Here is a 57,671-nt window from a genome sequence, read left to right as displayed (position 1 = left end):
CTTCGCCAGAAAGTCAACAAACGTGCAGAGAAAGAGTGGGACAAAGCCGATACAGCCTTTGATAGCCGTGATAAATGCGAACAGAGCGCAAATATTAATGCGTACTGGGAACCTAACACATTGCGCTGCCTTGACCGCCGTACTGGCCGCACCGTTGCCCCATAATCATTGCACTTTGAAGGATATTGAAAGGATACGATATGACTAGCGCCCTCAGTGTTAAGTTGCGCCCGCTGGAGCGTGAAGATTTACGATTCGTCCATCAGCTTGATAATAACGCCAGCGTAATGCGTTACTGGTTTGAAGAACCTTACGAAGCGTTTGTTGAGCTGTCAGACCTGTATGACAAACACATTCACGACCAAAGCGAACGTCGCTTTGTGGTGGAATGCGACGGTGAAAAAGCCGGACTCGTGGAACTGGTTGAAATTAACCATGTGCACCGACGGGCGGAATTCCAGATCATTATTTCCCCTGATTATCAGGGCAAAGGTCTGGCTTCCCGGGCTGCTAAGCTGGCGATGGATTACGGCTTTACCGTACTCAATTTATATAAGCTGTATCTGATCGTTGATAAAGAGAACGAAAAAGCTATCCACATCTACCGTAAACTTGGCTTTATGGTCGAAGGCGAGCTGATTCATGAATTCTTTATCAACGGCCAATACCGCAACACTATACGTATGTGTATCTTCCAGCAGCAGTATCTGGCAGAACATAAAACGTCAGGTCCTAACCTGCTGCAACCTACCGCTCAATAAAGTCTGACTAATAGTACGCGATGGTGTTTTCAATTGAGTAATGGTGTTCAACTGCCGGCTTCACGCTCTCGTCAACGATAACGAGCTGGCAGTTGACCGGATTTGCGTATTCATCGTATTTGCACGTTTGTTTGACGTTGCCTACCGGATGATTGTTGAGCAGGCTCACCGCGGTGTAATCCAGCTTCTTCAACGGGTCGACCGACGGTTTGGCATCAACCTGTAAGGTATTGTCCTTATTAACGGTTGTTTTACCCAGCGGGTAGCCTTCCGCATCATATCTATATTGCACCTTCATCTCTTTCCCCGTGGCAGAAACGACAAAACCGTTATCGTCGGTATCCCACACCACTCCTGCCGCAGGCAGTTCCGCCAGTTGGCATTTGCCCTGTAAACGGATCCGTTTTTCCAGCGTTTCGGCATCCCGGTAGTAGTTTGCATCCAGGACCAGCGCCATACCGGTATTGTTTTCAATATCGTGCAGTTCAAGCGTATCGAAACACCCTTCCTGTGACAGCGTACCAACGACACGCTTAGTGACCTCACCTTTATCATTGAGCAGCGTCTGGCTGAAATCTTTCACCGGCCCACGCAGCGGGTCGAAATCAAATTCATTGGAAAAACTGGCCATTTCCGGCGTAAAGGAAACCAGCCCTTTGGCGTTATCACAGCCAACCAGCACGACGCACAGGAAACCTAACAGGGTCTGTTTCTTCACATTTTTCACCGGGATAAGAAGATAATTCTCAATCATATTAGCAAATACAGTTATTTACACCAGAAATGCTAATCTTAGTTTAAGTCGATCATAAAGGAGCTGATGATGAAATACATACTAGGAATTGCCGCGATCATGTTGGTAGTCGCTTCCCCGCAGGTTCTGGCGGCACCCGCGTCATGCGAACGCGTAAAAAGCGATATCGAACAACGCATCATCAATAATGGTGTAGCTGAATCCAGCTTCACGCTGAATATAGTCCCCAACGATCAGGCCGATCAACCTGACTCACTGGTAGTCGGACATTGTGCAAATGATACGCACAAAATTCTCTATACCCGGACCAACAGCGGCAACGCCCCCGCCAATAGCACATCTGCACAAGACGGACACGTCGTCGAACCGCAATAAATCTCACCCTCCGTGCGCGGAGGGTTACTCCAGTTTGATATGCATTAAGATGACATACTCATAAATGGGTAAACTCACTCCATTATTAGCATGCTATTAATTTCGCTGTAGAGATTAATATATAGCGATAACTATAATGGAGTGAGTTATGTCTGATACTGAGCAATATGGAGGCATCAGCCGCAGGACGTTAGTGAAATCCTCGGCTATCGGTTCGCTTGCGCTTGCCGCAGGCGGGCTGTCATTACCTTTTGGAATGCGCACCGCCGCCGCTGCGGTACAACAGGCGATACAACCGGCTGAAGAGAAAGTGGTTTGGGGCGCGTGTTCCGTAAACTGCGGCAGCCGTTGTGCCCTGCAACTCCACGTCAAAGATGACGAAGTCGTATGGGTGGAGTCCGATACGACCGGAGACGATCTTTATGGTCAGCACCAGGTTCGTGCCTGTCTGCGTGGGCGTTCAATCCGCCGACGGATCAATCATCCGGATCGCCTGAATTATCCGATGAAGCGCGTAGGCAAACGTGGTGAGGGAAAATTCGAACGTATAACCTGGCAGGAAGCACTGGATACCATCAGTGACAGTTTAAAAAATACCGTAGAGAAATACGGTAATGAAGCTGTTTATATTAATTACACCTCAGGCATTGTAGGCGGCAACATTACGCGCTCCTCTCCTTATGCCTCGCTGGTCGCTCGCCTGATGAACTGCTATGGCGGTTTCCTGAGCCATTACGGCACTTACAGCACCGCACAAATCGCGGCAGCAATGCCCTATCCCTACGGCTCAAATGACGGTAACAGCACATCCGACATCGAAAACACGAAACTGGTAGTAATGTTTGGCAATAATCCTGCCGAAACGCGCATGAGCGGCGGCGGAATAACGTACTTCCTTGAACAGGCCCGGGAGCGATCTAATGCCCGGATGATCGTCATTGATCCGCGCTATACCGATACCGCTGCGGGTCGTGAAGATGAGTGGATCCCTATCCGTCCGGGAACCGATGCCGCACTCGTGGCGGGACTTGCCTGGGTTATGATTAACGAAAATCTTGTCGACCAGGCATTCCTCGACACATATTGCATCGGTTATGACGAGAAAACCCTACCCGCCGACGCCCCCGCTAACGGACATTACAAGGCCTATATACTTGGCAACGGCGATGATGGTATCGCTAAAACGCCCCAATGGGCCTCGCATGTCACCGGGATCCCCGCCGATCGCATTATCAAACTGGCTCGGGAAATCGGCAGCACAAAACCGGCATATATTTGTCAGGGTTGGGGTCCGCAACGTCAGGCTAACGGCGAACTGACCTCACGTGCGATCGCGATGTTGCCTATCCTGACCGGCAACGTTGGCATCAACGGCGGCAATAGCGGTGCACGAGAATCAACCTACACCATCACGATTGAACGCATGCCGCTGCCGGAGAATCCCATCAAGACCCAGATATCCTGCTTTAGCTGGACCGACGCCATCGCTCGTGGCCCGGAAATGACCGCAACCCGCGATGGCGTGCGCGGGAAAGATAAGCTCGATGTACCGATTAAATTTATCTGGAACTACGCGGGCAACACCATTACTAATCAGCACTCAGATATCAATAAAACGCATGAGATCCTTCAGGATGACACGAAATGCGAAATGATAGTGGTCATCGAAAACTTCATGACATCTTCGGCCAAATATGCCGATATTCTGCTGCCGGACTTAATGACCGTCGAACAGGAAGACATTATTCCTAACGACTATGCGGGCAACATGGGATACCTCATTTTTATTCAACCCACGACGTCACCGAAGTTCGAGCGTAAACCGATCTACTGGATAATGAGCGAAGTCGCCAAACGCCTTGGCAATGATATTTATCAACGCTTTACGGAAGGCCGTACTCAGGAACAGTGGCTCCAGTATTTGTATGCAAAAATGCTGGCCAAAGACCCCGCGCTGCCTTCCTATGACGAGCTGAAAAAAATGGGGATCTATAAACGTAAAGACCCTAACGGGCATTTTGTCGCTTATAAAAAATTCCGCGACGATCCGCAGGCCAATCCGCTCAAAACACCGTCCGGAAAGATTGAAATTTATTCCAGTCGACTGGCGAAAATAGCCAATACCTGGGAGTTGCAAAAGGACGAAGTAATTAGTCCGCTTCCCGTCTACGCCTCTACGTTTGAAGGGTGGGATGATCCGAAACGCAGCGCATTTCCGCTGCAGTTGTTTGGCTTCCATTACAAATCCCGTACGCACTCCAGCTACGGCAATATCGATGTTCTGCAGGCGTCCTGCCGTCAGGAAGTGTGGATCAACCCTGTCGATGCCCAAAAGCGTGGTATTGCAAATGGCGATATGGTGCGGGTCTTTAACGACCGCGGTGAAGTACGTATTGCGGCCAAAGTGACGCCGCGGATCCTGCCTGGCGTCAGCGCAATGGGCCAGGGTGCATGGCACGATGCCGATATGACCGGCGACAAAATTGATCATGGCGCCTGCGTCAATACGCTGACAACACAGCGCCCTTCACCGCTGGCAAAAGGCAACCCACAGCACACTAATCTGGTCGAGATCGAGAAGGTTTAAGGACTAACCCATGACAACTCAGTATGGATTTTTTATTGATTCCAGTCGTTGCACCGGATGCAAAACCTGCGAACTGGCCTGCAAAGACTACAAGGATCTCACGCCCGACGTCAGTTTCCGCCGGATTTACGAATACGCCGGAGGTGACTGGCAGGAAGACAACGGCGTCTGGCGACAGAACGTTTTCGCCTACTACCTCTCCATTGCCTGTAACCACTGTGAAGATCCGGCCTGTACCAAGGTTTGCCCCAGCGGGGCTATGCATAAACGTGATGATGGTTTTGTGGTCGTTGATGAAGATGTGTGTATTGGCTGTCGTTACTGCCACATGGCCTGTCCGTACGGCGCACCGCAGTACAATGCCGCCAAAGGGCATATGACCAAGTGCGATGGCTGTCATGACCGCGTGGCAGACGGCAAAAAGCCTGTCTGCGTCGAGTCCTGTCCGCTGCGTGCGCTGGACTTCGGTCCCATTGATGAGCTGCGCAAAAAACATGGTGATCTGGCAGCCGTCGCCCCGCTGCCGGGTGCGCACTTCACCAGACCGAGTATTGTGATCAAACCAAACGCCAATTGCCGCCCGACCGGGGATACCACGGGTTTTCTGGCTAATCCAAAGGAGGTGTAAAATGGGAAATGGATGGCATGAATGGCCGCTGGTACTGTTCACGGTGCTGGGCCAGTGCGTAGCCGGGGCGCTGATCGTAAGTGGCTACGGCTGGCTAACCACTAAAGACGATGCGGTAAAGCAGCGTATTGTGCGCAGCATGTTTTTTCTGTGGCTGGTGATGGGCATCGCCTTTCTCGCCTCAGTCATACATTTAGGTTCGCCGCTGCGCGCGTTTAACTCGCTGAACCGAATTGGCGCATCGGCGCTGAGTAACGAAATTGCCAGCGGTTCGCTGTTTTTCGCTGTCGGTGGCCTGTGGTGGCTGGTGGCGTTTCTCGGTAGAATGCCCGCAACGTTAGGTAAAATCTGGCTGCTGTTGAGCATGTTGCTGGGCCTGGTATTTGTCTATGCGATGACCAACGTCTACCAGATAGACACCGTCCCAACCTGGTATAATGGCTATACTACACTGGCGTTTTTCATGACGATGCTGCTCAGTGGACCACTGTTTGCCGCCCTGCTGCTGCGGGCTGCGGGTGTTTCCTGCAGCCCTGCCAGATTCGCCGGTATCAGCGTGCTGGCCCTGCTGGTGACCGTGGCTGTTGTTGTGCTGCAGGGACTGTCGCTCGGCGAAATCCACAGTTCGGTACAAAACGCTGGCGCGCTGGTGCCCGACTACGCAAGCCTGCAGGTCTGGCGCATCCTCCTGCTGGTTGCGGGGCTGGGCTGCTGGATATGCCCGCTTGTCCGTCGCAAAGAACCGCCCGTCGGCGGACTGGCGCTGGGCTTAGTGTCCGTCCTCGCCGGTGAAATCATTGGCCGCGGCTTGTTTTACGGTTTACATATGACAGTCGGAATGGCTGTCGCAGGTTAATTTTCGGGTGCGGGGCAACCCGCACTTTTCAGGATTGTTTGCATGACCCATTTTTCACAACGTGACAACTTTTCCACCGCAGCGCGTGTGCTCGGCGCGCTGTTTTACTATGCCCCAGACAGTGCCGAAGCTTCGGCACTGGTCAGTGCGTTAAGCAACGATGGTTGGCAGGCGCAGTGGCCGCTTGAAAAGACAACGCTTTCGCCGTTAGTTGCACAGTTTCAGGCTGAGGCCGATGAGTCTCTCACGCAGGCCTGGCAACGTCTGTTTGTTGGCCCTTATGCGCTCCCTTCTCCGCCCTGGGGATCCGTCTGGCTGGATCGTGAAAACGTGTTGTTTGGCGACTCCACGCTGGCTCTGCGTCAGTGGATGCGTGACAACGGTATCCAGTTTGCTATGCAGCAAAATGAGCCGGAAGATCACTTTGGTTCACTACTGTTGCTGACGGCCTGGCTTGCTGAGAACGAACGCCACACCGAGTGCGAACAGCTGCTGGCCTGGCATCTGTTCCCATGGTCATCGCGCTTCCTTAATGTGTTTATCGAAAAAGCCGATCACCCGTTCTATCAGGCGCTGGGTGAGTTGGCGCGTCTGACGCTGGCACAGTGGCAATCACAGTTATTGATCCCGGTAGCCGATAAGCCTTTGTTTCGTTAATTTCGTCACAGGCAGGATGCATACTGCCTGTGGTGCATCCTGTTGCGCACGCTGAGCTTTTGCTTCTGTTGTCAAATAGCCGCAAAATAAAACGTCTGAAACTTCCTCTCTGGCCACACATGCATCATTTACATGCTTATCCTGACCTGCGCGCCATGTTCCGCCGTCTGCTGATCGCCGCGTTGATTGGCGTCCTTGCTGCGCTGGCCGTCGCAGGATTTCGTCATGCCATGCTGCTTCTCGAATGGTTGTTTCTGAGCAATAACACGGGGAGTCTGGTCAACGCTGCGACAAACCTTTCGCCTTTAAGGCGTATGCTGACACCTGCACTCGGCGGTCTGGCGGCTGGATTACTACTGTGGGGCTGGCAAAAATTTAACCGTTTACGCCCACAGGCTCCCACTGATTATATGGAAGCTCTACAAACCGACGGACAATTTGACGTCAGTGCAAGCCTGGTGAAATCGCTGGCCTCGTTACTGGTTGTCGCCAGCGGGAGCGCTATCGGACGCGAAGGTGCCATGATTTTACTGGCGGCGCTGGCGGCTTCCTGCTTTGCTCAACGCTTTACCCCACGTACAGAATGGAAGTTATGGATTGCCTGCGGCGCCGCAGCGGGTATGGCCGGAGCCTATCATGCCCCGCTGGCGGGCAGTTTATTTATTGCCGAAGTGTTGTTTGGCACGCTGATCCTCGCATCACTGGGACCGGTAGTGGTGTCCGCCGTAGTCGCATTACTCACCACCAATCTGCTTAGCGACAACAATGCGCTGCTGTATACCGTTCACCTGTCTCGGGAATTGCATACTCTGGAATACGTTATGATTGTCAGCACCGGTCTGGCTGCTGGCTTCTGCGGACCGCTCTTCATGTGGCTGATGACCACCAGCCATAATGGTTTTTTGCGCTTAAAACTCTCGCCGCCGTGGCAACTGGCGCTTGGTGGGTTGATCGTTGGCCTGCTTTCATTGCTCACGCCTGCAGTCTGGGGTAATGGCTACAGCGTGGTGCAGTCATATTTACTTTCGCCACCGCTGCTGGCCGTAGTTAGCGGGATTTTTATCTGCAAATTACTGGCGGTGCTTGCCAGCAGTGGATCCGGTGCGCCAGGTGGCGTGTTTACGCCAACGCTGTTTGTCGGCTTGTCGGTGGGCATGCTGCTGGGTCAGGTATGGGGATTATGGCTTCCGGGCTCGGATGAAATTGCTATTTTGCTGGGCTTAACGGGGATGGCCACGCTACTGGCTGCTACCACGCATGCACCAATAATGTCGACCTTGATGGTTTGTGAAATGACCGGGGAGTATCGCCTGCTCCCCGGATTACTGATTGCCTGTGTCCTGGCGTCGGTGCTGTCGCGTACGTTACGCCACGACTCTATCTACCGACAGCACGCTGCCGAGCATTGACAGACGGATGTACTGCGACAGCTCACGCTGCTCTGCACGAGGCAGATAAGGCAGTTCACCGATAAGCGGGGCAGGTAATTTTTTACCCAGCACATCAATGATTTCCGCATAATGCGCCAGCCCCGGGTTGATTCGGTTCGCGACCCAGCCAATCAGCGGCAGTCCGTCGCTGGCAATCGCCTGTGCGGTGAGGATGGCATGATTAATACAGCCTTCCTGGATACCCACAACCATCAGCACCGGCAGTTGTTCCTGCACCACCCATTCCGATAACGGACGCAGATCGTTCATCAAGCTACGCCAGCCTCCGGTGCCTTCCACGACAACGTGATCGACTTTTTCGCTGAGGCTTGCGAGACCGTTGGATAACAGGGTGTAATTGACCGGACCACTATGCGCTACGCTACTTTCGTCTTCGCTGAGCGCAATCGGGTTGACCGCTTCGTAAGGCAGTTCGATAGTGGACACGCTTTGCAGCACCAGCGCATCTTTGTTGCGCAGACCTTCGGGCGTCTCTTTGCTACCTTTGGCTACAGGTTTGTAACCCGCAACGCTTTTACCCCCTGACGCTAACGCTTGTAGTAATGCGCGGGAAACCACGGTCTTCCCAACAGAAGTGTCTGTACCTGTAATAAAGAAACGCTTCAGCATCACTAACTCCACCGTTATGCTTTGAAAATATAAGTCAGGAAAATAAAACAGTGGAGAAAGTCTAAGGTATGACGACCAGGATCAGCTTGAGATAGCGCAATTTTTCGTACAACAGTTAAAAAATGTTAACCCTGTAATAGACGAATCAACAAAGAACCGTTATACATCGCGTCCTTAACGAGCGCCGCCCCCGCCATCGTCCCCTGATTGGTAAACTGCGTACTTTCAACGACTATATGCTGACTGTAAGCCGGAAGTGCCTGCTGACGAATGCTGTCAGCGATGGTAGGGAACAAGATATCTGCCGCTTTACTGAGCGGAGACCCAATCAATATCTTTTGCGGGTTGAACAAATTCACCATGATGGCAAGAATTCTGCCGACGTGGGTCCCGACGCCGCTAATGATATCTTTCGCCAATAAATCACCCTGCATTGCTGCCAGACACAGTGCGTCTACCGTCAGCGGTTGTCCGTGTAAAGAAGAACTCATTGACTGCTTCAAGCGCACCTGCGCCAGTTCGAGCACGCTGTCGACGCTGGCGATCGTTTCCAGACAACCATGGTTACCGCAGTAGCAGCGTTTACCGTACGGATCCACCTGCGTATGGCCAATTTCCACCAGGCTACTGCTGCCTGCATGCAGTAAATGACCGTCAGTGATCACCCCGGCACCCACGTTATGATCGATCACCACCTGAATGACGTCGCGCGCACCACGCGATGCGCCGAAAAGCGCCTCAGCCATGGTCCAGGCGCTAATATCATGCTGAATATAGACCGGTACGCCAGTGTGGTTCTCAAGCGCCTGGCCCAGCGGCATCTCTTTGACATCTTCGTAAAATGGCATGCGATGCACGATACCGTTTTCAGTATCAATAATGCCGGGTAAGGTGATGGCGATGGAGGTTAAGCGTTCCAGCTTTTGTTGATGGCGGATGAAAAACTGGTCGACCTGGGTAATAACACGTTCCAGAAGCGGTGTTTCACTGACCAGCTCCATTTCAAGACAATCTTCTACCACCAGTTTGCTGCTCAGATCGCGCAGTGCCAGAAAGATCTCGCCGCGACTGATACGGATGGATAAATAGTGCCAGGCTTCCGTTTCAACAACCAGCCCAACTGCCGGACGCCCACGGCTGCCCGCTTCCTTGATTTCCAGCTCTTGCACCAGGTGCGCTTCGAGCATTTCGCGGACAATTTTAGTAATACTGGCAGGCGCCAATTGCGCCAGGCGAGAGAGATCAATACGCGATACCGGACCCAGCTGATCAATCAGGCGATAAACCGCGCCAGCATTGGTCTGCTTAATTTGATCGATATGCCCAGGCTGACTATCAGCAACCACCACTTACTCCCTTTATTTTCGCGCTCCGAAATAATCTGCGGGCTATGGTGAAGCACTTCAATGGCTCCCGTCAACTTTTTACTTAGCCTTGTGATTTACTGCACATTTTCACTCATTTTTAAACTAAATTAATCGCCTGAACGGCCGCCAGCAGCTGCTCACGAAAGCGTTGCGCGGCGTGACTTTGCTCATGATGCTTTGGCCACACTAACCACATTTCCGAGACAGCATCTTCTTCCGCTATCGGGATCCAACACATTTCATATAGCTGCACCCGTTTAAAAGAAGCAGGAAGTATAGAAACCCCTAATCCTGCAGCCACCAGCCCGATGATAGTCATCGCTTCGCCAACCTCCTGCGCAATCGTCGGTTTTAGTCCATAGCGACGCATCAGGCCAAGAATATCGTCATACAACCCTGTCCCTACATGGGGATCAAAAAAGACAAATGGCTCATTCGCCAGCTCGGCCAACGTGACCACGGGTTTTTGCGCCAACGGATGCGCGCGAGGGATCATCGCCATCAGTGGTTCATGCAGAATGATTTCACGCTCCAGCGTTTCCGGAAGCTGCGTATTGCGCAGAAGTCCCAAATCCAGCGTCCCTTCATTGAGCGGGGCAATTTGCTCACGTGTGTTCATTTCGCGGGTTTGCATATGCACTGCAGGGTAGCTTTGGCGAAACAGAGATAACGTATCTGAAACGGCTTTGATAAACGGCGCCGACGACGTAAAGCCGATACGCAATTCCCCTGCTTCTCCCAAATGCAAACGCTCAGCCCTGGCGGCAGCTTCATTAACCAGCCCGAGGATCTGCCGACTGTCTGCCAGAAACTGCTTTCCAGCAGAGGTCAGCGCCACGCTACGGTTAGTTCGGGCAAGTAACCGGGCGCCAACCTGCTGTTCAAGGATCTGGATCTGCTGGCTTAGCGGCGGTTGCGAAATGTTTAATCGTGCTGCCGCCCGACCAAAATGCAACTCTTCGGCAACGGCCACAAAGTAACGTAAATGACGCAGTTCGATATTCATATTTTTAAAATATTATTTGAGATTATTAATATATTAGACAGAATATTGTGATTTTCATACTCTTAAGGCTGGTCCTGTAGACGTAATTGGATGAGCAAGGATTTCAAGTGAGCCGTACAACAACTGTCGATACCGCGCCAACAAGCGATGTTGATGAACAGATAGTTACCCCGCCGGATGGTTTTATCAAACGCGGAACATCCCCATTTATGCGTGTCACGCTGGCGCTGTTTTCCGCCGGACTGGCGACTTTTGCCCTCCTCTATTGCGTACAACCCATACTGCCTGTGCTTTCGCACGAGTTTGGAGTCTCTCCTGCCAGCAGTAGTATTTCGCTCTCCATTTCAACGGCGATGCTGGCGATAGGGTTACTGTTTACCGGTCCACTTTCAGATGCTATTGGCCGCAAGCCGGTGATGGTTACCGCACTGCTGCTCGCCTCTTGTTGTACGCTCCTTTCAACAATGATGACCAGCTGGCACGGTATTTTAATCATGCGGGCGCTGATAGGACTTTCACTGAGCGGGGTCGCGGCGGTAGGGATGACCTATCTGAGTGAAGAGATTCATCCTAGTTTCGTCGCCTTCTCAATGGGCTTGTATATCAGCGGTAACTCGATTGGCGGTATGAGTGGTCGCTTGATCAGCGGCGTGTTTACCGACTTTTTTAACTGGCGTATCGCGCTGGCGGCGATCGGCTGTTTTGCCCTTGCCTCTGCGCTGATGTTCTGGAAAATCCTGCCGGAATCTCGTCATTTCAGACCAACGTCGCTGCGCCCGAAAACGTTGTTTATCAACTTCCGCTTGCACTGGCGCGACAGAGGCTTGCCGCTGCTGTTTGCGGAAGGTTTTTTACTGATGGGATCGTTTGTCACGCTGTTTAATTACATCGGCTACCGCCTGATGCTCTCTCCGTGGGAGCTCAGCCAGGCGGTTGTCGGTCTGTTATCTGTGGCGTATCTGACCGGGACCTGGAGTTCGCCAAAAGCAGGTTCTATGACCACTCGTTATGGCCGTGGCACGGTAATGCTCTTTTCAACTGGCGTGATGCTGGTTGGACTGTTGATGACCCTGTTCACATCGCTATGGCTGATCTTCGCCGGGATGCTGCTCTTTTCAGCCGGTTTTTTTGCCGCGCACTCCGTAGCAAGCAGCTGGATTGGACCACGGGCAAAACGCGCTAAAGGCCAGGCTTCTTCCCTGTATCTGTTCAGCTATTATCTGGGATCCAGTATTGCCGGTACGCTCGGCGGCGTATTCTGGCACAGCTACGGCTGGAACGGCGTGGGCGGATTTATCGCCCTGATGCTGGTGCTGGCGTTGCTGTTCGGCGCACGTTTGCACCATCGTCTGCACGTATAATCCCCGATGCCCGGATTCCGGGCATCGCCTTTATGAATCAGGCAGTAACGTCTGGGCTCCCATTTGCAGAGCAATAACCGTCCCGTTCATCACTATATGCAGCATGATCGGCATCAACAGGCCGTTGCTTTTCAGTCTGGCGATGATCAAAACCTGCGACACAAGAAACAACATCAGCAACGTACGTAGATGCACATACTGCGTATGCATGATGGCAAAAATGACCGATACCACCACTGACGACAGCCAGGTTTTATTATTGAACCAGTACTGGAACGCGTTGAATAAACAGCCTCTGAAAACAATTTCTTCATAAACTGGCGCAATAAATATCAGAGTCAACGTAGATAACCACAATGCGTAACTACTTAAGGATATTTGGCTGGTCACCCACGCTTCAGTTTGTCTGAGACCCAAAATCAATGGCAGGATAAGCTGAATAAACAGCAGCGCCGCGAACAAAATGGTAAACCACCTGGCGTTGAAAATGCCTTTGCCCAGCCCCTCTCTTTTTCTGAAGAAGAAGTAATACAGCGGAACCAGCACAACAAATTCCAATGCAAACAACAGCGGGAAAAGTAGCCCTTTGGCAAGCAGGTCCTGACTCGCGGGGAAAAACAACGGGGTAAACGTGAGGCCAAACATCAGTAAAAACATTGAAAAGCAGCCAGCTACTGCTTTGGTCCTGGCGATATACAGGTTGTCGGCATCCTGTGACATACAATCTCCTTGCGCTCATCGAAGATAAGTTGATGAATTACCGATATATGATAAAAATTCTCATTATCACTGACAACCTACCAACTTTTACGCAATGCCCATTGGTACAATGCCAAAACCCTCTTTACTCCGGAACTTCACCGTCAACTACTCAGGGGAGAATCCGCCAGCGGCAACGAAAAACGGAAGCAGGCCCCTGCCGTTGAGCTAACCAGGCTGATATCCCCTCCATGCAGCTCGAGCATTCTACGCACGATTAGTAAGCCCAGGCCGCCGCGCTCAGCCCTCTGCTCACGGGGAACTAACGCGGTCGGGCGCTGAAACAATACTTTTCGCACAGCTTCTTCTACCCCAGGCCCGCTGTCCTGCACTTCGGCTAATAAACGGTCTGCATCACGCCAGACTTTTAGCCGCACTTCACCTCCGTCAGGCGTATGACGGATAGCGTTATCCAACAGATTCGTCACAACTCTTTCTATCATCGATAAATCGGCATTCACCAGCGGTAACGGCCCCATTACGTCAAGGTGCAACTGCAAATGACGCGTGGCAACAGGGAGATCAAATTTCTGTGCCACATCCTGGATCAATTCGCCAATAGCAAAACGTTCACGCTGCGGTTTTATACCGCCATGCTCCAGTCTTGCCAGCTCAAACAGCTGTTGTGACAGATGACGAACTTTATGTCCCTGGCGCAGCGCGATACTAAGATAATGCCGGTTTTCCTCCGGCGTCATCGTATCGGCTTTCAGCGACAGCATTTCCAGATACCCCAGCAATGAAGTCAGCGGCGTGCGTAAATCGTGCGAAATATTGGCTATAAACTCTCTGCGCTGACGATCGCTGTCCGCTAATAGATCCCACTGCTGCGCAATTTTCTGCGCTAACTCGATAAACGCATTGTTCAACAACGCAATTTCATTTGCCGGGGCCGGATCGGGATTTTTTTGCGCCAGCTGTTTGATGACGCTAATGCTGTCCTGTTCCAGTTTGACCACCTGCCCAGTCAACCTTTTCACTGGATTCGTCACCCATCGCCACACCAGAAAACCTGCAATTCCGCCGGCTAATAAAACCAGTATTAACGTCCAGGCCACGGTATTCCAGAGCGTTTTTTGCCAGGCGGTATTCGCCAACATATTCAGATCTTCGCCCTGCAGAATAATGTACAAATAGCCATGCAGCTCACCGTTATATAAAACCGGCGCGGCGCTGAATACCTTTTGCTGGCTGCTGCGCGGATCGTTGCCATATACGGGCAACGCATCTGAGTTAAGGAAATCCTGAATCGGCTGCACGCTAATTTTCTGCCGCTGGACATGCCCCGGCGGTGCGGCATCAGCGAGTATTTCACCTGATGGTGAAACCAGATACAGCTCCACGCTGGGGTTGAGCGTCATCAGGTGATTAAACAATCCTTTTAAGGTCTGCCGATTAACCTGCCCGCTGGCATCAATAAGCGACTCACTTTTGACAATCTTGCTCGCCAGCTCCAGCGAGAGCCTTTGCACCATCGCGTCGCCATATTGTTTGCTACTGCGAACCTGGACAGCACTGACGGCAACCGCACAAATCAGCATAATGGCGGTAAAGACCAGAGTCAGACGCTGGCTCAGCGACAGGCGATAAATCATGGCTGATGCTCCGCATTAACCGCAGCAAGCTTATAGCCTCGTCCCCAAACCGTGAGAATAATTTCCGGCTCCGCAGCATCCTTTTCAATTTTGGTCCGCAGACGATTAATATGACTGTTCACCGTATGCTCATACCCTTCATGCTGGTAGCCCCACACCTGATCTAACAGCGCCTGGCGCGAAAAGACCTCGCCTGGATGACGGGCGAAAAAATAGAGCAGATCGAGTTCTCGCGGTGTCAAATCGAGGGATTTACCATGCAGCCGAACTTCCCGGGCTAAAGGGTCAATCTCTACGCCATGAACGGTAATAATCCCCGCCTCCATACGCAGATTCTGACTCATCGCTTCCTGACGGCGAAACAACGCCTTCACCCGAGCCATCAACTCCAGCACCGAGAAAGGCTTGGCCAGATAATCATCGGCCCCCATTTCCAACCCCAATACACGGTGCGTTTCGCTGGTGCGGGCGCTGATAATAATGACGGGCAAATAAAAACTCATTTGGCGAATGCGACGACAAATCTCCAGCCCGTCGACACCTGGCAGCATCAAATCGAGGATAACGGCATCCCAAACGTGTTTCTCCAGTTGTTCAAGCGCTCGCGTGCCGTCCGCTTCATGAACTATCTCGTAACCCTCATCCTTCAGGCTAAGCTGCAAAAGTGAGGCAATATCGCTGTCATCTTCCACCAAAAATATCTTTTTCGCGCCTGCCATCAGTGTCATCCCCCTCTCGTCGTGCTGAAAGCTTACCTCAGGCAAGGGGCGGAAGTTATCACAAAATTTTTAACTTTTCGTGAGGATCCAGGGATACGCATACGCGCAGTATGTCGTTATAGACACACCAGGCATCAACAGGGAAACGTCGCTTTGTTTTCCTTAACATGAAAATAAAAAGGAAAAGTTATGCAGAAAAAACGTCCACTTCGGGAAGCTGATGTTACAGCCGAATCAGTTTTTTTTATGCAACGACGACAAATCCTCAAAGCACTTGGGATAGGCGCGGCGGCGGCCACGCTGTCTTCCCCTACACAGGCAAATTTGTTGGATTGGTTTAAAGGCAACGATCGTCCACCAGCACCCGCAGGCAAAACGCTCGAATTTACAAAACCCGGGCGCTGGCAAAACAGTCTGTCTCTGACGCCAGAAGACAAGGTGACGGGCTACAACAATTTCTATGAATTTGGTCTGGATAAAGCAGATCCTGCCGCCAATGCCGGTAGTCTGAAAACCGATCCCTGGACATTAACGATCAACGGTGAGGTCAACAAACCTTTAACCTTGGATCATGATGCGCTGACCACTCGCTTTCCGTTAGAAGAGCGTATTTACCGGATGCGTTGCGTTGAAGCATGGTCGATGGTTGTGCCGTGGGTCGGATTTCCTTTGCATAAATTATTGGCGCTGGTTGAGCCAACCAGTCACGCCAAATACGTCGCCTTTGAAACTCGCTACGCCCCTGATGAAATGCCCGGCCAGAAAGATCGCTTCATTGGCGGTGGGTTAAAATATCCCTATGTTGAAGGTCTGCGTTTGGATGAAGCCATGCATCCGCTAACACTGCTGACCGTAGGCGTATATGGCAAAGCATTGCCGCCGCAAAATGGGGCGCCGATACGCCTGACCGTACCCTGGAAGTACGGCTTCAAGGGCATTAAATCGATAGTCAGTATTACGCTGACGCGTGAGCAGCCGCCGACGACCTGGAATATGTCAGCACCGAATGAATACGGTTTTTACGCCAACGTAAATCCGCAGGTCGATCACCCTCGTTGGTCTCAGGCTACTGAACGGTTTATCGGTTCGGGTGGCATTCTTGATGTGCAGCGACAGCCCACGTTACCTTTTAATGGTTATGCCGATGAGGTGGCATCGTTATATCGGGGTATGGATCTTCGGGAGTATTTTTAGTGAGATTGACCGCAAAACAGATAACCGGCCTGAAAGTGCTGCTGCATCTCGCCGGTTTTTTACCCCTGCTATGGCTCTTTTGGGCCGCGCAGCATGGCGGGTTGGGTGCCGACCCGGGAAAAGATATCCAGCACTTTACGGGTATTACCGCGCTAAAGTTTTTGCTTGCTACTTTGCTGGTATCCCCGCTTGCACGCTACGCAAAGCAGCCTTTGTTGTTTCGTACCCGGCGGTTGTTAGGTTTATGGTGTTTTGCATGGGCCACACTGCATATGGCCAGCTATGCTCTGCTGGAACTGGGTATACAAAATCTGGGATTGTTGGGTCGTGAACTGGTTTCACGCCCATGGCTATCCCTGGGCATGACCGGTTGGATTATCTTATTCCTGTTGACGTTGACCTCCACGCAAGCCGCGCAGCGTAAAATGGGCAAACGCTGGCAAACATTGCACAACTACGTCTACCTGGCCGCCATTTTGCTACCGCTGCATTACATATGGTCGGTAAAAGTGTTGTCACCGCTCCCTATTATCTACGCCATCTGTTTTGTGGTTCTGTTGGCTTTTCGCTATAAAAAACTTTTACGAAAAACCAGGTATAAAGGTGTGTTTATGAAAAGTGAGTGAATCACGGTAAACTTCTTAACCACACCTAAACAGAACGAGAACAAAAAATGAGTAGCAATGATAATTACCATCAGCTCACCCGCACGTTCCAGCGGCTATCTCGCTTCTCCCACCTCTCGGCAATCGCCAGTTGGGACATGTTTACCATGATGCCGTCAGGAGGAAGCAAAGCCCGCGGCGAAGCGCTGGCCGAGCTGAGCGTGCTTGAACACCAACTGTTAACCGATCCGAAAGTGGCAATGTGGATCTCCGCAGCACAACAGGAAGACCTCAACGATGTAGAACAGGCGAACCTGCGCGAAATGTCGCGACTGCATCACCAGGCATCCTTGTTGCCGGAATCGTTGGTAGAAGCAAAATCACTTGCGGGAAGCCGCTGCGAGCATGCCTGGCGTAGCCAGCGACCGGCAAATGACTGGGAAGGATTTTCCGAAAACCTGAAAGAGGTTGTGAAGTATAGCCGCGAAGAAGCCCGACTGCGCGCAGAAGCTAAAGGCTGTTCGCCGTATGACGCGTTACTGGACATCTTTGAACCGGGAATGACCAGCGCGCAGTTGGATGACCTTTTCGCGGACGTTAAAACCTGGCTACCCGACCTGCTAAACAAGGTAGTGGCAAAGCAATCTCAACAGTCGCTCATCGCCCCGGTAGGCCCCTTCCCAACAGCTGTACAGCGAGAGTTGGGTCTTGAAACAATGGCACAGCTAGGTTTCGACTTTACCGCTGGTCGGCTGGATATCAGTGCACATCCCTTCTGTGGCGGCGTACCAGAAGATGTTCGCATTACCACCCGCTATGATGAAAACGAATTGCTCAGCGCACTGTTTGGCGTGATCCATGAAACCGGTCACGCCCGCTATGAGCAAAATCTTCCGCGTAACTGGTCAGGGCAACCTATCGCTCTGGCACGTTCCACCGCCATTCATGAGTCCCAGAGTCTGTTCTTTGAGATGCAACTGGGACGCAGTAAAGCCTTTCTGACACGGTTAATTCCTGCTGTAACGCGCTACTTTGGCGATCAGGCTGCATTTGAAGAAAGCAATTTCATCGCCTGGAACCAGCAGGTCAAACCCGGGTTTATCCGTGTTGATGCCGACGAGGTGAGCTATCCCGCTCACGTGATCCTGCGTTATGAAATCGAACGTGCGCTCATTAATGGCGATATTGAAGTAGATGATATCCCGGCATTGTGGAATGAGAAAATGCAGGCCTGGCTGGGGCTGTCAACGATCGGAAACTATCGTAACGGTTGTATGCAGGATATTCACTGGACCGACGGCGGCTTTGGCTACTTCCCTTCCTATACCTTGGGCGCTATGTATGCGGCGCAGTTGTTCAGTGCCGCTAACCGCGCATTACCTGATTTGAATCAGTCTATTGCGCAAGGTGAGTTTGGTCCCCTGTTTGACTGGTTACGTCAGAACATCTGGCAGCATGGCAGCCGTTTCACCACTGAACAGCTTATTACCCAGGCCACCGGAGAGCCGCTTAGCAGCCGTTATTTCCGCGCCCACCTGGAAGCCCGCTATTTGTAATCACATACCGTGAGTCATTGTACATATCGTTACACGCCGATACCAATGACTCACGGAAGCCCTGTGATTACAGCGATATAGTTATTTCAACGGCCCCGCAGTGGGGTTGAATGAAAAACCAAATCGAGGGTATGAGAATGAAAAAAGTATTAGCTCTGGTTGTTGCCGCTGCTATGGGTCTGTCTTCTGCTGCATTTGCTGCTGAAACAACTGCTACAACCGCTCCGGCTGCTGCAGCAACCACTAAAGCTGCGCCGGCAAAAACCACGCATCATAAAAAACAGCACAAAGCAGCGCCGCAGAAAGCACAGGCTGCCAAGAAACACGCTAAAAAATCCACCACAAAACCGGCTGTAGAACAGAAAGCACCAGAGCAGAAAGCTCAGGCTGCTAAAAAACACACCAAAAAAGCTGCAACCAAACCAGCTGCAGAACAAAAAGCGCCAGAGCAGAAAGCTCAGGCCGCTAAAAAACACACCAAAAAAGCAGTAAAACACGACACTGCTAAACCAGCAGCTCAACCTGCAGCATAACGCATTTGTAGTCACTATGGCGTCCCCCACGCCATAGCATACGGCGCTAGATCGACCTGATGTAGCGCCGCCTTTCGGAGGGTAAAATGGTGTCACATTACCGCTTTGAGTTAATTCTTATTACGTTGATAATTTGCGCCATCATCGCCATGCGTTTTTATCTTGCCTGAATGTAGTTATCTGATTTTACTCCCACTTTCACGTCGTCCCGTCTATAGTATTAACTGAGGGTTTGCTGTTAATAATCATAATTCCCCACCAGAGCGTGATATGCATAAAACCATTGCTGTATTACTGGGTTCACTTTGTTTACTTCCTGTCGTTGCGCATGCGGACCAGCCTGCAACGGACAGCGCCGAAGCAGAAAATATAAAAACGCTGTTTTTTGGTCATGACGATCGCATAAAGGTGACTGACCCTACACAATCGCCGTGGGACGCTATCGGGCAACTGGAAACTGCCAGCGGTAACCTGTGTACCGCCACGCTCATTTCGCCACATCTGGCCCTGACGGCCGGACACTGTTTACTCACCCCCCCGAAAGGTAAGCCGGACAAAGCCGTCGCATTGCGCTTCGTGTCTAAAAAGGGTCTCTGGCGTTATGAAATCCACGACATTGAAGGCCGGGTTGCGCCCTCACTTGCCAAACGTTTAAAAGCCGATGGTGATGGCTGGATAGTGCCGCCTACCGCAGCCCCGTGGGATTTTGGTCTGGTGGTGCTGCGTAATCCGCCGTCTGGCATCACACCGCTGCCACTGTTTGATGGCGACAAAGACGCGTTAACCGCGGCGCTAAAAACTGCAGAGCGTAAAGTCACGCAGTCGGGCTATCCGGAAGATCATCTGGACGACCTGTACACACATCAGGATTGTGTGGTGACCGGCTGGGCGCAGAATACCGTCTTGTCACACCAGTGCGACACGCTCCCGGGCGACAGCGGTTCGCCATTGATGTTGCAGACAGAGTCTGGCTGGCAGTTGATTGGTGTGCAAAGCTCCGCTCCAGCAGCCAAAGATCGCTGGCGGGCAGATAATCGCGCCATATCCGTGACCGGTTTTCGCGAGAAGCTGGAAGTGTTGGCGCAGGAATAACACATGCTGCCCGCATTAACGGGCAGCATGGATATCAGGCAAGTTTTATCATTATCATTCCGGCCAGTAGCAGTATCACGCCGATCCAGCCCTTATTATTCAGGCGCTGACCAAACAGCACCCAACCTGCCGCTAACGTCGCGGCAATACCGAATCCGCCCCACAGGGCATAAGCCACCGAAAGATCGATACCTTTTACCGCTTGCGACAGCGCGCTAAAGGCCGCTAATACGGCAGCTAACGACAGCACGCCATAAATCTTGCGGCGAAAACCATCGGAAAATTTCAAAAAGACGTTAGCGACGATTTCCAGCACGATAGCCATACCCAGCCAGGCACCGTGAACCCATTCAAACTGTTGCATGGGTCACCTCTTTGCCTGGTTTAACAGGCTTTCGGGTGCCGGATTTAATCAGCACAATGCCGACCACCAGTGAAGCCAGTCCTGCCACCTTCAATGTGGACAAGGTTTCGTCAAATAACAGAACGCTAAACAGCGTAATAAATAAAATACCGATCCCTTCCCACAGGGCATAGGCCACACCAAGGGCAATTTTTTTAACGGCAAAACTGAGAAAAATATACGATAAGGCGATCATTACCAGCATTAAAATAAAGCCCGAATTACCATGGCCGACGCTTGCCCATTTCATTGAAAGCGTACCAGTAATTTCAGCCGCGATGGCCAGACCTAATAATATCCAGTAAAACATGATGCTTCTCCTGCTTGAGAATATAGTCCTTTGGGCCTACTGCATGCAGTAAACCAAAAAATAAAATTAGTTAGCTCAGCGCACAGCGCCAGCTCAGGCAGAAGAAGGGACTAAAGCGCGTTGCGCCAGTGTTGCTCACCCGCAAGCAAGAAAGTGGAAGAGGTACGAAGAAGTGAAGGTAAACGCAAAAACATCCTGAACATATTGTCCATAATATTACAATTATCCGCAGTGTTGCTTCTCATCATCGCGGATGATAATTGTCCTCGGTAGTTAAACACAGATGATTTGTATCATAGCTTCAATACGAACTCAAAGTCTTTTCACTTCTTTACCTGCCCCATTTGATTTTTGTTATAACGGCTCGACGCAAATCACACTATTATTCAGATTCAAAAATCAAAAACGCAGGAATACACATGGCGAAACCGATCATCACGCTTAACGGTCTAAAAATAGTCATTATGCTGGGCATGCTGGTTATCATCCTGAGCGGCATTCGCTTTGCCGCAGATATCATCGTCCCCTTTATTCTGGCGTTATTTATAGCCGTTGTGCTGAACCCCGTGGTGCAGCGGATGGTCAAGCTTCGCATACCGCGCGTATTTGCGGTGTCATTGCTCATCGTTATTATTGTAATGCTAATGGTACTGCTGTTAGCGTATTTAGGCACATCCTTAAATGAGCTTGCGCGTACGCTACCGCAATATCGCTCTTCACTGGTTATTCCACTAAAAAATCTTGAACCATGGTTACAACGCGCAGGGATCGGCGTTTCCGTGGATGAGCTCGTCAAATATATCGATCCAAACGCGGCAATGACGCTGGTGACCAATTTGCTGGCGCAGCTTTCGAATGCTATGTCATCGATCTTTTTACTGCTACTGACGGTAGTTTTTATGCTGCTGGAAGTACCGCAACTGCCCAACAAACTAAAACAAATGATGAGTCGCCCCATTGAAGGTATGGCGGCGATTCAACGCGCCATCGACAGCGTATCTCACTATCTGGTGCTTAAAACGGCAATCAGCATTGTGACCGGGTTGGTCGCCTGGGGCATGCTTGCTGCATTGGATGTGCGCTTTGCCTTTGTCTGGGGATTACTGGCCTTCGCCCTGAACTACATCCCTAATATCGGTTCGGTATTGGCGGCCATTCCCACTATTGCTCAGGTGCTGGTATTTAGCGGCCTTTACGATGCGCTGGTGGTTCTGGCAGGCTATCTGGTCATCAACCTGGTATTCGGGAATATCCTCGAGCCGCGGATCATGGGGCGTGGACTTGGACTGTCTACGCTGGTGGTTTTTTTGTCGTTAATCTTCTGGGGCTGGCTGCTCGGCCCTGTTGGGATGCTGCTTTCTGTTCCGCTAACCATCATTGTGAAAATCGCGCTAGAGCAGACCAATGGCGGTCAAAGCATTGCGGTGTTACTGAGCGATCTCAACAAAGAGTAAAATGCAAAACGGCCTCCGCAGAGGCCGTCTTAGTTTTCACTGACGATTACAACGCTTTCAGAATCGCATCCACGCTGGCTTTGGCATCGCCAAACAGCATATGAGTGTTTTCTTTAAAGAACAGCGGGTTCTGCACACCAGCATAGCCCGTGTTCATCGAACGTTTGAACACGATGACGTTCTGCGCTTTCCATACTTCAAGCACCGGCATACCGGCGATCGGGCTGTTCGGGTCATCCTGCGCCGCCGGGTTTACCGTATCGTTGGCACCAATCACCAGCACGGTATCGGTATCGGCGAAATCATCGTTGATCTCGTCCATTTCCAGCACGATGTCATAAGGGACTTTGGCTTCCGCCAGCAGTACGTTCATATGACCGGGCAAACGCCCTGCTACTGGGTGAATACCGAAGCGCACTTTGATGCCGCGTGCGCGCAGTTTCTCAGTGATTTCCGCGACCGGATACTGTGCCTGAGCCACTGCCATGCCGTAGCCCGGGGTGATGATCACGGAGTGCGAGTTCTTCAGCATTTCTGCTGTGTCTTCCGCAGTAATCTCACGGTGCTCACCGACTTCTTCATCTGATCCAGTAGAAGAACCGTCAGAACCAAAGCCACCTGCAATAACGCTGAAAAATGAACGGTTCATCGCCTTACACATAATGTAAGACAGGATCGCACCAGAAGAACCGACCAGCGCACCGGTAACGATCAGCAGATCGTTGCTCAGCATAAAGCCCGCCGCCGCCGCAGCCCATCCTGAATAGGAGTTGAGCATTGAAACGACCACCGGCATATCCGCACCACCGATGGAGGCCACCAGATGCCAGCCAAAAGCCAGTGCAATTATGGTCATCACCAGCAGCGCCAGAACCTGCAGGCCCACGCTTTCGGTACGGACAAATACCACCAGCAGCAGGAAAGAAACAACCAGCGCCGCCAGATTCATTTTGTGACGATTCGGCAGCATCAGCGGTTTAGAGGAGATCTTGCCGCGCAGTTTGCCAAAGGCCACCACAGAACCGGTAAAGGTTACCGCACCGATGAAGATACCCAGGAACACTTCCGTCAGGTGAATGTTCACCAGAATCGGCTCCAGGCCCGTGTCGTGATACAGGTAGCTGTTGAAGCCCACCAGTACCGCTGCCAGACCAACGAAGCTGTGCAGAATTGCCACCAGCTCCGGCATCTCGGTCATCTCAACTTTTTTCGCCAGACGAATACCAATCGCGCCGCCGATGATCATCGCCACCAGGATCCACGCAACGTTGCCGGTATCCGGGCCAAAAATCGTGGCAATCAGCGCAATCGCCATCCCGGCGATACCGTAGTTGTTACCCTGCTGAGAGGTTTCGTGTTTCGAAAGCCCCGCCAGACTAAAAATAAACAGGATAGCGGCAACAATGTATGCAGCTGTAACTAATCCTCCAGACATATGTTACCCCTTAGTTTTTCCGGAACATTTTCAGCATGCGCTGAGTCACGGTGAAGCCACCGAAAATATTAATGCTGGCAATAAGCACCGCGATAAAGCTCAGGAAACTCACCCAGCCACCCTGGCCAATTTGCAATAACGCCCCAACCACGATAATCCCTGAGATGGCGTTAGTCACAGACATCAACGGAGTATGCAACGCATGTGACACATTCCAGACCACGTAGTAACCCACCACGCAGGAAAGCGCGAACACCGTAAAGTGACCAAGGAACTCTTTCGGCGCAACGTCAGCGAGCCAGCCAAACAAAATCACCACCAGCGCCATCAGCGCATATTTGCGCCACGGAGAGACAGGTTTTTTCTCTTCTTTTGGTGCAGGTGCGGCTTTTGGCGCAGCCTGCGGCTGAGCAGAAACCTGGATAGGTGGCGCAGGCCAGGTGATTTCACCCTCGCGAACCACCGTGACACCGCGAACAACCACGTCGTCAAAATCGACGGTGATATTGCCGTCTTTCTCTTTGCACAACAGTTTGAGTAGGTTGACGAGGTTGGTGCCGTAAAGCTGGGAAGATTGCGTTGGCAAACGGCCAGGCAGGTCGGTATAGCCGATAACCTTCACCCCGTTCTCGGTGGTTGTCACCTGATTAGGCACGGTATATTCGCAGTTACCGCCGTTTTGCGCGGCAAGATCGACAATTACGCTGCCCGCTTTCATCGAATCGACCATTTCACGGGTAATCAGTTTCGGGGCCGGTTTGCCCGGGATCAGCGCAGTGGTAACAATAATGTCGACGTCTTTCGCCTGTGCAGCGAAGAGTTCCATTTCGGCTTTGATGAACGCCTCGGACATCACTTTGGCATAGCCATCACCGCTGCCCGCTTCTTCTTTAAAGTCCAGTTCAAGGAACTCGGCGCCCATACTCTGCACTTGTTCCTTCACTTCCGGACGGGTATCAAAAGCACGCACGATAGCGCCCAGGCTGTTTGCCGCACCGATCGCCGCAAGACCTGCTACACCCGCACCAATCACCATGACCTTGGCAGGTGGAACCTTGCCTGCGGCGGTGATCTGGCCGGTGAAGAAGCGACCGAATTCATGTGCAGCTTCAACAATAGCGCGATACCCGGCGATGTTCGCCATTGAGCTCAAAGCATCCAGCGACTGTGCGCGCGAAATACGCGGCACGGAGTCCATCGCCATAACTGTCACGTTTCGCTCTGCAAGCTTTTGCAACAGTTCAGGGTTTTGCGCGGGCCAAAGAAAGCTCACCAGCGTCGTGCCCGGATTGAGTAACGGAATTTCCGCCTCCTCCGGCGCATTGACCTTCAGGATGATCTCTGACTGCCAGACTGCATTTCCATCAACAATTTCTGCGCCTGCTTGTACAAACGCCTTATCGTCAAAACTCGCCAGTTGACCTGCACCGCTTTCAACCGCGACGCTGAAACCTAACTTAAGCAGCTGCTCAACCGTCTTCGGCGTGGCTGCAACGCGGGTTTCATTGGTTAACCGTTCTCTTGGTATGCCAATTCGCATAATGTTCCCTTCCATCTGTAATTATGATGATGGTTTATCAATGTTCGCACGAGGCATGCGCGCACTCTCGAGAGAGGTCAGTGTTACCTCAATAAAATAAAACAGTAACAAACTCTGTATAACCTACTGAAAATGACGCCTGTGATCTAGCGCCAAAAAACAGTATTTATTATGAAATTCGCAAAATAGAGATGAATCGAACCTCAGACAGATAAAATGCCCTAAAAATAGCCCACAAAGGCTGATAATTCGCTTAAGCGAAGCGGCAAAACATGATTACGTACCTGCCAAAAACAATTAATTAACATTAAATTAACTTATGAAATTCAACTGCTTTATCAGTTTTGGTCACCAAACGCCGAATTTTTCGGCATATCACAAAATGTTATCGATGTTGTTAAGCCAGGTGGCACGATGAGTGAAAAATGACGCAGACACTGACGCAATTTAAATGCAATAATCAGCGACGTTTCTAGTCAATAACAATACCAGTACCTGGTTTGCGCAAGGCGAAGGATTATTTTTATGAAGCTTAAGAACACTCTCCTGGCGTCCGCACTTATTTCTGCGACTGCTTTTTCTGTCAATGCAGCGACAGAATTGACGCCGGAGCAAGCGGCTGCCCTGAAACCCTATGACCGCATTGTGGTCACCGGTCGTTTTAATGCTATCGGTGATGCAGTTGCTGCCGTATCACGCCGTGCAGATAAAGACGGTGCAGCCTCCTTTTATGTTGTTGATACTTCAGATTTTGGCAGCGGCGGTAACTGGCGCGTTGTTGCCGACGTCTATAAAGCTGACGCTGAAAAAGCGGAAGCGTCAAAAAACCGTATCATTAACGGCGTTATGGAATTGCCTAAAGATCAGGCCGTTCTGATTGAACCTTACGATACCGTTACGGTACAGGGTTTCTACCGTAGCCAGCCTGAAGTAAACGATGCAATCACCAAAGCTGCGAGAGAGAAAGGTGCATATTCCTTCTATATCGTGCGCCAGGTCGATGCCAACCAGGGCGGCAACCAGCGTATTACCGCATTCATCTACAAAGCTGATGCGAAAAAACGCGTCGTGCAAAGCCCTGATGCAATCCCAGCAGATTCTGATGCCGGACGCGCCGCATTAGCAGCAGGTGGCGAAGCCGCGAAGAAAGTTGAGATCCCAGGCGTTGCGACTACCGCTTCTCCGAGTGCTGAAGTCGGTCGCTTCTTCGAAACGCAATCCACCAAAGGCGGACGTTACACTGTCACGCTACCGGATGGAACCAAAGTTGAAGAACTGAACAAAGCGACCGCCGCCATGATGGTACCGTTCGACAGCATCAAGTTCACCGGTAACTACGGCAACATGACGGAAGTTTCTTATCAGGTAGCAAAACGCGCTGCGAAAAAAGGCGCGAAGTATTATCACATCACCCGCCAGTGGTCAGAACGTGGTAACAACGTGACGATCAGCGCCGATCTGTATAAGTAATACCCAATGTATTATCAGGTCTACAGTCCTTGTAGACCTGATAATTTCGCGCAGTTCTGCTCCCAGACAAAACAAAAACAGCAGTATTAAGACGACTTTTCACACTATTAGTCACAAATCTCTCTATCCCCATTGCATGCGTTCTCTTCTCTCCGTAAAATCCCGCGCCTTAGTGGCTTTCACCATTTTTATGCGGTTTGCCAAAATAATTATTCTCTCACTCTCGTTTTTGTAACTGGATACAAATGGAAAAGAAATTGGGTCTGAGCGCACTGACCGCGCTGGTTTTAAGCTCAATGCTCGGCGCTGGCGTTTTCAGCCTGCCACAAAACATGGCGGCAGTAGCCAGCCCGGCTGCATTACTGATTGGTTGGGCGATTACCGGTGCGGGTATTCTTTTGCTCGCCTTTGCCATGCTGATCCTGACGCGTATCCGTCCTGAACTGGATGGCGGTATTTTTACCTATGCGCGTGAAGGTTTTGGCGAGCTGATTGGCTTCTGCTCCGCGTGGGGATACTGGCTGTGTGCCGTTATCGCTAACGTTTCGTATCTGGTCATTGTCTTCTCTGCACTCAGCTTCTTTACCGACACGCCTGAGTTACGTCTGTTTGGCGACGGTAATACCTGGCAGTCGATTGTGGGCGCATCGATGCTGCTGTGGATCGTACACTTCCTTGTGCTGCGCGGTGTGCAAACGGCAGCCAGTATTAACCTGGTCGCGACGCTGGCGAAATTACTGCCGCTGGGTCTGTTTATCGTGCTGGCATTCATGCTGTTTAAGCTCGACACCTTTACTCTCGATTTTACCGGCGTAGCATTGGGCGTTCCCGTCTGGGAGCAGGTCAAAAACACCATGCTCATCACCTTGTGGGTATTCATCGGTGTGGAAGGCGCGGTGGTGGTTTCTGCCCGTGCCAGAAACAAACGCGATGTCGGACGCGCCACGCTGCTGGCGGTACTTGCCGCGCTGGGCGTTTACCTGCTGGTCACCCTGTTATCTCTGGGCGTTGTCGCACGTCCCGAACTGGCGGAGATCCGTAACCCGTCAATGGCCGGTCTGATGGTTAAAATGATGGGACCATGGGGCGAAATTATTATTGCCGCAGGTCTGATTGTTTCCGTGTGCGGCGCCTATCTAAGCTGGACGATTATGGCGGCGGAAGTGCCGTTCCTCGCCTCCACGCACAAAGCGTTTCCGCGCATTTTTGCGCGACAGAACGCGCAAGGCGCGCCATCGGCGTCGCTATGGCTGACCAACATCTGCGTACAGCTCTGCCTGGTGCTGATCTGGCTTACTGGTTCCGACTACAATACGTTATTGACTATCGCCTCAGAGATGATTCTGGTGCCCTATTTGCTGGTCGGCGCATTTCTGTTAAAAATTGCAACCCGTCCGATTCATAAAGCTGTCGGTATCGGGGCGAGTATTTATGGCATATGGTTATTGTATGCGTCAGGTCCGATGCACCTGCTGCTGTCCGTAGTGCTGTATGCGCCAGGACTGCTGGTTTTCCTTTATGCCCGTAAAACGCACGCGCATGAAAACGTATTAAAACGCCAGGAGATGGCGCTGATCGGCCTGCTGCTTGTTGCTGCTGTGCCGGCTACCTGGATGCTGATGGGGTAACGTTATACCCATCGTTCGCGACATATGGAGATTACGATGGGTAAAAAAAACCCTTTGCCAATTCTTATCACCGGAGGTGGTCGTCGTATCGGCCTCGCCGTCGCATGGCACTTTCTGAACCAAAAACAGCCAGTTATCGTCAGCTACCGTACGCACTATCCTGCCATTGACGGCCTGCGAGAAGCGGGCGCAATTTGTATTCCTGCTGACTTTTCCACGGATGAAGGTGTGCTGGCCTTTGCTGATGAGGTCAAAGCTCAGACGGATGGCTTGCGCGCCATTGTGCATAATGCCAGTGCCTGGCTTGCAGAAAAGCCTGGTACACCGCTGACCGATGTGCTGTCAGCCATGATGCAGATTCATGTCAATACGCCCTACCTGCTCAACCATGCACTGGAAGGATTGCTACGCGGTCATGGACACGCGGCCAGCGATATAATCCATTTTACTGATTATGTTGTGGACCGCGGCAGCGACAAGCACATTGCTTATGCTGCCAGCAAAGCGGCGCTGGATAATATGACCCGCTCGTTCGCGCGCAAACTGGCACCGGAAGTGAAAGTGAACGCGATTGCCCCTTCACTTATCCTGTTTAACGAGGGTGATGATGCAGAGTATCGCCAGCAGGCACTGAACAAATCACTGATGAAAACCGCACCAGGTGAAAAAGAGGTCATTGATTTAATTGACTATCTGTTAACCAGCTGTTTTGTCACCGGACGTAGTTTTGCCCTTGATGGCGGTCGTCATCTGCGTTAGTGCAGTTTGATCCAACAAAAGATCAGCAACCACGCGCTCAGGCCCCAGCACACCACTGATCCGCCGAGCGCAACGGGTAAGCGCATAAATCCGGTGAAATACCACATTGAAACGAGGTAGACAAAATAGGGAATAATCGACCACATGCTGAATATGATGGTTGTACGTAACGCCTCGACCCCACGCTCACTGGCCACGATATAGTGGGCAATCAACGCAAACGTCGGGAACAACGGAATTAATCCGGCAATATAGTAATTCTTTGTTTTCGCCAGCAAGCCAATCAACACCACCACCAGCGCACCGAGCGCCGCTTTTATAACGAGTCCCATCACTCTGCCTTAACACATCAATAACATCAGCCCCTAGCATAACGGAAGCGTTCTTGTTTAGAAAAGATTAATGGAAGGAAAAATCAGGGCGGTGTATGTTGGCGTTTTATATTCAAAAATTAATGATATGAACACCATCGTATTTGTTGAAGATGATCCTGAAGTTGGCTCACTGATTGCAGCCTATTTGGCCCGGCATGATATTGAGGTTATCCTTGAACCTCGTGGTGATTTGGCCGAGGAGAAAATCCTGCACGTTCAACCCGATCTGGTGTTATTAGATATCATGCTGCCGGGCAAAGACGGGATGACTATCTGCCGAGATTTACGCGGACGCTGGCAAGGCCCGATTGTCCTGCTCACCTCGCTGGATAGCGACATGAACCATATCCTGGCACTGGAAATGGGCGCCTGTGACTATATTCTGAAAACCACGCCGCCAGCGGTGCTGCTGGCTCGCCTGCGTCTGCACCTGCGTCAGAATGAGCACTCAACCCAGTCTAAAGGCATTCAATCGGCGACCATCACACCGCACACAACGCTGCGCTTCGGCACACTCACTATCGACCCAACCAACCGCTCCGTGCTGCTCGGCGGCGAGCAAGTTTCTCTTTCCACCGCTGATTTTGAATTACTGTGGGAGTTGACAACCCATGCCGGGCAGATTATGGACCGCGATGCGTTACTTAAGAACCTACGTGGCGTAAGCTATGACGGCATGGATCGCAGCGTAGATGTCGCGATTTCCCGGTTACGCAAAAAACTGCTCGATAATGCGACTGAACCTTATCGAATCAAAACAGTGCGCAACAAAGGTTATCTCTTTGCACCTCACGCCTGGGACGACGAGCCACAGAAGTAATGCCATCGGGCCGATCTCATTGATCGGCTGGATTATTCACAATACGTTACACTGTCACTTAAAATCGTCTACAGAACAGGCATACAAACACCATCCGACGCCGTTCCACACTTTTTGTGTGGCTGTTACCCTCCCCCCTCCCTAAAATCCGTCGCGGTCCTGAACCCTTATGGTTCATCATTTTTTTTCGCACTAACAAAACTCTTTCCGGCATTTCAGGTGCTGAATGAGGCAAGAGGCTACAATATGTTCGTTTCGCTCGCGTATATCGCGTTCTTTTTGGTTTGTTCATGGGCAATTTTCAGAATCAACCAAAAAAGTCACTCTCTTTCAAAAAGCGTCTTCATCGCTATTTTTACGGGTGCCGTTATCGGTTTATCCCTGCATCTCATTGCTGCTGACGAAAGAAAAACAGTTATCGACTGGTACAATGTTATCGGCAACGGCTATGTGAATTTACTGAAGCTGGTTGCGGTACCGCTGATTTTCATCTCTATTCTCTCAGCCATTAATAAGCTCGAAAACAGCGCTGGCATTGGGAAAATGTCGTTAACCATCGTCGGATGCATGCTCTGTCTGGTAATGGTTGCCGGTTTTATTGGGCTGTTGACTGCGCATGTATTAGGCCTGGACGCCAGTGCGTTTGTTCATATGCAGTCCACGCTGACGGCAGACGATGTAAATAAAACAGCCGCCATTTCACTGCCTAAACTGGTTACATCTCTGATCCCCACGAATATCTTCCTCGATCTAACAGGGGCAAGAAGCGTTTCCGTCATTGGCATTGTTATCTTCACCCTACTTGCCGGCGTGGCATTATTAAAGGTCAAACAGGACGCCCCGCAAGAAGGTGAAAAATTAAGTGCTGGCATTAACGCTATCCAGATTTGGGTGATGAAAATGGTGCGTATCGTTATTGCTCTCACCCCTTATGGTGTGATGGCATTAATGGCTGGCGTATTTTCCGCGTATCGATTTGAACAATTTGCCAGTCTGTTAGGCTTTATTGCTGCCTGTTACCTTGCGATTCTGATGATGTTTATCGTCCACGCACTGATACTGCTTCTGAGCGGTAATAATCCCGTTCACTATTTTAAAACTGTCTGGCCAGTTTTAACCTTTGCGTTTGTTTCACGCAGCAGTGCAGCATCTATTCCACTAGCTATTTCCGCACAAGAAAAATTTGGCGTGCAAAACACCATTGCCAATATTGCGGCTTCATTCGGCTCCAGCATGGGTCAAAATGGCTGTGCCGGGATCTATCCGGCTATTATGGTGGCGATGATTGCTCCAACAATTGGGATTGATCCGCTATCAGTACATTTTTTGCTCGCCATGCTACCTGCGATTGCGCTGGGTTCTATTGGGGTGGCGGGTGTAGGCGGTGGCGGAACATTTGCTGCGCTGATCGTCCTTTCAACACTGAACTTCCCGGTCGCGCTGGTGGGGATTTTCATTGCTATCGAGCCTGTCGTCGATATGGCCAGAACGGCATTAAACGTGAACGGTTCGATGATGTCTGGCGTGCTGGCTAACAGGCTCCTGAAAAAGAGTGCTGAAAAACCACAACCCGTGAACGCGAATTAGTCAGTCCTAAAAAGATCAAAGCCTTCCTGTTGCTGGAAGGCTTTCTTTTGTGTCAACTAAACGTCAGCCCGTCGTATTTTTTCCAACGGTAATTTACGGCAGAGATAATCCAGCAGCCGATAAAGACGCCAATAATCGCAAAACCGACATTCCCCATATGGTCACTTAAATTGCTGACGGTATCCCACAAACCACCCTGGAGCGAAAACGCGTCAGAGAGAAGCCCCAGCGCCTCCAGTCCGCCAATAAATAGCGCTACAATCACGGAAGTCCCGGTAATGGTCATATTGTAATAGAGCTTGCGTTGCGGCTTATTGAACGCCCATCCGTAGGCCTCAACCATCAGAATACTGTCGAGACAATCAATTAACGCCATACCGCAGGTAAACAGCGCCGGGAACACGAGAATTGACCAAACCGACATGCCACTGGACGCGCTTGAAGCAGAAATTCCCAGCAAAGAAATTTCAGTGGCGGTATCAAAACCCAGACCAAAAAGAAAACCGACAAAATACATATGCCAGTCTTTGCCTACCAACCGAAACGCTGAGCGGAAAAGCCAGTTCAGAGGACCTGAAACTGTAATATCTTCCGTGGTGCCATCGTAAGTACCGGTGCGTTTAAGATGGCGGAATGCCTTCCAGACCTGGCAGAAAATAATGAGATTAATGGTAGCCAGAATCAGCAAAAACGCGGCAGAAACCGAAGTTCCTATCAGACCGCCGACATTCTGAAACCATGCCATATGTTGCTTAAACACGCTGGTGGTCAGTGCAATGCCAATGCTTGCCAGTACCACAATGGTGGAGTGCCCCAAAGAAAACCAGGCTCCCGTCGTCAGGGCGCGTTTTTTCTGCTGCATGAGTTTACGTGTAGCGCTGTCTATCGCGGCGATATGATCGGCATCGACAGCATGGCGCAAACCGTAGCACCACGCAATCAGACTCAGTGCAAGCAATGACGTGTTGTTACTAAACGCGGTGAAAGCCCACAGCCACGCCACGATGTTTGCCCCGATGAGTAAGACCATCAACAAAAGAATATTCGGGCGTTTTTTAAATAATGAAAACAATGCGTTCATTGTTTCCCGCCAATTAAATTTGAGCTAAACAACACACCACCACTCACTGATTAATTAATATAACGTTTATCAGGCTAATGATAACTCTTAAGAATTACTAACCCAGTGTCGTAGATCAAAGTTGATTATCACCTGAAGCAAGTTCCGCCATCGCTAGCTCCGCAATACGCAGAGGTACCGTTGCGCTGTCCCCCTCTTGCAGAAACCAGACGGACGACAACCCACACCAGGCAACAATCCACATCAGCAAACGTTGCCGTTCAATTCTTGCGATTTCAGACACAATGTTGACTCGTTGTGTGAATGTTTCCGGCTCAATGGCAACAGGTCTGGTGGGTTCGGCAAGATCAGGGTTAGTAAAAATATTGGCGTAATCAAAGCCACGCTCGCCCAGCAGCCCTTTGGGATCGATAGCCAGCCATCCTCTCGTTCCGAAATCAAGAATATTGCCGTGGTGTAGGTCGCCGTGTAATACGACTTCATCTTGGGGTGAAGATAGCAGTACATTTGCCACCGCTGCACAACGCGTCAGGATACCGCCATGCTTTTTCGCGGCGGGAGCCAGGTCGCTAAACCAATGGTGCAGAGGTGTTAACGCTGGCGTAGACGCATTCCGGGAGAAATGGAGTCTACTGGCAGCATGGCAAATAATGCGACAAGCCTGCGCATCGTTACCAGTCCAGGACATGTCCGCTAAAGACCCTGTCCCTGTCGCACGTTCCAGCAGAATCGCCCCTGCTGCATGAGCAAGTACTTTCGCTGCGCCATTTCCGTTCCACCAGACCATGAGTTCACAGCCGATCCGTTCACTGTCATCGTCGGTGATTTTAAGTATGGCTTTCTGACCGTCCCTGATGACCACTACAGGCAAAAGCTGTGATGTGTGTGTTTCAACCGGTTCACCATCTGGAGTGAGTCCCCAACGGTTGAGCCAGGTGTTGAACAGGCGATTTTCCAAACAATATCCTCATTTTTCTCTGGAAGATGGTAACCAAAAGGATCCGTGTCGGCATTATTCCTGTTTTCTTTTGGTTGAGCTACAACCTCCCACAGCCGTCATCACTGACTTAAAGGGTTGAGCACTAACAGGCACATCCTTGTGTATCTGTGTGCCATGCTGACTGTGTTCGGTAAATAAGGAGGACACGATGATCACGTTATGCAAAACCTGTGGAACATCCTATGAGGTAACTGTTGCCCATCCGGAACAGTGCGATATCTGCCAGGATGAACGCCAGTATGTCCCTGCGAGCGGACAGGAATGGGTCGATTTTACCGCCCTGTGTGCATCGCATACAAATAAGTGGAAGCAACACGACAGTACTCTCCTCAGCATCCGCACCGTTCCTGATTTTGCAATTGATCAGCGCGCGTTTATTCTGCGTACCTCTGAAGGCAATATTTTATGGGACTGCATTGCCTCGCTCGACGATGCCACAAAAACGCTAATAACGTCCCTTGGCGGGCTTAAGGCTATCGCGATATCGCATCCTCATTACTACACCACCATGCAGGACTGGGCTGCAGAATTTAACGCACCGATTTACCTTCATGCCAGCGACAGAAGGTGGGTAATGCGCGACAGCCCGTGGATTAGATTCTGGGATGGCGACACCATTGAGTTAACCCGTGACGTCACGGTGATACGTCTCGGCGGACACTTTGCTGGCGGCTGCGTCCTGCACTGGGCGCGTGACGAAGGCGTGGTGCTTTCCGGCGACATCGTCCAGGTTACGCCAGGTGCGCATGCCGTCTCTTTTATGTGGAGCTACCCTAATATGCTACCGTTGCCAGCTGCAACGGTCAGCAACATTACCCAGAGACTGAGTAAAGTGAAATTTAAGCAACTTTACGGCGCATTTGCAGGAAAAGATATTACGCAAAATGCCGATGAAATTGTGCGGCGTTCAGGTGAAAAGTATATTTCCTGCCTCAGATAAACCGGCAGTTTATTCACCAACCAGACTCAGGAAGGTAAAAATGGATAGAACTGATAAACCACGCCCATCACAGAAATACTCACTATCACACTGATAATGAAGTAGGTTTTGAAAGGCTGCTTTTGTGTTTTATGGCGAAAGATTTGTTGACCCGCTATCGCGCCACCCCATCCGCCCACAACGCCAAACACCAGCAATGTGGATTCCGGCACTCTACGCCAGTCCTTGCGTGCCGCCATTTTGTCCACGCCGTATAACAGCAACGTCAGTATGTTGGCGAGTAGAAACCATATAACAAGAGGGTGAGCGGTGAAAATGCAGCCGATCGCTGCAAAAATGAGTAGCGAATAACAACAGCGATTGAGATTCATATTTTCAGTCACAGCACTTTTCAGGAAGTTTCGTCACCCATTATACGCAAGGTCAGTCATCCCTGCCATGGGTGAGAATACCCCTTTTACTATTATGCCTATATCCCCAGAAATAGCGGAAATTCTCTGGTCTGCGGCGTACCTAACAATTCAAACAAGAGAACCGTTTTCATTATTCAGAACAAATGGTAATTTATTAAATCCAAATGGAGAAATTGTTCTGGAGTCGCAGGGATGAGAAAATACTCATATCCATATTTGTTTTTTGTCACCGTCTTATCTCTCGGCGCAATTTTTCTTTTTTACTGGTGGAAGGTAACGATATACAGAGCGACTTTTCTCTACCCGCTCACATCCAAATACCTCATACTTATTTCTCTGGCAGTGTCATTTTTAATTACCTTATTTCTGGTAGGTAATGGGATAATGAAAAAAAGTCCCTTCCAAACTTATCTGAAATTATTTGGTAGCATCAGCATTGTCATGGTGCTGTTTTCAGTGATCACAGTTATGGCGATAACCTGGTTCATTCCAGGTGTCCCCTCGTCCTATACCGCTCCATACACCTACTCTACAGGAAGTTCTAAAAGCTGTTCGGGGGCTGATGTTGACGATCCGGATCTCGGGACTAACATCAGAATTTGCTATCCCGAAGGTAACTACGAATATAACAACACAATCTATGTTGAGAAACGAAGTAACCTTTTAGGTGCGGTCGTAACATACGCCAGAACAACACCATCCCGATTTTGATTAACTTACCGCGTACAAAGCAATGCGTTATCAAGCGAAAGGTCATTTCGCCCCCGTAGGGGCCATAAGAATGCAGAAAAGAGTTATACAGTGTACTCTGCCTGGATAAACACGCCAGATGGTGATCAGATAACCTTTCTGCTCCCACGCATCGGCGGATACTGCTGTGCCCCTTTTCCCCTGAGGGACACGAGAACTCGCTAACTTATTGAGCGTTCGGTGATTTTTATGAAGAAACTGTTTGTGCAGTTTTACCTCCTGCTGTTTGTCTGCTTTTTGGTGATGACCCTGTTGGTCGGCCTGGTATACAAATTCACCGCAGAACGCGCAGGCAGACAATCGCTCGACGATTTGATGAAAAGCTCGTTGTACCTGATGCGCAGTGAACTACGCGAAATCCCGCCACGCGATTGGGGTAAGACGCTGAAGGAGATGGACTTAAACCTCTCATTTGACCTGCGTGTTGAACCGCTGAATAAGTACACACTGGATGCCCCAACCATGCAGCGTTTGCGCGAAGGCGATATTGTGGCTCTTGACGATCAATACACTTTTATTCAACGCATTCCTCGCAGCCATTATGTGCTGGCCGTCGGCCCGGTTCCTTACCTTTATTTTCTTCATCAAATGCGCCTGCTGGACATCGCGCTGATGGCGTTTATTGCTATCTCACTGGCCTTCCCGGTACTGATCTGGATGCGTCCACACTGGCAAGAAATGCTAAGACTCGAATCCGCCGCACAACGTTTTGGTGAAGGACATCTGAGTGAACGCCTTCATTTTGACAACGGTTCCAGCTTTGAGCGCCTGGGCGTAGCGTTTAACCAAATGGCCGACAATATCAATGCGCTGATCGCCAGTAAAAAACAGCTCATCGATGGTATTGCCCATGAGCTTCGTACTCCGCTGGTACGTTTACGTTACCGGCTGGAAATGAGTGATAACCTCACCGGTCAGGAATCTCAGGCGCTTAATCGTGATATCGGCCAACTGGAAGCGTTGATCGAAGAGTTACTGACCTACGCCCGCCTGGATCGCCCGCAAAATGAACTGAAGCTCAGCGTACCTGACCTGCCTGTTTGGTTGACAACCCATCTGGAGGATGTGCAAAGCGTGAATCCTGGCCGTGCGGTGCACTTACGTCATCTCGAAACTGGCGACTACGGCGCGTTGGATATGCGCCTGATGGAGCGGGTCCTGGATAATTTGCTGAACAATGCCCTGCGCTATTGCCAGTCTACAGTGCAAGCCAGTCTGCTGCTGAACGGCAATCAAGCCACGCTGGTAGTGGAAGACGACGGTCCCGGTATTGCACCAGACGCTCGCGAACAGGTTTTTGAACCGTTTGTACGCCTTGACCCCAGCCGTGACCGGGCAACCGGGGGTTGTGGGCTTGGGTTAGCCATCGTCCACTCAATTGCTTTGGCTATGGGGGGGACGGTCGTCTGTGATGAAAGTGAACTTGGCGGTGCCCGGTTTACTTTCCGTTGGCCCGTCTGGCATCACATTCCCGAAATTTCAGCTGCCTGACCTATTCTGCTCGGTGGTCAGGCGGTGGAGGTTGTGCTATAAAAAAGTATGTTGTAACTAAAATGGTAAACCTATGGCCCGTTACGATCTTGTTGACCGCCTGAACGGCACCTTTCGCCAGATGGAACAAGAACTGGCACTTTTGAACGAAAACCTGTTGCAGCAGACGCTGCTGATTGCGCGCGTATTCTCGTTACCGGAAGTGGTTAAAGAGGCAGAGCATGCCCCTCTGCAGAGCATTAATGTTAAGCAGCATTTAGGCAAAGAGGCTGAAGCGCTGGCACTGCTCCATTACCGTCACCTGTTTATTCAGCAGCAGTCCGAAAACCGCAGCAGCAAAGCAGCCGTCCGCCTACCGGGTGTATTGTGCTATCAGGTTGATAACGCAGCGCAATGTACTCTGGAAGAACAAATCCAGCGTATAAACCAGTTGAAAACCACCTTCGAGCGCATTGTTACAGTGGAATCAGGGCTGGCGCCGGCAGCTCGTTTCGAATGGGTGCATCTTCATCTGCCGGGGCTGATTACTTTGAATGCCTATCGCACGCTAACCGTAGTCCGCGATCCTGCCACCCTACGATTTGGCTGGGCTAATAAGCACATCATAAAAAACCTGAAACGCGATGAAGTACTGCAGCAACTGGAAAAAAGCCTGACGTCACCGCGCAGCGTACATCCCTGGACACGTGAAGAATGGCAGGCGAAGCTTGAACGCGAATATCAGGATATCGCCGCCTTACCGCAGCAGGCCCGCCTGAAGATTAAAAGGCCGGTAAAAGTGCAGCCTATTGCCCGCGTCTGGTACAAAGGAGAGCAAAAACAGGTGCAATATGCCTGCCCGACGCCACTGATTGCTTTGCTTAATAACGACAACGGTATGACCGTACCGGATATCGGTGAGTTACTGAATTATGATGCCGAAAACGTTCAGCATCGTTTTAAACCTCAGGCGCAGCCGTTGAGATTGATTATTCCCCGGCTGCACCTGTACGTTGCGGATTAACTGCCTGGCCGCATGCTGCCAACCATCAGCTCCGGGCGTACCCAGCTGTCGAACTCCGCTTCGGTTAGATATCCCAGCGCCAGAGCGGAGGCTTTTAAGGTCAGCCCTTCTTTATGGGCTTTTTTGGCAATTTCAGCCGCTTTATCGTAACCGATATGGGTATTGAGCGCGGTCACCAGCATTAGCGACTCGTTGAGCAGTTGATCGATTCGTTCACGATTAGGCTCAATCCCCGTCGCGCAATGTTCATTGAAGCTTTCCATACCGTCCGCCAGCAGGCGTACCGATTGCAGGAAGTTGTGGATGACCATTGGTCGATAAACGTTGAGCTCAAAGTTACCTGACGCCCCACCCATGTTGATGGCGACATCGTTGCCCATCACCTGGCAGCAAAGCATAGTCAGCGCTTCACACTGGGTTGGATTGACCTTGCCCGGCATGATCGAGCTGCCCGGTTCGTTTTCCGGAATTGAAATTTCGCCAATACCACACCGGGGACCGGATGCCAGCCAGCGTACATCGTTGGCGATTTTCATCAGCGACGCTGCCAGTCCTTTTAGCGCGCCGTGAGCATGAACCAGGGCATCGCAGGTGGCGAGCGCTTCAAATTTATTCGGTGCGGTAACGAACGGCGCACAGGTGATGACCCGCAGTTCATCCGCAACCCGGCGGGCGTATTCGGGATGAGTGTTCAGTCCGGTACCTACCGCGGTTCCCCCCAACGCCAGCTCCGCCACGTGTGGTAAGCTGTTTTCGATGTGTCTGAGGTTATGTTCTAGCATTGCTACCCAGCCGGAAATCTCCTGGCCAAGCGTAAGTGGAGTTGCATCTTGCAGATGTGTACGACCAATTTTAACTATATCGGCGAAAGCGTGGGACTTATCACTGAGCGTTTTGGTCAACACATTTAATCGAGGGATCAGTGATTTACGCAGCGCCAGCAGTGCGGCAACGTGCATTGCGGTCGGGAAGACATCGTTCGAGCTTTGGCTTTTATTGACATCATCGTTGGGGTGTACTTTTCGCTCCATCCCCCGCACGCCGCCCAGCAACTCGCTGGCTCGGTTTGCCAACACCTCGTTCATGTTCATATTGCTTTGCGTGCCGGACCCAGTTTGCCAGATGGCCAGCGGGAACTCATCGCGGTGTTTATCTGCCAACACCTCATCTGCAGCCTGCATAATAGCCCTGGCTTTATCCTCAGCCAGCAGCCCAAGATCCTGGTTAACCTTTGCTGCGGCGCGTTTCGTCAGCGCCAGCGCATGGATCAACGAGACCGGCATTTTCTCCGTAGAGATACGAAAATGCTCCAGTGAACGTTGGGTTTGCGCGCCCCAAAGCTTATCGGCAGGAACATCAATCGCCCCCATTGAATCATTCTCGCGGCGTACCGTTACCATTACCTGCTCCTTACATTAACAATTGATTAGGTTATGTTTCGACATTGCCCACTTGCGTTGGTCTTATGAGTATTAACGAGGATAAAACTGTCGTTTGGTGGTTCGTGCGGTAAAAAAAACCGCCCCGAAGGGCGGTTGACGTTACTTAACGCAGCGTGCGCACTGCGACGTCTGAATTTGCTGGAAGAAATCATTGCCTTTGTCATCCACCAGGATAAACGCCGGGAAATCTTCCACTTCAATTTTCCAGATGGCTTCCATCCCGAGTTCCGGGTATTCCACGCACTCCAGACTCTTGATACTGCCCTGGGCCAGCACCGCGGCAGGGCCGCCAATACTGCCTAAATAGAAGCCGCCATGTTTATGGCAAGCATCGGTCACCTGCTGGCTACGGTTGCCTTTCGCCAGCATAATCATGCTCCCACCAGCGGCCTGAAGCTGGTCAACATACGAGTCCATACGTCCGGCCGTGGTTGGGCCAAGCGAACCAGAGGCGTAGCCTTCCGGCGTTTTTGCCGGACCGGCGTAATAGATCGGGTGATCTTTAACATACTGCGGCAAACTTTCACCGTTATCCAGACGTTCTTTCAGTTTCGCATGCGCAATATCACGGCCAACAATAATTGTACCGTTGAGTGACAAACGCGTAGAGACCGGATACTGCGACAGCTGGGCCAGGATCTCTTTCATCGGACGATTGAGATCAACGCGCACCGCTTCGCCCTCTCCCGCCTGACGCAACTCTTCTGGAATGTACTTACCTGGATTATGTTCCAGTTTTTCGATCCAGATACCTTCACGGTTGATCTTGGCTTTGATATTTCGATCGGCTGAGCAAGAGACGCCCATAGCAACCGGACACGACGCGCCGTGACGCGGCAGGCGGATCACGCGGATATCATGCGCGAAGTACTTCCCGCCAAACTGCGCACCCAGCCCCAAATTCTGCGCTTCAATCAGCAGCTCTTTTTCCAGCTCCACATCACGGAATGCCTGCCCATGCTCGTTACCTTCGGTCGGCAGCTCATCGTAGTATTTAGCCGAAGCCAGTTTTACCGTTTTCAGCGTAGCTTCCGCTGACGTTCCGCCGATCACAAACGCAATGTGATACGGCGGACAAGCCGCAGTACCCAGCGTACGCATCTTTTCAACCAGGTAATTTTTTAATTTGCCCGGCGTGAGCAGCGCTTTGGTTTCCTGGTACAGATAGGTTTTGTTCGCCGAACCGCCACCTTTGGCAATACACAGGAATTTGTATTCATCGCCGTCGACGGTATACAAATCAATCTGTGCTGGCAGGTTGGTGCCGGTGTTCACCTCTTTATACATATCCAGCGCTGCGTTTTGTGAATAGCGCAGGTTGTCTTCGATGTAGGTGTTATAGACGCCTCGAGCCAGCGCCTCCTCATCGCCACCACCGGTCCAGACACGCTGACCTTTTTTACCCACGATAATCGCGGTTCCGGTGTCCTGACAGGTCGGCAAAATGCCTTTTGCCGCGATGTCAGAGTTACGCAGAAATTGCAGGGCCACATACTTGTCGTTTTCGCTGGCCTCTGGGTCGCGCAGAATATCGGCTACCTGCTGTTGATGTGCGGGACGCAGCATAAACGACGCATCATGAAAGGCCTGACGAGCCAGCAGGGTTAAAGCTTGTGGCGCGACTTTAACAATCTCCTGCCCTTCAAATTCGGCAACAGAGACATAGTCGCTGGTCAGCAGATAGTATTCGGTATCATCCTTTTTGAGGGGGAAAGGATGCTGATAATGAAAGGGTTTGTTTGACATTGTGCTCTCACTTACTGCTCGGTCTGGTTATTCTCTGGGCAGATGTTCCGTTGCCCTGCTTCCCTGCCGCAGATCCGGTTGTAGAAGGAAGGGCTGTCTGCAACCGGAATCACTCAGGGTATTAAAAGCGAGTCTCCATATCCTACACATTTTTTTAACAAAAACTGAGACAAGTACGACTTTTTACATGTGCAGGTTACTTCCCTCAGGGTTTCTTGGTTTAATAGCCGTAGAAAATTCCACATTGAAACAGGGCTTGATAATGCAAAAACTCATCAACTCAGTGCAAAACTACGCCTGGGGAAGTAAAACGGCGTTAACGGAACTCTATGGCATTGCCAACCCCACTCAGCAACCGATGGCTGAGTTGTGGATGGGTGCGCATCCGAAAAGCAGTTCGCATGTTCTGGGCGCTGACGGCCAGACGGTTGCTCTGCGCGACGTTATCGAGCACGATAAATCCGCACTGCTGGGCGATGCCGTTGCGCAGCGTTTTGGTGAGCTGCCCTTCCTGTTTAAAGTGCTCTGCGCTGCACAACCGCTTTCGATTCAGGTTCATCCTAACAAGCACAACTCTGAAATTGGATTTGCCAAAGAAAACGCCGCAAGGATCCCGATGGATGCGGCTGAGCGCAACTACAAAGATCCTAACCACAAACCGGAACTGGTTTTTGCTTTGACGCCTTTCCTGGCGATGAACGCATTCCGCGAGTTCTCTGACATTGTTGCATTGTTACAACCCGTCTCCGCCGCACATCCGGCTATTGCGCATTTCCTGGAAGAGCCGAGTGCAGAACGTCTGAGCTATCTTTTCGCCAGCTTGCTGAATATGCAGGATGAGGAGAAATCCCATGCGTTGGCGATCCTGAAATCAGCGCTGAACAGCCAGCAGGGTGAACCTTGGCAAACCATCCGTCTGATCGCCGACGTCTACCCGAACGACAGTGGGCTCTTCTCCCCGCTACTGCTCAATGTGGTGAAACTCAATCCAGGCGAAGCTATGTTCTTATTTGCCGAAACCCCGCACGCTTACCTGCAAGGTGTGGCGCTTGAGGTGATGGCTAACTCGGACAACGTGCTGCGTGCCGGACTGACGCCAAAATATATTGATATCCCGGAACTGGTCGCCAACGTGCAGTTTGTCGCCAAGCCAGCAAACCAGTTACTGACCACGCCGGTTAAGTCTGATGGCGAACTGGATTTCCCGATCCCGGTTGACGATTTTGCGTTCTCCCTGCATGAGCTTACTACCAGTGGCGCAGATATCAGCCAGCAAAGTGCGGCCATTTTGTTCTGCATCGAAGGTGAAGCTGTACTGAGCAAAGGCGAGCAACGTCTGGTTCTGCGACCGGGTGAATCGGCCTTTATTGGCGCGAATGAATCGCCGGTTAACATCAGTGGCGCAGGTCGTTTAGCCCGGGTTTATAACAAGCTTTAGCAAGATACTGATATTTTTAACAACTCTTGCTAAGCTGTAGTGAGTTAAAGACATGTCACTCCTCCAGGCGTCTTAAAACGCTTGGTTTTATTTTATGGATATCGAAATGAAAAAATCGCTGGTAGCTGCGGGTGTGGTGGTTGCGCTGGGTATCGTCTGGACGGGCGGCGCCTGGTACACAGGAAAGAAACTCGAAACGCATCTCGCCGAGATGGTGACGCAGGCAAACGATCAGTTAAAACGTTTCTCCCCTGAGGCGGGTATTGAACTGAGTTATCAAAACTACCAGCGCGGGGTGTTCAATAGCCAACTGCAATTGGTGGTGAAACCAATAGCCGGGCAGGCAGATTCCTGGCTGAAACCGGGGCAAAGTATTGTCCTGGATGAAACGGTGGATCACGGTCCCTTCCCACTGGCCCAACTGAAGTCACTGAATCTGGTTCCGGCTATGGCCTCCGTGAAAACGACGCTGGTGAATAACGACGTTACCAAACCGCTGTTTGATATTGCCAAGGGTGAGTCGCCATTTGTCATTAACTCCCGTATCAGCTACAGCGGCGATACCCGTTCCGATCTTTCCCTTAAACCACTGAACTACGAGAAAGGCGACGAAAAAGTAGCCTTCAGCGGCGGGGAATTCCAGTTTACAGCAGACAAAGAAGGTAACGCTGTCTCGCTGACAGGCAATGCGCAAAGCGGCGTGGTCAATGCGGTCAACGAGTATGACCAGAAAGTACAAATGACTTTCAATAATCTGAAGACTGAGGGTTCCAGCAGTATTGCCAGCTTTGGTGAGCGCATCGGCGACCAGAAATTGTCACTCGAAAAACTGTCGATCTCGGTCGAGGGTAAAGAGTTGGCGGTTCTGGAGGGCATGGGTATCGATGGCAAATCCGATCTGGTTAACGACGGTAAAACTGTCAACAGTCAGCTGGATTACACGCTGAACAGCCTTAAATTGCAGGGCCAGGATATGGGTAGCGGTAAGCTGACGCTGAAAGTTGCCCAGATTGACGGTGAAGCCCTGCATCAGTTCAGTCAGCAGTATAGCGCCCAAACCAAGGCGCTGATGGCGCAGATCGATGTGGTACAAAATCCTGAGCTTTATCAGCAAAAAGTCACCGAAGCTTTCTTCAATGCGCTGCCGATACTGATGAAAGGCGAGCCGGTTATCACCATTGCCCCGCTGAGCTGGAAAAATGCGAAAGGTGAAACCGCATTTAATCTGTCACTGCTGCTAAAAGATCCGACAGCAAATACTGAGGAACCACAAACGCTGGCTCAGGAAGTGGATCGTTCGGTCAAATCACTGGATGCCAAGCTGACGATTCCGGTCGATATGGCGACTGAGTTCATGACGCAGATCGCCAAAATTGAAGGCTATCAGCAGGAGCAAGCGGCCGATCTTGCGAAGCAACAGGTGAATGGCCTGGCGGCAATGGGTCAGATGTTCCGTATTACAACGATGCAGGACAACGTCATCGGCTCCAGCCTGCAATACGCAAACGGACAGGTTACGTTAAACGGACAAAAAATGCCGCTGGATGAGTTTGTTGGCATGTTCGGTATGCCTTCTCTCGGCGAACCGGATGCCCCGGCTATCCCGCAACAGTAAATACGCGTGACAACAGGCCCGATAACCGTGTGTTTATCGGGCCTTTTTTATTTGGCCACCACCAGACGGGCGGAAAGCGTCAGGTTACGCGAATGACCATCATCGTGACCAATGCGCTGCAGCATGCGCTCAGCAAGGGTATATCCCATTTCACGCGCAGGCGTGCAGGCCCAAATAATGGGGATATCGTCCAGTGCATTTTCCGCTACATCGGCAAATCCCGCTAAGGAGATCTGCTGTTCGAAATAGCGATCTACGCCAATTTCACCACTCTGACGCCCCGCTCTCATCAGGCCAAACCAGGCGCCAACGGCAATGGTTTCGTTGTAGCACACCACTGCGCTGATCGTTGGGTTACGACGTAACAGCGCGGTTACCTCCTCTGCGGCCTGCTTCTGGCTGGATGAACACTCCAGCACCCAGTCGCTATGAAACGGTAAACCATACTTTAGCAACGTCGTACAATAGCCGCCGACACGCTCTGCGCGAGTCAATGAGGAACTCTGCCCCCCCAACCACGCTATTCGCTGATGTCCGTGGCGGATAAGATGTTCAACCAGCAATTGCGAAGCCTGCATGTTGTCAGGTCTGACGGTGTCGACATCATCCAGGTAGCTTGCCCGAGAAGCAAACACCACCGGTATCCCCTTATCGGCGGCCAGTTGTTGTAGGTCGTCGCTACTGCCGGCAGCCCCGGCGATCACCACACCATCAACCCCTTGATTTAGCAACATAGCGAAACGCTGCGCGAGCTGTTCGCCATCTTTGCCACCATGTAATAAAAAGACCATGCGCCCCTGCGCTTCTAATGCTTCCGTCAGTCCCGCCGTCAACTCGGCGTAAAACGGCGTAGAAAGATCGCGCACAATCAAACCAATTACCCCGCTCTGCCCGCCACGCAGCGCCGATGCCTGGCGATTACGCACAAACCCGAGTTGCTCAATAGCGGCATTCACGCGTTCGCCTGTCGCGGATGAAATACGACCTTTTCCACTAAGCACCAATGAGACAGTACTGACCGAAACGCCCGCGGCCAGCGCAACATCATGGATGGTTATTTTTTTGGCTATAGCCATAAAAACGGAAAACTCCCTGATAACGTGACGGATAAAACGTTTTATCAATCACTTCTATTTATACGCCCTATTATCGTTCGATAATGTGATTTATACCGCACTAAAATTAGGTAAAACGTTTTATCTTCTCGCCATCATTAGTCAGCTAGCTTTTACGAGGAGTCGTTTGATGACGACGAGAACTACACCAAAAATAACGTTATGGGAATTTTTCCAGCAGTTGGGCAAAACCTTTATGCTCCCCGTAGCGCTACTCTCATTTTGCGGAATCATGTTGGGGATCGGCAGCTCGTTAAGCAGCCATGATGTCTTAACGCTGATCCCGGCATTAGGTAATCCGGTACTGCAGGCCATCTTTACCTGGATGAGCAAAGTAGGCTCATTTGCGTTTAGTTTCTTACCGGTGATGTTCTGTATTGCCATACCTCTCGGCCTTGCTCGCGAGAACAAAGGCGTAGCGGCATTTGCCGGTTTTGTTGGTTATGCGGTCATGAACCTTGCCGTCAACTTCTGGTTAACCGCGAAAGGTATCTTACCTACCACGGATGCCGCGATCCTGAAGGCCAACAACGTGCAGAATATCCTGGGGATCCAGTCGATCGATACTGGGATCCTCGGTGCTGTTATTGCCGGGATCATCGTCTGGATGCTGCATGAACGTTTCCACAACATTCGTCTGCCGGATGCGCTGGCTTTCTTCGGCGGCACCCGCTTTGTGCCTATCATCTCCTCGGTGGTGATGGGGCTGGTCGGGCTGGTTATTCCCCTGATCTGGCCGGTTTTCGCCATGGGCATTACCGGGCTCGGCCACATCATCAACAGCGCGGGAGAATTTGGCCCAATGCTGTTTGGTACCGGTGAACGTCTGCTGCTGCCGTTTGGACTGCATCATATTCTGGTGGCGCTCATTCGCTTCACCGAGGCTGGCGGCACGCAAGAAGTCTGCGGTCACAGCGTGAGCGGCGCACTGACTATTTTCCAGGCTCAACTGAGCTGCCCGACAACACAAGGTTTCTCTGAAAGCGCAACCCGCTTCCTGTCGCAGGGCAAAATGCCTGCGTTCCTCGGTGGTTTACCGGGGGCAGCGCTCGCTATGTACCACTGTGCTCGCCCTGAAAATCGTCATAAAATTAAAGGGTTATTAATTTCCGGTCTTATTGCCTGTGTGATCGGCGGTACCACCGAGCCCCTTGAGTTCTTATTCCTGTTCGTTGCCCCAGTTCTGTATGTGATCCACGCCCTGCTGACCGGTCTTGGCTTCACTGTGATGGCAGTGCTTGGCGTCACCATCGGTAACACCGACGGTAACCTGATTGACTTCGTGGTGTTCGGCATCCTGCATGGACTCTCTACCAAGTGGTATCTGGTCCCTGTTGTGGCGGCGATCTGGTTCGCGGTGTACTACGTCATCTTCCGTTTCGCCATCACACGCTTCAATTTGAAGACACCAGGTCGGGACGTCGAAATTGCCAGCAATATCGAAAAAGTAATGGCTGGAGCGCCGGGTAAATCCGGTTACAACGTCCCTGCCATTCTGGCGGCGCTTGGCGGTGCGGAAAACATCGTCAGCCTGGATAACTGCATTACCCGTCTGCGTTTGTCAGTGAAGGATATGTCTCTTGTGAATGTACAGGCACTGAAGGACAATCGCGCCATTGGCGTAGTGCAACTCAATCAGCATAATCTTCAGGTCGTTATTGGCCCACAGGTCCAGTCAGTGAAAGACGAGATCGCAGTTCTGATGAACACCGTACAAGCTTAAGGACAATGATATGTTTGATTTTTCAAAGGTTGTGGACAGGCATGGTACCTGGTGCACTCAGTGGGATTACGTTGCCGACCGTTTTGGTTCAGCCGACCTGCTGCCATTCACCATCTCCGATATGGATTTTGCCACCGCACCCTGTATTCTGGAGGCGCTGACTCAGCGCCTGTCACATGGCGTGTTGGGTTACAGTCGCTGGAAAAATGATGAATTTCTTGCGGCGATTAGTCACTGGTTTCTATCGCGTCATAATACCCAAATCGATCCTCAGTCGCTGGTTTATGGCCCCTCGGTCATCTATATGGTATCGGAGCTGATCCGCCAGTGGTCTTCTGCGGGTGATGCGGTGGTGATTCATACGCCGGCGTACGACGCGTTTTACAAAGCAATTGAAGGTAATCAGCGCGTGGTGCGCGCTGTCGAACTGGAAAAACGCACTGACGGTTGGTACTGCGACATGGCCGCGCTGGAGAATGCCCTGTCTCGTCCAGAGAGCAAAATTCTTCTGCTCTGTAGCCCACAAAATCCGACGGGCAAAGTGTGGACGCGTGATGAGCTGGAAACCATGGCAGAACTGTGTCAGCGCCATGGTGTAAAAGTTATTTCCGATGAGATCCATATGGATATGGTATGGGGGGATCACCCACATATCCCCTGGAGTAACGTCGCGCGTGACAGCTGGGCGCTGCTCACTTCCGGATCAAAAAGTTTTAATATTCCGGCACTGACCGGGGCTTACGGAATTATTGAAGACGCTCAAAGCCGTAACGATTATCTCTGCGCATTAAAAGGTCGCGATGGTCTTTCCTCACCAGCAGTGCTCGCGCTGAGCGCACATATTGCCGCCTATCATCAGGGCGCAAGCTGGCTTGATGCGCTGCGGGATTACCTTACCAGCAATTTGCATTACGTCGCCCGCGAGCTTAATGCCGCATTCCCCGAACTGAACTGGCAGGTTCCGCAATCCACCTATCTGGCATGGATTGACCTGCGTCCGCTCAACATTGATGACCACGCATTGCAGGAAGCGCTCATCCACCAGCAGAAAGTCGCCATCATGCCCGGATACACATACGGCGAAGAAGGACGCGGTTTTGTGCGCCTGAATGCCGGATGTCCACGATCCAAACTTGAAAAAGGCGTTCAGGGGTTGATTAACGGCATACGTTCTGTACGCTAATAAAGTTTGCGCAATGAAATTATTCATTGCGCAACATAGATTTTTATCCCGATTTTTTCTTATAATACGACGCACTTTACCTAAATACACGAGTGCGACCATGATTGATACTTCCCTCCCCTTGACCGACGTCCATCGCCACCTTGATGGTAACATCCGTGCCCAAACGATTCTGGATCTGGGTCGTCAGTTCAATTTAACGCTCCCGGCACAAACGTTGGAAACGCTGATCCCTCATGTGCAAGTGACATCCACTGAGCCAGATTTAGTGAGTTTTTTATCCAAGCTCGACTGGGGCGTGAAGGTACTGGCCTCGCTGGATGCCTGTCGCCGCGTAGCATTTGAAAATATTGAGGATGCAGCACGTAACGGTCTGCACTATGTAGAATTACGTTTTTCACCAGGCTATATGGCGATGGCGCATCAACTCCCGGTGGCAGGTGTGGTTGAAGCCGTCATCGCAGGCGTGCGCGAGGGCTGCAAGACCTTTGGCGTCGAAGCACGCTTAATTGGCATTATGAGCCGTACTTTTGGCGAAGCCGCCTGTCTGCAGGAACTGGATGCGCTGTTAGTCCACCGAGATCATATTACGGCACTGGATCTAGCCGGTGACGAACTGGGATTCCCTGGCAGTCTGTTCCTGTCCCATTTCAACCAGGCACGCGACGCCGGCTGGCATATTACCGTGCATGCGGGCGAAGCCGCGGGACCAGAAAGCATCTGGCAGGCCATTAAAGAGCTGGGCGCTGAGCGTATTGGTCACGGCGTTAAAGCCGTTGAAGATCGTGCGTTGATGGATTACCTCGCCGAGCATCGTATCGGCATCGAATCCTGCCTGACATCAAACATTCAGACCAGCACCGTTGCCTCACTAGCGAACCATCCGCTGAAAACGTTCCTTGAGCATGGCGTTATTGCTAGTTTGAATACGGACGACCCGGCTGTTCAGGGTGTGGATATTATTCACGAGTACACCATTGCCGCACCAGCTGCAGGCCTAACGTGCGAACAGATCCGCCAGGCGCAAATCAACGGTCTGGAAATGGCATTCCTGAGTAACGAAGAAAAACAAGCCTTGCGCGAGAAAGTCGCCGCAGCGTAACGGGTAAAGTGCTGAATGGCGCTAACGCTTATCCGGCCTACGTTGGTTTTCATTGTAGGCCGGATAAGATGCCTGAGCATCTCCATCCGGCATTAGTCCAATCAAGCAAGGCACAGCGTCGAACGATGTTTCGCAGATTCGATACCCAGCTCAATCAGCTCCATAATTTGGATAGCCTGTCTCGCCGGTACCGGGTTTTCACCGTTACCGTTTAACGCATCACGAATGCCAGCATAGTACGCCGGATAGTTGCCTGGTACAGTAAGCCAGGTTTCTTCAACCTGCTCTTCGCCTTCTACTCGCGTCAAAACGCCATCGCGCATATCATAACCCCAGTCTTCCTGTGGTAGTCGCTCGCCATTTTTCAGACGCTCTTCCTGCGGGTCAAGACCATACTTCACATAGCTGCCACGCGATCCGTGCACAATATAACGGGCAGATTCTGCGGCAGCGAGCATGGTGCCATGCAGGATCACACGACGCTGCGGATACGTCAGGATGGCATGGAAGTAATCCGTCGCCTGCGCGCCCGGACGCAACTGGGCCAGGTCTACCGTCAGGCTGACGGGCAAACCAAACAGATTAATCGCCTGATCCAAAAGATGCGGTGCTAAATCGTACCAGATACCGCTTCCCGGACCGCCCTGTTCACGCCAACGGTCACGAACCTGCGGGCGGAAACGATCGAAATGGGATTCGAAATACGCCACCTCTCCCAAAACACCATCCGCCAGCAGAGCTTTCAGCGTCAGAAAATCACTGTCCCAGCGACGGTTATGGAACACAGACAGCACGCGCCCGAGGCTGCGCGCCAGCGTATCCAGCTCACGAGCTTGTGACAGTGTCACAGTAAAAGGCTTATCAACAACCACATGTTTGCCCGCTTCCAGCGCAGCTTTCGCTAATGGAAAGTGTGTGTCATTAGGCGTAGGGATCACAATCAGGTCGATATTTGGATCGTTAAAAAGAAGCTTAGGCTCAGCAACAACCGCCACCGTAGGCCAGTCTGCCTTCACTTTTGCTTCATCACTACTGGAAACTGCAGCCAGTTCCAGGCCCGGCGTGCCCACAATCAGGGGGGCATGGAAGGTTTTACTGGCATAACCATAGCCAATTAGCCCAACGCGGATGTTGTCACTCATGTTATTGCCTCTCAATTCAGGACTGACCTATTTCACACCATACCTTGCAACGTCTCAATAGTTTAATAACCTTTGCGCTACAAAGGTTGCTTTTAACTTAAGTCAAACATATGCCACTTATGCTTAACTTGCAGCGAAAAAGAGGGAGAAATCGTTCCCAACCATCTTGCTGTATTAATGAGAGATTAGTAACATTTGCAGCCTGTGTTTATGGATAAATCAAAGCAAATGTCATCAGTAATGAATCGTCGGTAATGACTCCAACTTATTGATAGTGTTTTATGTTCAGATAATGCCCGATGACTTTGTCATGCAGCTCCACCGATTTTGAGAACGACAGCGACTTCCGTCCCAGCCGTGCCAGGTGCTGCCTCAGATTCAGGTTATGCCGCTCAATTCGCTGCGTATATCGCTTGCTGATTACGTGCAGCTTTCCCTTCAGGCGGGATTCATACAGCGGCCAGCCATCCGTCATCCATATCACCACGTCAAAGGGTGACAGCAGGCTCATAAGACGCCCCAGCGTCGCCATAGTGCGTTCACCGAATACGTGCGCAACAACCGTCTTCCGGAGCCTGTCATACGCGTAAAACAGCCAGCGCTGGCGCGATTTAGCCCCGACGTATCCCCACTGTTCGTCCATTTCCGCGCAGACGATGACGTCACTGCCCGGCTGTATGCGCGAGGTTACCGACTGCGGCCTGAGTTTTTTAAATGGCGGAAAATCGTGTTGAGGCCAACGCCCATAATGCGGGCGGTTGCCCGGCATCCAACGCCATTCATGGCCATATCAATGATTTTCTGGTGCGTACCGGGTTGAGAAGCGGTGTAAGTGAACTGCAGTTGCCATGTTTTACGGCAGTGAGAGCAGAGATAGCGCTGATGTCCGGCGGTGCTTTTGCCGTTACGCACCACCCCGTCAGTAGCTGAACAGGAGGGACAGCTGATAGAAACAGAAGCCACTGGAGCACCTCAAAAACACCATCATACACTAAATCAGTAAGTTGGCAGCATCACCTGAATCGTCTTATTGAATTAACAGGTTGGATTGTTCTCGCCGTCTCCGTGATCCTGCTGGGTGTTGCCAATCATATTGACAATTACCAGCCACCAGAGCCCGTTGCGGCAGTGCAGAAGAAATAAGCATCCGCAACCTTTTATTGCCCGGCAATTAACATTGGTAGTTGCAGGGTTTGCCGGTAAAAGATCGCTTTCTGTCAAAAAAAACGAATTATGCCGCATCCCGCTCCGCTGCATATTGCCAGCGATCGCTAAGCGCGTTACCCTTGCCGAAGACGCGCATAGCGCCTGCTTTTTCACAGGTATAAACACTCTTCTTACATTTTCACGTAAATCCGCTTTTACCTGTGCACGTTGTTTATTTTTATATTTTCTACTCCGTTGGTATTATTTTATTAATATGGATCTGCATTTATGACTGTTCAGGATTACTTATTAAAATTCCGCAAAATCAGTTCACTCGAAAGTCTGGAAAAACTTTTCGACCATTTAAACTACACGCTCACCGACGATAGCGACATGATCAATATGTACCGTGCCGCAGACCATCGCCGTGCGGAGCTTATATCCGGAGGCCGTCTGTTTGATGTTGGTCAGGTACCTAAATCAGTCTGGCATTACGTGCAATAGAGAAGAAAGTAGCGCTCAACGTTAAAAGCTTTATAATAATCGCCCCAAAATGAATGGCATGATTGATTGCGCGCGTAAAACTGGAGAAGAGATGACTACCACACCGGCACAACGTATCGGAGGCTGGCTACTTGGGCCACTGGCCTGGCTGTTAGTCGCGTTGTTGAGCGCTTCGCTGGCGTTATTACTTTATGTCACTGCGCTGGCAACACCGCAAACCTTCAAAACGCTGGGTGAGCAAAGTACAGCAAATTTGCTGTTATGGGGCGTCTCCTTTGTTACCGCGATCGCCATGTGGTATTACACACTGTGGCTGACAATTGCGTTTTTCAAACGCAGAGCCTGTGTGCCCAAGCATTACATTCTGTGGCTGCTGATCTCCGTGTTGCTGGCGATTAAAGCGTTTGCGTTTTCACCTGTCCCAGACGCTTTTGCGGTGCGCCAACTGCTGTTCCCATTACTGGCCGCAGCACTGTTGGTGCCCTACTTCAAGCGATCGCAGCGCGTTAAATCGACGTTTGTGAACCCGTAATAACCCTACAGTTAACCTGTTGTCGCCTGTTGTAGATTGTCAGATAATAGGCGGCTTTTTTATTTCAGGCCGAAAAATGACTGATTACCTGCTGCTGTTTGTCGGAACTGTACTGGTCAATAACTTTGTACTGGTCAAGTTTCTGGGCCTCTGCCCGTTTATGGGCGTTTCCAAAAAACTGGAAACCGCAATGGGTATGGGCCTTGCCACGACGTTTGTCATGACACTAGCATCCATCTGCGCATGGCTGATTGATACCTGGATCCTAATCCCGCTCAATCTCATCTATCTGCGCACGCTGGCTTTTATTCTGGTTATCGCCGTCGTCGTGCAGTTTACCGAAATGGTTGTGCGCAAAACCAGCCCTGCGCTGTACCGCCTGCTGGGGATCTTCCTACCGCTGATCACGACTAACTGCGCAGTGTTAGGTGTGGCGCTGCTGAACATCAACCTCGGCCATAACTTTTTACAGTCGGCGCTATACGGTTTTTCCGCCGCCGTCGGCTTCTCGCTGGTGATGGTACTGTTCGCCGCGATCCGCGAACGCCTCGCCGTGGCGGACGTCCCGGCGCCGTTTCGCGGGAATGCGATTGCGCTGATTACCGCTGGTTTAATGTCATTGGCCTTTATGGGCTTTAGTGGTTTGGTGAAGTTGTAATGAATGCTATCTGGATTGCCGTTGCCGCAGTGAGTGTACTGGGTCTGGCGTTCGGCGCTATTTTGGGGTACGCCTCACGACGTTTTGCCGTTGAAGATGATCCGGTCGTGGAGAAAATTGATGAAATTCTCCCGCAAAGCCAGTGTGGGCAGTGCGGCTATCCGGGCTGTCATCCTTACGCTGAAGCGATCGGCTCTCAGGGTGAAAAAATTAACCGTTGCGCCCCCGGTGGCGAAGCGGTGATGTTAAAAATTGCCGCCCTGCTGAACGTCGATCCGCAGCCTATTGATGGTGATGAACAAGACGTTACGCCGGTGCGTATGCTGGCGGTCATTGATGAAAATAACTGTATCGGGTGCACTAAGTGTATTCAGGCCTGCCCGGTCGATGCGATCGTGGGCGCGACCCGCGCCATGCACACGGTAATGAGCGATCTCTGCACTGGGTGCAACCTGTGTGTTGACCCGTGCCCGACGCAATGCATTGAATTACGCCCGGTAGCCGAGACACCCGATAGCTGGAAATGGGATTTAAACACCATCCCTGTGCGCATCATTCCCGTGGAACAACATGTTTAAGTTATTCTCTGCATTCAGAAAAAATAAAATCTGGGACTTTGATGGTGGCATTCATCCACCAGAAATGAAAACCCAGTCAAACGGAACACCGTTGCGACAGGTTCCGCTGGCACCGCGTTTTGTTATTCCGCTGAAACAACATATTGGTGCGGAGGGTGAACTGTGCGTAAACGTGGGTGACACCGTGCTGCGTGGTCAGGCATTAACCCGCGGGCGTGGCAAAATGCTTCCAGTCCATGCGCCAACATCAGGTACCGTGGTTGCCATTGCCCCGCACTCCACCGCACATCCTTCGGCACTGGCTGAGTTGAGCGTTATCATAGACGCCGATGGCGAAGACCGCTGGATTGAGCGAGACGGCTGGACCGATTACCGCTCCCACAGCCGGGAAGAGCTGATTGCGCGTATTCATCAGTTCGGCGTCGCCGGGCTGGGTGGCGCAGGTTTTCCCACCGGCGTTAAACTGCAGGGCGGCGGAGATAAAATTGAAACGCTGATCATTAACGCCGCTGAATGCGAGCCGTACATTACAGCAGATGACCGCCTGATGCAGGACTGTGCGGCGCAGGTCGTCGAAGGGATCCGCATCCTGGCGCACATTCTTCAGCCACGCGAGATCCTCCTCGGCATAGAAGATAACAAACCGCAGGCAATATCTATGCTGCGCGCGGTGCTGGCTGATTCACACGACATCAGTTTGCGCGTGATCCCCACCAAGTACCCTTCCGGCGGGGCTAAACAGTTAACACAAATCCTGACTGGCAAGCAGGTTCCCCACGGTGGACGCTCCTCAGATATCGGCGTATTGATGCAAAACGTCGGAACCGCCTATGCAATTAAACGTGCAGTAATTGACGGTGAGCCGATCACCGAACGTGTCGTGACACTTACCGGTGAAGCCGTCAGCCGCCCGGGCAACGTCTGGGCGCGTTTGGGCACGCCGGTTCGTCATCTGCTCAACGACGCGGGCTTTTGCCCTTCCGCCGACCAGATGGTGATTATGGGCGGACCGCTGATGGGGTTTACGCTGCCATGGCTGGATGTCCCGGTGGTGAAGATTACCAACTGTCTTCTGGCCCCCTCTGCCAGTGAAATGGGTGAAACGCCGGAAGAGAAAGGCTGCATTCGCTGTAGCGCATGCGCCGATGCCTGTCCGGCGGATCTCCTGCCACAACAGCTTTATTGGTTCAGTAAAGGGCAACAGCACGACAAAGCAACGGCCCACAATATCGCCGACTGCATTGAATGCGGTGCCTGCGCCTGGGTATGCCCAAGCAATATTCCGTTGGTGCAGTATTTCCGCCAGGAAAAAGCCGAGATTTACGCCATTAGCCAGGAAGAAAAACGAGCCGCTGAAGCGAAAGCACGGTTTGAAGCCCGACAGGCGCGCCTTGAACGTGAAAAAGCAGCGCGTCTTGAACGCCATAAGAGCGCCGCTGCTCAACCGGCGGCCAAAGACCATGATGCTATTGCCGCCGCGCTGGCTCGCGTAAAAGAGAAACAGGCTCAGGCGCTGCAGCCGGTAGTAATTCAGGCAGGTGAAAAACCTGACAATAGCGCAGTGATTGCCGCACGCGAGGCGCGTAAGGCGCAAGCTCGTGCTTCCCGTAAGGAAAATTCGCCGCAAAGTGAAGGCAGCAGCACGGGTACAGATCCGCGTAAAGCTGCCGTCGAAGCGGCAATTGCTCGCGCCAAAGCCCGCAAGCTCGAGCAGCAGGTGGTACCGGAAACAGCCGAATCGGTTGATCCACGCAAAGCCGCCGTGGAAGCGGCCATTGCCCGCGCCAAAGCCCGCAAGCTCGAGCAGCAGGCGGCATCGGAAACAGCCGAATCGGTAGATCCGCGTAAAGCCGCCGTGGAAGCGGCCATCGCCCGCGCTAAGGCCCGCAAGCTCGAGCAGCAGGCGGTACCGGAAACAGCCGAATCGGTTGATCCACGTAAAGCCGCCGTCGCGGCCGCTATCGCACGCGCTCAGGCAAAGAAAGCCGCACAGCAGCAGGTTGTTAACGAGGAATAAATGGTATTCAGAATAGCAAGCTCCCCTTATACCCATAACCAGCGCCAGACATCACGTATCATGATGTTGGTGTTACTTGCGGCATTGCCGGGGATCGCCGCACAGCTGTGGTTCTTCGGCTGGGGTACGTTGTTCCAGATAATTCTGGCCGCCATCAGCGCTATCGCAGCCGAAGCGGGCGTGCTTAAACTGCGTAAACAACCCATTGTGCCGATTTTAAAAGACAACTCTGCGTTACTCACCGGGTTGCTGCTGGCCGTGAGTATTCCCCCGCTCGCCCCCTGGTGGATGGTGGTATTGGGCACGGTATTCGCGGTTATCATTGCGAAACAGCTGTATGGCGGTCTCGGTCAGAACCCGTTTAACCCTGCCATGATTGGTTATGTCGTGCTGCTAATCTCATTTCCAGTACAGATGACCAGTTGGCTGCCGCCGCACGAAATTGCGGCTACAGTGCCTGGGTTCTTTGACGCGCTGAACGTTATCCTTAGCGGCCATACCGTCAGCGGTGGGGATATGAATACACTACGTATCGGCATTGATGGTATCAGCCAGGCAACGCCTCTCGATACCTTTAAGACATCACTGCATGCCGGGCATACCGTTGAACAGGTGATGCAATACCCGATTTACAGCGGTGTGCTGGCAGGCGCGGGCTGGCAGTGGGTTAATCTTGCCTGGCTGGCGGGTGGTATCGTTCTGTTATGGCAGGGGGCAATTCGCTGGCATATCCCGGTTAGCTTCCTGCTGTCGCTCGCCGTTTGCGCCACTCTGGGATGGTTGTTCTCACCTGAGTCACTCGCGTCT

The 57,671-nt window shown here is 51.5% G+C and carries 57 protein-coding genes (2 of these 57 only partly in view); 36 read left to right on the top strand and 21 right to left on the bottom strand.

Going from position 1 to position 57,671, the window contains the following annotated elements; all coding sequences use genetic code 11:
* A protein-coding gene (locus tag C2U41_RS08520; RefSeq protein ID WP_003032382.1) for a DUF1283 family protein crosses the window boundary here: on the top strand, positions 1–165 show its final stretch. The gene continues 177 nt to the left of window position 1, outside the view; only the last 165 of its 342 coding nucleotides appear in the window; its start codon lies off the left edge, out of view; its stop codon occupies positions 163–165.
* A gap of 35 nt (positions 166–200) precedes the next feature.
* Positions 201–761, top strand: a complete 561-nt coding sequence (speG, locus tag C2U41_RS08515) for a spermidine N1-acetyltransferase (protein ID WP_003032379.1) — start codon at positions 201–203, stop codon at positions 759–761.
* A gap of 7 nt (positions 762–768) precedes the next feature.
* Here speG and C2U41_RS08510 read toward each other — a convergent pair whose 3' ends face one another.
* On the bottom strand, positions 769–1,479 hold the full coding sequence (locus tag C2U41_RS08510; protein ID WP_003843601.1) for a YnfC family lipoprotein: 711 nt from the start codon (positions 1,477–1,479) through the stop codon (positions 769–771).
* 102 nt (positions 1,480–1,581) lie between these two features.
* On the opposite strand from C2U41_RS08510, the gene C2U41_RS08505 reads away from it, so the two are divergent.
* The 6 genes from C2U41_RS08505 (at position 1,582) to clcB (ending at position 8,027) form a co-directional block, all read left to right on the top strand.
* Positions 1,582–1,890: a DUF1161 domain-containing protein gene (locus C2U41_RS08505; protein WP_103848913.1), complete on the top strand. Its 309-nt coding sequence runs from the start codon at positions 1,582–1,584 to the stop codon at positions 1,888–1,890.
* Between the two features lie 148 nt (positions 1,891–2,038).
* Positions 2,039–4,477 carry a selenate/tellurate reductase subunit YnfE gene (gene ynfE, locus C2U41_RS08500; protein ID WP_103848912.1) on the top strand — a complete coding sequence of 813 codons (2,439 nt, stop codon included), beginning with the start codon at positions 2,039–2,041 and terminating at the stop codon, positions 4,475–4,477.
* Positions 4,478–4,487: 10 nt separating this feature from the next.
* On the top strand, positions 4,488–5,105 hold the full coding sequence (locus C2U41_RS08495) for a DMSO/selenate family reductase complex B subunit (RefSeq protein WP_003843596.1): 618 nt from the start codon (positions 4,488–4,490) through the stop codon (positions 5,103–5,105).
* A gap of 1 nt (position 5,106) precedes the next feature.
* Positions 5,107–5,961, top strand: coding sequence for a dimethyl sulfoxide reductase anchor subunit family protein (locus C2U41_RS08490; protein WP_016150218.1), 855 nt, complete (start codon positions 5,107–5,109; stop codon positions 5,959–5,961).
* Between the two features lie 42 nt (positions 5,962–6,003).
* Complete coding sequence (gene dmsD, locus C2U41_RS08485; RefSeq protein ID WP_048241030.1) at positions 6,004–6,618, top strand: Tat proofreading chaperone DmsD; 615 nt, start codon at positions 6,004–6,006, stop codon at positions 6,616–6,618.
* Positions 6,619–6,737: 119 nt separating this feature from the next.
* Complete coding sequence (gene clcB / locus C2U41_RS08480) at positions 6,738–8,027, top strand: voltage-gated ClC-type chloride channel ClcB (protein ID WP_048241635.1); 1,290 nt, start codon at positions 6,738–6,740, stop codon at positions 8,025–8,027.
* On the opposite strand, the gene bioD is transcribed toward clcB, so the two are convergent.
* The 3 genes from bioD to C2U41_RS08465 form a co-directional block, all read right to left on the bottom strand.
* The gene (bioD, locus tag C2U41_RS08475) at positions 7,983–8,678 is read right to left on the bottom strand and encodes a dethiobiotin synthase (RefSeq protein ID WP_003028922.1); all 696 of its coding nucleotides are present in this window, start codon (positions 8,676–8,678) and stop codon (positions 7,983–7,985) included. The genes clcB and bioD overlap by 45 nt on opposite strands.
* 125 nt (positions 8,679–8,803) lie before the next feature.
* Positions 8,804–10,024, bottom strand: coding sequence for a sugar metabolism global transcriptional regulator Mlc (gene mlc / locus C2U41_RS08470; RefSeq protein ID WP_003028923.1), 1,221 nt, complete (start codon positions 10,022–10,024; stop codon positions 8,804–8,806).
* A 118-nt stretch (positions 10,025–10,142) separates the two neighbouring features.
* On the bottom strand, positions 10,143–11,051 hold the full coding sequence (locus C2U41_RS08465) for a LysR family transcriptional regulator (RefSeq protein WP_003836337.1): 909 nt from the start codon (positions 11,049–11,051) through the stop codon (positions 10,143–10,145).
* 107 nt (positions 11,052–11,158) lie between these two features.
* On the opposite strand from C2U41_RS08465, the gene C2U41_RS08460 reads away from it, so the two are divergent.
* Positions 11,159–12,412: an MFS transporter gene (locus tag C2U41_RS08460; RefSeq protein ID WP_103848911.1), complete on the top strand. Its 1,254-nt coding sequence runs from the start codon at positions 11,159–11,161 to the stop codon at positions 12,410–12,412.
* Between the two features lie 30 nt (positions 12,413–12,442).
* Here the strand turns inward: C2U41_RS08460 and C2U41_RS08455 are convergent, their stop codons facing one another.
* The 3 genes from C2U41_RS08455 to C2U41_RS08445 form a co-directional block, all read right to left on the bottom strand.
* A complete protein-coding gene (locus tag C2U41_RS08455; protein WP_103848910.1) occupies positions 12,443–13,132 on the bottom strand; it encodes a CPBP family intramembrane glutamic endopeptidase in 690 nt (229 codons plus the stop codon).
* 143 nt (positions 13,133–13,275) lie between these two features.
* Complete coding sequence (locus tag C2U41_RS08450; RefSeq protein ID WP_103848909.1) at positions 13,276–14,766, bottom strand: sensor histidine kinase; 1,491 nt, start codon at positions 14,764–14,766, stop codon at positions 13,276–13,278.
* Entirely contained in the window at positions 14,763–15,485 is a 723-nt protein-coding gene (locus C2U41_RS08445; RefSeq protein ID WP_103848908.1) for a response regulator transcription factor, read from the bottom strand. The genes C2U41_RS08450 and C2U41_RS08445 overlap by 4 nt, the downstream gene beginning before the upstream one ends.
* A gap of 189 nt (positions 15,486–15,674) precedes the next feature.
* On the opposite strand from C2U41_RS08445, the gene msrP reads away from it, so the two are divergent.
* The 5 genes from msrP (at position 15,675) to C2U41_RS08420 (ending at position 20,465) form a co-directional block, all read left to right on the top strand.
* A complete protein-coding gene (gene msrP / locus C2U41_RS08440) occupies positions 15,675–16,679 on the top strand; it encodes a protein-methionine-sulfoxide reductase catalytic subunit MsrP (RefSeq protein ID WP_071685534.1) in 1,005 nt (334 codons plus the stop codon).
* Positions 16,679–17,305: a protein-methionine-sulfoxide reductase heme-binding subunit MsrQ gene (msrQ, locus tag C2U41_RS08435; RefSeq protein ID WP_003843582.1), complete on the top strand. Its 627-nt coding sequence runs from the start codon at positions 16,679–16,681 to the stop codon at positions 17,303–17,305. The genes msrP and msrQ overlap by 1 nt, the downstream gene beginning before the upstream one ends.
* Positions 17,306–17,352: 47 nt before the next feature.
* Positions 17,353–18,840, top strand: a complete 1,488-nt coding sequence (locus tag C2U41_RS08430; protein WP_103848907.1) for a carboxypeptidase M32 — start codon at positions 17,353–17,355, stop codon at positions 18,838–18,840.
* Positions 18,841–18,977: 137 nt separating this feature from the next.
* Entirely contained in the window at positions 18,978–19,373 is a 396-nt protein-coding gene (gene asr / locus C2U41_RS08425; RefSeq protein ID WP_003028934.1) for an acid resistance repetitive basic protein Asr, read from the top strand.
* A 270-nt stretch (positions 19,374–19,643) separates the two neighbouring features.
* Complete coding sequence (locus tag C2U41_RS08420) at positions 19,644–20,465, top strand: trypsin-like serine peptidase (protein WP_103848906.1); 822 nt, start codon at positions 19,644–19,646, stop codon at positions 20,463–20,465.
* A gap of 34 nt (positions 20,466–20,499) precedes the next feature.
* Here the strand turns inward: C2U41_RS08420 and mdtI are convergent, their stop codons facing one another.
* The 3 genes from mdtI to C2U41_RS30095 form a co-directional block, all read right to left on the bottom strand.
* Positions 20,500–20,829 carry a multidrug/spermidine efflux SMR transporter subunit MdtI gene (mdtI, locus tag C2U41_RS08415; protein ID WP_003028939.1) on the bottom strand — a complete coding sequence of 110 codons (330 nt, stop codon included), beginning with the start codon at positions 20,827–20,829 and terminating at the stop codon, positions 20,500–20,502.
* The gene (gene mdtJ, locus C2U41_RS08410; RefSeq protein ID WP_161799268.1) at positions 20,816–21,181 is read right to left on the bottom strand and encodes a multidrug/spermidine efflux SMR transporter subunit MdtJ; all 366 of its coding nucleotides are present in this window, start codon (positions 21,179–21,181) and stop codon (positions 20,816–20,818) included. Before mdtJ ends, mdtI begins: the two co-directional genes overlap by 14 nt.
* 107 nt (positions 21,182–21,288) lie before the next feature.
* Positions 21,289–21,459 (bottom strand): protein YdgV, encoded by a 171-nt coding sequence (locus C2U41_RS30095; protein WP_085951052.1) that lies wholly within the window; start codon positions 21,457–21,459, stop codon positions 21,289–21,291.
* 138 nt (positions 21,460–21,597) lie between these two features.
* Between C2U41_RS30095 and C2U41_RS08400 the strand changes: the two genes are divergently transcribed.
* Positions 21,598–22,632: an AI-2E family transporter gene (locus C2U41_RS08400; RefSeq protein WP_103848905.1), complete on the top strand. Its 1,035-nt coding sequence runs from the start codon at positions 21,598–21,600 to the stop codon at positions 22,630–22,632.
* A gap of 46 nt (positions 22,633–22,678) precedes the next feature.
* On the opposite strand, the gene pntB is transcribed toward C2U41_RS08400, so the two are convergent.
* Entirely contained in the window at positions 22,679–24,067 is a 1,389-nt protein-coding gene (gene pntB, locus C2U41_RS08395) for a Re/Si-specific NAD(P)(+) transhydrogenase subunit beta (protein ID WP_032935797.1), read from the bottom strand.
* A gap of 10 nt (positions 24,068–24,077) precedes the next feature.
* On the bottom strand, positions 24,078–25,607 hold the full coding sequence (gene pntA, locus C2U41_RS08390) for a Re/Si-specific NAD(P)(+) transhydrogenase subunit alpha (RefSeq protein WP_003028945.1): 1,530 nt from the start codon (positions 25,605–25,607) through the stop codon (positions 24,078–24,080).
* Positions 25,608–26,132: 525 nt separating this feature from the next.
* On the opposite strand from pntA, the gene ydgH reads away from it, so the two are divergent.
* The 3 genes from ydgH (at position 26,133) to folM (ending at position 29,464) form a co-directional block, all read left to right on the top strand.
* A complete protein-coding gene (ydgH, locus tag C2U41_RS08385; protein ID WP_003028946.1) occupies positions 26,133–27,077 on the top strand; it encodes a DUF1471 family protein YdgH in 945 nt (314 codons plus the stop codon).
* A gap of 245 nt (positions 27,078–27,322) precedes the next feature.
* The gene (locus C2U41_RS08380; RefSeq protein WP_003843569.1) at positions 27,323–28,705 is read left to right on the top strand and encodes an amino acid permease; all 1,383 of its coding nucleotides are present in this window, start codon (positions 27,323–27,325) and stop codon (positions 28,703–28,705) included.
* 36 nt (positions 28,706–28,741) lie between these two features.
* Positions 28,742–29,464 carry a dihydromonapterin reductase gene (gene folM, locus C2U41_RS08375; protein ID WP_103848904.1) on the top strand — a complete coding sequence of 241 codons (723 nt, stop codon included), beginning with the start codon at positions 28,742–28,744 and terminating at the stop codon, positions 29,462–29,464.
* Here the strand turns inward: folM and C2U41_RS08370 are convergent.
* Positions 29,461–29,796: a GlpM family protein gene (locus C2U41_RS08370; protein WP_103848903.1), complete on the bottom strand. Its 336-nt coding sequence runs from the start codon at positions 29,794–29,796 to the stop codon at positions 29,461–29,463. The two genes, folM and C2U41_RS08370, sit on opposite strands and share 4 nt — an antisense overlap.
* 118 nt (positions 29,797–29,914) lie before the next feature.
* Between C2U41_RS08370 and rstA the strand changes: the two genes are divergently transcribed.
* Positions 29,915–30,658, top strand: coding sequence for a two-component system response regulator RstA (gene rstA / locus C2U41_RS08365; RefSeq protein WP_181013977.1), 744 nt, complete (start codon positions 29,915–29,917; stop codon positions 30,656–30,658).
* Positions 30,659–30,904: 246 nt separating this feature from the next.
* Complete coding sequence (locus tag C2U41_RS08360; RefSeq protein WP_103848902.1) at positions 30,905–32,245, top strand: L-cystine transporter; 1,341 nt, start codon at positions 30,905–30,907, stop codon at positions 32,243–32,245.
* A 52-nt stretch (positions 32,246–32,297) separates the two neighbouring features.
* On the opposite strand, the gene C2U41_RS08355 is transcribed toward C2U41_RS08360, so the two are convergent.
* Together C2U41_RS08355 and C2U41_RS08350 are read right to left on the bottom strand one after the other, a co-directional pair.
* Positions 32,298–33,326 (bottom strand): HoxN/HupN/NixA family nickel/cobalt transporter, encoded by a 1,029-nt coding sequence (locus C2U41_RS08355; protein WP_032935803.1) that lies wholly within the window; start codon positions 33,324–33,326, stop codon positions 32,298–32,300.
* A 115-nt stretch (positions 33,327–33,441) separates the two neighbouring features.
* Positions 33,442–34,284: an aminoglycoside phosphotransferase family protein gene (locus C2U41_RS08350; protein ID WP_016150204.1), complete on the bottom strand. Its 843-nt coding sequence runs from the start codon at positions 34,282–34,284 to the stop codon at positions 33,442–33,444.
* A 190-nt stretch (positions 34,285–34,474) separates the two neighbouring features.
* Between C2U41_RS08350 and C2U41_RS08345 the strand changes: the two genes are divergently transcribed.
* Positions 34,475–35,266 (top strand): MBL fold metallo-hydrolase, encoded by a 792-nt coding sequence (locus C2U41_RS08345; protein ID WP_103848901.1) that lies wholly within the window; start codon positions 34,475–34,477, stop codon positions 35,264–35,266.
* Positions 35,267–35,292: 26 nt separating this feature from the next.
* Here C2U41_RS08345 and C2U41_RS08340 read toward each other — a convergent pair whose 3' ends face one another.
* Complete coding sequence (locus tag C2U41_RS08340; RefSeq protein WP_003028959.1) at positions 35,293–35,637, bottom strand: DUF1294 domain-containing protein; 345 nt, start codon at positions 35,635–35,637, stop codon at positions 35,293–35,295.
* A gap of 234 nt (positions 35,638–35,871) precedes the next feature.
* Here C2U41_RS08340 and C2U41_RS29950 point away from each other — a divergent pair, with 234 nt between their 5' ends.
* The 3 genes from C2U41_RS29950 (at position 35,872) to tus (ending at position 38,923) form a co-directional block, all read left to right on the top strand.
* Positions 35,872–36,390, top strand: a complete 519-nt coding sequence (locus tag C2U41_RS29950) for a hypothetical protein (RefSeq protein WP_003836400.1) — start codon at positions 35,872–35,874, stop codon at positions 36,388–36,390.
* 228 nt (positions 36,391–36,618) lie between these two features.
* Complete coding sequence (gene rstB, locus C2U41_RS08330) at positions 36,619–37,920, top strand: two-component system sensor histidine kinase RstB (RefSeq protein WP_103848922.1); 1,302 nt, start codon at positions 36,619–36,621, stop codon at positions 37,918–37,920.
* 73 nt (positions 37,921–37,993) lie between these two features.
* Positions 37,994–38,923 (top strand): DNA replication terminus site-binding protein, encoded by a 930-nt coding sequence (tus, locus tag C2U41_RS08325; protein ID WP_103848900.1) that lies wholly within the window; start codon positions 37,994–37,996, stop codon positions 38,921–38,923.
* Here the strand turns inward: tus and fumC are convergent.
* Together fumC and fumB are read right to left on the bottom strand one after the other, a co-directional pair.
* On the bottom strand, positions 38,920–40,323 hold the full coding sequence (gene fumC / locus C2U41_RS08320) for a class II fumarate hydratase (RefSeq protein ID WP_079933991.1): 1,404 nt from the start codon (positions 40,321–40,323) through the stop codon (positions 38,920–38,922). The genes tus and fumC overlap by 4 nt on opposite strands.
* A 141-nt stretch (positions 40,324–40,464) precedes the next feature.
* Positions 40,465–42,111: a class I fumarate hydratase gene (gene fumB, locus C2U41_RS08315; RefSeq protein ID WP_032935806.1), complete on the bottom strand. Its 1,647-nt coding sequence runs from the start codon at positions 42,109–42,111 to the stop codon at positions 40,465–40,467.
* Positions 42,112–42,373: 262 nt separating this feature from the next.
* Here fumB and manA point away from each other — a divergent pair, with 262 nt between their 5' ends.
* Together manA and C2U41_RS08305 are read left to right on the top strand one after the other, a co-directional pair.
* A complete protein-coding gene (manA, locus tag C2U41_RS08310) occupies positions 42,374–43,549 on the top strand; it encodes a mannose-6-phosphate isomerase (RefSeq protein ID WP_103848899.1) in 1,176 nt (391 codons plus the stop codon).
* Between the two features lie 106 nt (positions 43,550–43,655).
* On the top strand, positions 43,656–45,164 hold the full coding sequence (locus C2U41_RS08305; protein ID WP_003028973.1) for a YdgA family protein: 1,509 nt from the start codon (positions 43,656–43,658) through the stop codon (positions 45,162–45,164).
* Between the two features lie 47 nt (positions 45,165–45,211).
* On the opposite strand, the gene C2U41_RS08300 is transcribed toward C2U41_RS08305, so the two are convergent.
* The gene (locus C2U41_RS08300) at positions 45,212–46,240 is read right to left on the bottom strand and encodes a Mal regulon transcriptional regulator MalI (protein ID WP_003028974.1); all 1,029 of its coding nucleotides are present in this window, start codon (positions 46,238–46,240) and stop codon (positions 45,212–45,214) included.
* Positions 46,241–46,409: 169 nt separating this feature from the next.
* On the opposite strand from C2U41_RS08300, the gene malX reads away from it, so the two are divergent.
* The 3 genes from malX to add all read left to right on the top strand — a co-directional run bounded on the left by malX (position 46,410) and on the right by add (position 50,287).
* Positions 46,410–48,002: a maltose/glucose-specific PTS transporter subunit IIBC gene (gene malX / locus C2U41_RS08295; RefSeq protein ID WP_003843555.1), complete on the top strand. Its 1,593-nt coding sequence runs from the start codon at positions 46,410–46,412 to the stop codon at positions 48,000–48,002.
* A 10-nt stretch (positions 48,003–48,012) separates the two neighbouring features.
* Positions 48,013–49,185 (top strand): MalY/PatB family protein, encoded by a 1,173-nt coding sequence (locus C2U41_RS08290; RefSeq protein WP_048216492.1) that lies wholly within the window; start codon positions 48,013–48,015, stop codon positions 49,183–49,185.
* A gap of 100 nt (positions 49,186–49,285) precedes the next feature.
* Positions 49,286–50,287, top strand: coding sequence for an adenosine deaminase (add, locus tag C2U41_RS08285; RefSeq protein ID WP_103848898.1), 1,002 nt, complete (start codon positions 49,286–49,288; stop codon positions 50,285–50,287).
* A 101-nt stretch (positions 50,288–50,388) separates the two neighbouring features.
* Here add and C2U41_RS08280 read toward each other — a convergent pair whose 3' ends face one another.
* Together C2U41_RS08280 and C2U41_RS08275 are read right to left on the bottom strand one after the other, a co-directional pair.
* Positions 50,389–51,429, bottom strand: a complete 1,041-nt coding sequence (locus tag C2U41_RS08280; protein ID WP_103848897.1) for an oxidoreductase — start codon at positions 51,427–51,429, stop codon at positions 50,389–50,391.
* Positions 51,430–51,694: 265 nt separating this feature from the next.
* A protein-coding gene (locus C2U41_RS08275) for an IS1-like element IS1B family transposase (RefSeq protein WP_095033700.1) occupies positions 51,695–52,392 on the bottom strand; the annotation gives its coding sequence in 2 pieces (ribosomal slippage) (positions 51,695–52,143 and positions 52,143–52,392; 699 coding nt in all).
* Positions 52,393–52,446: 54 nt separating this feature from the next.
* On the opposite strand from C2U41_RS08275, the gene blr reads away from it, so the two are divergent.
* The 7 genes from blr to rsxD all read left to right on the top strand — a co-directional run.
* Positions 52,447–52,572, top strand: a complete 126-nt coding sequence (gene blr, locus C2U41_RS08265) for a division septum protein Blr (RefSeq protein WP_003029134.1) — start codon at positions 52,447–52,449, stop codon at positions 52,570–52,572.
* A 291-nt stretch (positions 52,573–52,863) separates the two neighbouring features.
* Complete coding sequence (gene ydgT, locus C2U41_RS08260; RefSeq protein WP_003029138.1) at positions 52,864–53,079, top strand: transcription modulator YdgT; 216 nt, start codon at positions 52,864–52,866, stop codon at positions 53,077–53,079.
* A gap of 91 nt (positions 53,080–53,170) precedes the next feature.
* Entirely contained in the window at positions 53,171–53,611 is a 441-nt protein-coding gene (locus C2U41_RS08255) for a DUF2569 domain-containing protein (RefSeq protein WP_003832803.1), read from the top strand.
* 76 nt (positions 53,612–53,687) lie between these two features.
* Positions 53,688–54,269, top strand: coding sequence for an electron transport complex subunit RsxA (gene rsxA, locus C2U41_RS08250; protein ID WP_003029144.1), 582 nt, complete (start codon positions 53,688–53,690; stop codon positions 54,267–54,269).
* Positions 54,269–54,847 (top strand): electron transport complex subunit RsxB, encoded by a 579-nt coding sequence (gene rsxB / locus C2U41_RS08245; protein WP_003029148.1) that lies wholly within the window; start codon positions 54,269–54,271, stop codon positions 54,845–54,847. The genes rsxA and rsxB overlap by 1 nt, the downstream gene beginning before the upstream one ends.
* Positions 54,840–56,864: an electron transport complex subunit RsxC gene (gene rsxC / locus C2U41_RS08240; RefSeq protein ID WP_103848741.1), complete on the top strand. Its 2,025-nt coding sequence runs from the start codon at positions 54,840–54,842 to the stop codon at positions 56,862–56,864. The genes rsxB and rsxC overlap by 8 nt, the downstream gene beginning before the upstream one ends.
* Positions 56,865–57,671 carry the 5' portion of an electron transport complex subunit RsxD gene (rsxD, locus tag C2U41_RS08235; protein WP_103848740.1) on the top strand. It continues 246 nt past the right edge of the window, so 807 of the gene's 1,053 nt are visible here — the first part of the coding sequence; the start codon lies at positions 56,865–56,867; its stop codon lies beyond the right edge, outside the window.

This window comes from Citrobacter freundii complex sp. CFNIH4, from assembly GCF_002934505.1.
GTDB lineage: Bacteria > Pseudomonadota > Gammaproteobacteria > Enterobacterales > Enterobacteriaceae > Citrobacter > Citrobacter freundii.
The sequence above is the reverse complement of the archived record's forward strand: the minus strand, read 5'-3'. Positions and strand labels throughout refer to the sequence as shown.

Excerpts from the sequence above, each read along its gene's own strand:
- speG (WP_003032379.1), top strand. The coding sequence starts at position 201 with ATGACTAGCGCCCTCAGTGTTAAGTTGCGCCCGCTGGAGCGTGAAGAT.
- C2U41_RS08505 (WP_103848913.1), top strand. The coding sequence starts at position 1,582 with ATGATGAAATACATACTAGGAATTGCCGCGATCATGTTGGTAGTCGCT.
- ynfE (WP_103848912.1), top strand. The coding sequence starts at position 2,039 with ATGTCTGATACTGAGCAATATGGAGGCATCAGCCGCAGGACGTTAGTG.
- C2U41_RS08495 (WP_003843596.1), top strand. The coding sequence starts at position 4,488 with ATGACAACTCAGTATGGATTTTTTATTGATTCCAGTCGTTGCACCGGA.
- C2U41_RS08490 (WP_016150218.1), top strand. The coding sequence starts at position 5,107 with ATGGGAAATGGATGGCATGAATGGCCGCTGGTACTGTTCACGGTGCTG.
- dmsD (WP_048241030.1), top strand. The coding sequence starts at position 6,004 with ATGACCCATTTTTCACAACGTGACAACTTTTCCACCGCAGCGCGTGTG.
- clcB (WP_048241635.1), top strand. The coding sequence starts at position 6,738 with ATGCATCATTTACATGCTTATCCTGACCTGCGCGCCATGTTCCGCCGT.
- bioD (WP_003028922.1), bottom strand. The coding sequence starts at position 8,678 with ATGCTGAAGCGTTTCTTTATTACAGGTACAGACACTTCTGTTGGGAAG.
- C2U41_RS08465 (WP_003836337.1), bottom strand. The coding sequence starts at position 11,051 with ATGAATATCGAACTGCGTCATTTACGTTACTTTGTGGCCGTTGCCGAA.
- C2U41_RS08455 (WP_103848910.1), bottom strand. The coding sequence starts at position 13,132 with ATGTCACAGGATGCCGACAACCTGTATATCGCCAGGACCAAAGCAGTA.
- C2U41_RS08450 (WP_103848909.1), bottom strand. The coding sequence starts at position 14,766 with ATGATTTATCGCCTGTCGCTGAGCCAGCGTCTGACTCTGGTCTTTACC.
- C2U41_RS08445 (WP_103848908.1), bottom strand. The coding sequence starts at position 15,485 with ATGGCAGGCGCGAAAAAGATATTTTTGGTGGAAGATGACAGCGATATT.
- msrP (WP_071685534.1), top strand. The coding sequence starts at position 15,675 with ATGCAGAAAAAACGTCCACTTCGGGAAGCTGATGTTACAGCCGAATCA.
- C2U41_RS08430 (WP_103848907.1), top strand. The coding sequence starts at position 17,353 with ATGAGTAGCAATGATAATTACCATCAGCTCACCCGCACGTTCCAGCGG.
- asr (WP_003028934.1), top strand. The coding sequence starts at position 18,978 with ATGAAAAAAGTATTAGCTCTGGTTGTTGCCGCTGCTATGGGTCTGTCT.
- C2U41_RS08420 (WP_103848906.1), top strand. The coding sequence starts at position 19,644 with ATGCATAAAACCATTGCTGTATTACTGGGTTCACTTTGTTTACTTCCT.
- mdtI (WP_003028939.1), bottom strand. The coding sequence starts at position 20,829 with ATGCAACAGTTTGAATGGGTTCACGGTGCCTGGCTGGGTATGGCTATC.
- C2U41_RS08400 (WP_103848905.1), top strand. The coding sequence starts at position 21,598 with ATGGCGAAACCGATCATCACGCTTAACGGTCTAAAAATAGTCATTATG.
- pntB (WP_032935797.1), bottom strand. The coding sequence starts at position 24,067 with ATGTCTGGAGGATTAGTTACAGCTGCATACATTGTTGCCGCTATCCTG.
- pntA (WP_003028945.1), bottom strand. The coding sequence starts at position 25,607 with ATGCGAATTGGCATACCAAGAGAACGGTTAACCAATGAAACCCGCGTT.
- ydgH (WP_003028946.1), top strand. The coding sequence starts at position 26,133 with ATGAAGCTTAAGAACACTCTCCTGGCGTCCGCACTTATTTCTGCGACT.
- C2U41_RS08380 (WP_003843569.1), top strand. The coding sequence starts at position 27,323 with ATGGAAAAGAAATTGGGTCTGAGCGCACTGACCGCGCTGGTTTTAAGC.
- folM (WP_103848904.1), top strand. The coding sequence starts at position 28,742 with ATGGGTAAAAAAAACCCTTTGCCAATTCTTATCACCGGAGGTGGTCGT.
- C2U41_RS08370 (WP_103848903.1), bottom strand. The coding sequence starts at position 29,796 with ATGGGACTCGTTATAAAAGCGGCGCTCGGTGCGCTGGTGGTGGTGTTG.
- C2U41_RS08360 (WP_103848902.1), top strand. The coding sequence starts at position 30,905 with ATGTTCGTTTCGCTCGCGTATATCGCGTTCTTTTTGGTTTGTTCATGG.
- C2U41_RS08355 (WP_032935803.1), bottom strand. The coding sequence starts at position 33,326 with ATGAACGCATTGTTTTCATTATTTAAAAAACGCCCGAATATTCTTTTG.
- C2U41_RS08345 (WP_103848901.1), top strand. The coding sequence starts at position 34,475 with ATGATCACGTTATGCAAAACCTGTGGAACATCCTATGAGGTAACTGTT.
- C2U41_RS08340 (WP_003028959.1), bottom strand. The coding sequence starts at position 35,637 with ATGAATCTCAATCGCTGTTGTTATTCGCTACTCATTTTTGCAGCGATC.
- C2U41_RS29950 (WP_003836400.1), top strand. The coding sequence starts at position 35,872 with ATGAGAAAATACTCATATCCATATTTGTTTTTTGTCACCGTCTTATCT.
- rstB (WP_103848922.1), top strand. The coding sequence starts at position 36,619 with ATGAAGAAACTGTTTGTGCAGTTTTACCTCCTGCTGTTTGTCTGCTTT.
- tus (WP_103848900.1), top strand. The coding sequence starts at position 37,994 with ATGGCCCGTTACGATCTTGTTGACCGCCTGAACGGCACCTTTCGCCAG.
- fumC (WP_079933991.1), bottom strand. The coding sequence starts at position 40,323 with ATGGTAACGGTACGCCGCGAGAATGATTCAATGGGGGCGATTGATGTT.
- fumB (WP_032935806.1), bottom strand. The coding sequence starts at position 42,111 with ATGTCAAACAAACCCTTTCATTATCAGCATCCTTTCCCCCTCAAAAAG.
- manA (WP_103848899.1), top strand. The coding sequence starts at position 42,374 with ATGCAAAAACTCATCAACTCAGTGCAAAACTACGCCTGGGGAAGTAAA.
- C2U41_RS08305 (WP_003028973.1), top strand. The coding sequence starts at position 43,656 with ATGAAAAAATCGCTGGTAGCTGCGGGTGTGGTGGTTGCGCTGGGTATC.
- C2U41_RS08300 (WP_003028974.1), bottom strand. The coding sequence starts at position 46,240 with ATGGCTATAGCCAAAAAAATAACCATCCATGATGTTGCGCTGGCCGCG.
- malX (WP_003843555.1), top strand. The coding sequence starts at position 46,410 with ATGACGACGAGAACTACACCAAAAATAACGTTATGGGAATTTTTCCAG.
- C2U41_RS08290 (WP_048216492.1), top strand. The coding sequence starts at position 48,013 with ATGTTTGATTTTTCAAAGGTTGTGGACAGGCATGGTACCTGGTGCACT.
- add (WP_103848898.1), top strand. The coding sequence starts at position 49,286 with ATGATTGATACTTCCCTCCCCTTGACCGACGTCCATCGCCACCTTGAT.
- C2U41_RS08280 (WP_103848897.1), bottom strand. The coding sequence starts at position 51,429 with ATGAGTGACAACATCCGCGTTGGGCTAATTGGCTATGGTTATGCCAGT.
- ydgT (WP_003029138.1), top strand. The coding sequence starts at position 52,864 with ATGACTGTTCAGGATTACTTATTAAAATTCCGCAAAATCAGTTCACTC.
- C2U41_RS08255 (WP_003832803.1), top strand. The coding sequence starts at position 53,171 with ATGACTACCACACCGGCACAACGTATCGGAGGCTGGCTACTTGGGCCA.
- rsxA (WP_003029144.1), top strand. The coding sequence starts at position 53,688 with ATGACTGATTACCTGCTGCTGTTTGTCGGAACTGTACTGGTCAATAAC.
- rsxB (WP_003029148.1), top strand. The coding sequence starts at position 54,269 with ATGAATGCTATCTGGATTGCCGTTGCCGCAGTGAGTGTACTGGGTCTG.
- rsxC (WP_103848741.1), top strand. The coding sequence starts at position 54,840 with ATGTTTAAGTTATTCTCTGCATTCAGAAAAAATAAAATCTGGGACTTT.